49 protein-coding genes and 1 riboswitch (1 of these 50 running past the window's edge) are annotated in these 56,842 nt (G+C 70.1%); of the genes, 21 read left to right on the plus strand and 28 right to left on the minus strand.

The features are described from left to right. On the minus strand, positions 1-1,017 hold the 5' portion of the coding sequence (locus tag ACFZAT_RS25270) for an MATE family efflux transporter (RefSeq protein ID WP_391267419.1). Its footprint begins 321 nt before the window's first position; only the first 1,017 of its 1,338 coding nucleotides appear in the window; its start codon is at positions 1,015-1,017; its stop codon lies beyond the left edge, outside the window. Positions 1,018-1,494: 477 nt separating this feature from the next. Between ACFZAT_RS25270 and dnaB the strand changes: the two genes are divergently transcribed. Both dnaB and ACFZAT_RS25280 read left to right on the plus strand, forming a co-directional pair. Continuing rightward, positions 1,495-2,955, plus strand: a complete 1,461-nt coding sequence (dnaB, locus tag ACFZAT_RS25275; protein ID WP_391267737.1) for a replicative DNA helicase — start codon at positions 1,495-1,497, stop codon at positions 2,953-2,955. 59 nt (positions 2,956-3,014) lie between these two features. After that, positions 3,015-4,397, plus strand: a complete 1,383-nt coding sequence (locus tag ACFZAT_RS25280) for a serine hydrolase (protein ID WP_391267420.1) — start codon at positions 3,015-3,017, stop codon at positions 4,395-4,397. A gap of 62 nt (positions 4,398-4,459) precedes the next feature. On the opposite strand, the gene ACFZAT_RS25285 is transcribed toward ACFZAT_RS25280, so the two are convergent. From ACFZAT_RS25285 to ACFZAT_RS25295, 3 genes are all read right to left on the minus strand, one after another. Beyond that, the gene (locus tag ACFZAT_RS25285; protein ID WP_391267421.1) at positions 4,460-5,623 is read right to left on the minus strand and encodes a DNA glycosylase AlkZ-like family protein; all 1,164 of its coding nucleotides are present in this window, start codon (positions 5,621-5,623) and stop codon (positions 4,460-4,462) included. 29 nt (positions 5,624-5,652) lie between these two features. Beyond that, positions 5,653-6,105 carry a GNAT family N-acetyltransferase gene (locus tag ACFZAT_RS25290; protein ID WP_391267423.1) on the minus strand — a complete coding sequence of 151 codons (453 nt, stop codon included), beginning with the start codon at positions 6,103-6,105 and terminating at the stop codon, positions 5,653-5,655. 164 nt (positions 6,106-6,269) lie between these two features. Beyond that, a complete protein-coding gene (locus tag ACFZAT_RS25295) occupies positions 6,270-6,731 on the minus strand; it encodes a MarR family transcriptional regulator (protein WP_391267424.1) in 462 nt (153 codons plus the stop codon). Positions 6,732-6,868: 137 nt separating this feature from the next. Between ACFZAT_RS25295 and ACFZAT_RS25300 the strand changes: the two genes are divergently transcribed. Next, the gene (locus tag ACFZAT_RS25300) at positions 6,869-8,080 is read left to right on the plus strand and encodes an MFS transporter (protein WP_391267425.1); all 1,212 of its coding nucleotides are present in this window, start codon (positions 6,869-6,871) and stop codon (positions 8,078-8,080) included. A gap of 8 nt (positions 8,081-8,088) precedes the next feature. Here the strand turns inward: ACFZAT_RS25300 and ACFZAT_RS25305 are convergent, their stop codons facing one another. From ACFZAT_RS25305 to ACFZAT_RS25325, 5 genes are all read right to left on the minus strand, one after another. Then, complete coding sequence (locus tag ACFZAT_RS25305; protein WP_391267426.1) at positions 8,089-8,973, minus strand: GNAT family N-acetyltransferase; 885 nt, start codon at positions 8,971-8,973, stop codon at positions 8,089-8,091. A gap of 194 nt (positions 8,974-9,167) precedes the next feature. Further along, positions 9,168-9,647: an NUDIX domain-containing protein gene (locus tag ACFZAT_RS25310; RefSeq protein ID WP_073966680.1), complete on the minus strand. Its 480-nt coding sequence runs from the start codon at positions 9,645-9,647 to the stop codon at positions 9,168-9,170. A gap of 63 nt (positions 9,648-9,710) precedes the next feature. After that, positions 9,711-10,607 (minus strand): LysR family transcriptional regulator, encoded by an 897-nt coding sequence (locus ACFZAT_RS25315; RefSeq protein WP_391267428.1) that lies wholly within the window; start codon positions 10,605-10,607, stop codon positions 9,711-9,713. A 212-nt stretch (positions 10,608-10,819) separates the two neighbouring features. Continuing rightward, positions 10,820-11,950 carry a cystathionine gamma-lyase gene (locus tag ACFZAT_RS25320; RefSeq protein WP_391267431.1) on the minus strand — a complete coding sequence of 377 codons (1,131 nt, stop codon included), beginning with the start codon at positions 11,948-11,950 and terminating at the stop codon, positions 10,820-10,822. Between the two features lie 89 nt (positions 11,951-12,039). Then, positions 12,040-12,417 (minus strand): phage holin family protein, encoded by a 378-nt coding sequence (locus tag ACFZAT_RS25325; RefSeq protein WP_391267433.1) that lies wholly within the window; start codon positions 12,415-12,417, stop codon positions 12,040-12,042. A gap of 67 nt (positions 12,418-12,484) precedes the next feature. On the opposite strand from ACFZAT_RS25325, the gene ACFZAT_RS25330 reads away from it, so the two are divergent. From ACFZAT_RS25330 to ACFZAT_RS25345, 4 genes are all read left to right on the plus strand, one after another. Further along, positions 12,485-12,802: a cupin domain-containing protein gene (locus ACFZAT_RS25330; protein ID WP_073966684.1), complete on the plus strand. Its 318-nt coding sequence runs from the start codon at positions 12,485-12,487 to the stop codon at positions 12,800-12,802. A gap of 129 nt (positions 12,803-12,931) precedes the next feature. Further along, positions 12,932-13,147 carry a DUF5326 family protein gene (locus tag ACFZAT_RS25335; RefSeq protein WP_073966685.1) on the plus strand — a complete coding sequence of 72 codons (216 nt, stop codon included), beginning with the start codon at positions 12,932-12,934 and terminating at the stop codon, positions 13,145-13,147. A 240-nt stretch (positions 13,148-13,387) separates the two neighbouring features. Continuing rightward, positions 13,388-14,158 carry an IclR family transcriptional regulator gene (locus ACFZAT_RS25340; RefSeq protein ID WP_275940990.1) on the plus strand — a complete coding sequence of 257 codons (771 nt, stop codon included), beginning with the start codon at positions 13,388-13,390 and terminating at the stop codon, positions 14,156-14,158. Between the two features lie 101 nt (positions 14,159-14,259). Next, positions 14,260-14,697: an SsgA family sporulation/cell division regulator gene (locus ACFZAT_RS25345; protein WP_018101854.1), complete on the plus strand. Its 438-nt coding sequence runs from the start codon at positions 14,260-14,262 to the stop codon at positions 14,695-14,697. A 79-nt stretch (positions 14,698-14,776) separates the two neighbouring features. On the opposite strand, the gene ACFZAT_RS25350 is transcribed toward ACFZAT_RS25345, so the two are convergent. Next, positions 14,777-16,099 carry a YibE/F family protein gene (locus tag ACFZAT_RS25350; RefSeq protein ID WP_391267436.1) on the minus strand — a complete coding sequence of 441 codons (1,323 nt, stop codon included), beginning with the start codon at positions 16,097-16,099 and terminating at the stop codon, positions 14,777-14,779. Positions 16,100-16,169: 70 nt separating this feature from the next. Continuing rightward, positions 16,170-16,303: riboswitch (TPP riboswitch) on the plus strand. On the opposite strand from ACFZAT_RS25350, the gene thiC reads away from it, so the two are divergent. Further along, the gene (gene thiC, locus ACFZAT_RS25355; RefSeq protein WP_391267437.1) at positions 16,296-18,089 is read left to right on the plus strand and encodes a phosphomethylpyrimidine synthase ThiC; all 1,794 of its coding nucleotides are present in this window, start codon (positions 16,296-16,298) and stop codon (positions 18,087-18,089) included. (Overlaps the previous riboswitch by 8 nt.) Before the next feature lie 44 nt (positions 18,090-18,133). Here the strand turns inward: thiC and ACFZAT_RS25360 are convergent, their stop codons facing one another. From ACFZAT_RS25360 to ACFZAT_RS25370, 3 genes are all read right to left on the minus strand, one after another. Further along, positions 18,134-18,946, minus strand: a complete 813-nt coding sequence (locus ACFZAT_RS25360) for a hypothetical protein (protein ID WP_391267438.1) — start codon at positions 18,944-18,946, stop codon at positions 18,134-18,136. A 183-nt stretch (positions 18,947-19,129) separates the two neighbouring features. Continuing rightward, positions 19,130-20,188: a metallophosphoesterase gene (locus ACFZAT_RS25365; RefSeq protein WP_391267439.1), complete on the minus strand. Its 1,059-nt coding sequence runs from the start codon at positions 20,186-20,188 to the stop codon at positions 19,130-19,132. 175 nt (positions 20,189-20,363) lie between these two features. After that, a complete protein-coding gene (locus tag ACFZAT_RS25370; RefSeq protein WP_026171354.1) occupies positions 20,364-21,476 on the minus strand; it encodes a LacI family DNA-binding transcriptional regulator in 1,113 nt (370 codons plus the stop codon). A gap of 371 nt (positions 21,477-21,847) precedes the next feature. Here ACFZAT_RS25370 and hisC point away from each other — a divergent pair, with 371 nt between their 5' ends. The 5 genes from hisC (at position 21,848) to ACFZAT_RS25395 (ending at position 31,011) form a co-directional block, all read left to right on the plus strand. Next, complete coding sequence (gene hisC, locus ACFZAT_RS25375; RefSeq protein ID WP_391267442.1) at positions 21,848-22,927, plus strand: histidinol-phosphate transaminase; 1,080 nt, start codon at positions 21,848-21,850, stop codon at positions 22,925-22,927. A gap of 237 nt (positions 22,928-23,164) precedes the next feature. After that, the gene (locus ACFZAT_RS25380) at positions 23,165-24,673 is read left to right on the plus strand and encodes a cytochrome ubiquinol oxidase subunit I (RefSeq protein WP_391267444.1); all 1,509 of its coding nucleotides are present in this window, start codon (positions 23,165-23,167) and stop codon (positions 24,671-24,673) included. Positions 24,674-24,689: 16 nt separating this feature from the next. Further along, positions 24,690-25,691, plus strand: a complete 1,002-nt coding sequence (gene cydB / locus ACFZAT_RS25385; protein WP_391267446.1) for a cytochrome d ubiquinol oxidase subunit II — start codon at positions 24,690-24,692, stop codon at positions 25,689-25,691. Between the two features lie 45 nt (positions 25,692-25,736). Beyond that, complete coding sequence (gene cydD, locus ACFZAT_RS25390; RefSeq protein ID WP_391267448.1) at positions 25,737-29,279, plus strand: thiol reductant ABC exporter subunit CydD; 3,543 nt, start codon at positions 25,737-25,739, stop codon at positions 29,277-29,279. 55 nt (positions 29,280-29,334) lie between these two features. Then, complete coding sequence (locus tag ACFZAT_RS25395) at positions 29,335-31,011, plus strand: GAF domain-containing protein (RefSeq protein ID WP_391267451.1); 1,677 nt, start codon at positions 29,335-29,337, stop codon at positions 31,009-31,011. Positions 31,012-31,069: 58 nt separating this feature from the next. Here the strand turns inward: ACFZAT_RS25395 and ACFZAT_RS25400 are convergent, their stop codons facing one another. Next, complete coding sequence (locus tag ACFZAT_RS25400; RefSeq protein ID WP_391267454.1) at positions 31,070-31,954, minus strand: Cof-type HAD-IIB family hydrolase; 885 nt, start codon at positions 31,952-31,954, stop codon at positions 31,070-31,072. 138 nt (positions 31,955-32,092) lie between these two features. On the opposite strand from ACFZAT_RS25400, the gene ACFZAT_RS25405 reads away from it, so the two are divergent. Next, entirely contained in the window at positions 32,093-33,043 is a 951-nt protein-coding gene (locus ACFZAT_RS25405; RefSeq protein WP_391267456.1) for an LLM class flavin-dependent oxidoreductase, read from the plus strand. A 36-nt stretch (positions 33,044-33,079) separates the two neighbouring features. On the opposite strand, the gene ACFZAT_RS25410 is transcribed toward ACFZAT_RS25405, so the two are convergent. The 3 genes from ACFZAT_RS25410 to ACFZAT_RS25420 all read right to left on the minus strand — a co-directional run bounded on the left by ACFZAT_RS25410 (position 33,080) and on the right by ACFZAT_RS25420 (position 36,534). After that, entirely contained in the window at positions 33,080-33,622 is a 543-nt protein-coding gene (locus ACFZAT_RS25410) for an RNA 2'-phosphotransferase (RefSeq protein ID WP_391267457.1), read from the minus strand. A gap of 168 nt (positions 33,623-33,790) precedes the next feature. Beyond that, complete coding sequence (locus tag ACFZAT_RS25415; RefSeq protein WP_391267459.1) at positions 33,791-34,765, minus strand: MerR family transcriptional regulator; 975 nt, start codon at positions 34,763-34,765, stop codon at positions 33,791-33,793. Next, a complete protein-coding gene (locus tag ACFZAT_RS25420; protein ID WP_391267739.1) occupies positions 34,762-36,534 on the minus strand; it encodes an SDR family oxidoreductase in 1,773 nt (590 codons plus the stop codon). Before ACFZAT_RS25420 ends, ACFZAT_RS25415 begins: the two co-directional genes overlap by 4 nt. 369 nt (positions 36,535-36,903) lie before the next feature. Between ACFZAT_RS25420 and ACFZAT_RS25425 the strand changes: the two genes are divergently transcribed. The 5 genes from ACFZAT_RS25425 (at position 36,904) to ACFZAT_RS25445 (ending at position 41,404) form a co-directional block, all read left to right on the plus strand. Beyond that, the gene (locus ACFZAT_RS25425; protein ID WP_391267460.1) at positions 36,904-37,872 is read left to right on the plus strand and encodes an ATP-binding cassette domain-containing protein; all 969 of its coding nucleotides are present in this window, start codon (positions 36,904-36,906) and stop codon (positions 37,870-37,872) included. After that, complete coding sequence (locus ACFZAT_RS25430) at positions 37,862-38,770, plus strand: ABC transporter permease (RefSeq protein WP_391267461.1); 909 nt, start codon at positions 37,862-37,864, stop codon at positions 38,768-38,770. Before ACFZAT_RS25425 ends, ACFZAT_RS25430 begins: the two co-directional genes overlap by 11 nt. After that, positions 38,767-39,678 carry an ATP-binding cassette domain-containing protein gene (locus ACFZAT_RS25435; protein ID WP_391267463.1) on the plus strand — a complete coding sequence of 304 codons (912 nt, stop codon included), beginning with the start codon at positions 38,767-38,769 and terminating at the stop codon, positions 39,676-39,678. The genes ACFZAT_RS25430 and ACFZAT_RS25435 overlap by 4 nt, the downstream gene beginning before the upstream one ends. 23 nt (positions 39,679-39,701) lie before the next feature. After that, the gene (locus ACFZAT_RS25440) at positions 39,702-40,421 is read left to right on the plus strand and encodes an ABC transporter permease (RefSeq protein ID WP_018522029.1); all 720 of its coding nucleotides are present in this window, start codon (positions 39,702-39,704) and stop codon (positions 40,419-40,421) included. 290 nt (positions 40,422-40,711) lie between these two features. Next, positions 40,712-41,404, plus strand: coding sequence for a hypothetical protein (locus tag ACFZAT_RS25445; protein ID WP_391267465.1), 693 nt, complete (start codon positions 40,712-40,714; stop codon positions 41,402-41,404). A gap of 83 nt (positions 41,405-41,487) precedes the next feature. On the opposite strand, the gene ACFZAT_RS25450 is transcribed toward ACFZAT_RS25445, so the two are convergent. The 9 genes from ACFZAT_RS25450 to ACFZAT_RS25490 all read right to left on the minus strand — a co-directional run bounded on the left by ACFZAT_RS25450 (position 41,488) and on the right by ACFZAT_RS25490 (position 51,193). Then, on the minus strand, positions 41,488-42,294 hold the full coding sequence (locus ACFZAT_RS25450) for an HAD-IIB family hydrolase (protein WP_391267466.1): 807 nt from the start codon (positions 42,292-42,294) through the stop codon (positions 41,488-41,490). Further along, entirely contained in the window at positions 42,291-43,580 is a 1,290-nt protein-coding gene (serS, locus tag ACFZAT_RS25455; RefSeq protein ID WP_391267468.1) for a serine--tRNA ligase, read from the minus strand. The genes ACFZAT_RS25450 and serS overlap by 4 nt, the downstream gene beginning before the upstream one ends. A 517-nt stretch (positions 43,581-44,097) precedes the next feature. Beyond that, the gene (pheA, locus tag ACFZAT_RS25460) at positions 44,098-45,033 is read right to left on the minus strand and encodes a prephenate dehydratase (RefSeq protein WP_391267469.1); all 936 of its coding nucleotides are present in this window, start codon (positions 45,031-45,033) and stop codon (positions 44,098-44,100) included. Positions 45,034-45,093: 60 nt separating this feature from the next. After that, complete coding sequence (gene efeB, locus ACFZAT_RS25465; protein WP_391267471.1) at positions 45,094-46,380, minus strand: iron uptake transporter deferrochelatase/peroxidase subunit; 1,287 nt, start codon at positions 46,378-46,380, stop codon at positions 45,094-45,096. A gap of 8 nt (positions 46,381-46,388) precedes the next feature. Continuing rightward, complete coding sequence (locus ACFZAT_RS25470) at positions 46,389-48,311, minus strand: copper resistance protein CopC (protein WP_391267473.1); 1,923 nt, start codon at positions 48,309-48,311, stop codon at positions 46,389-46,391. Between the two features lie 14 nt (positions 48,312-48,325). Further along, positions 48,326-48,775 carry a copper chaperone PCu(A)C gene (locus ACFZAT_RS25475; RefSeq protein ID WP_391267474.1) on the minus strand — a complete coding sequence of 150 codons (450 nt, stop codon included), beginning with the start codon at positions 48,773-48,775 and terminating at the stop codon, positions 48,326-48,328. After that, the gene (locus ACFZAT_RS25480; RefSeq protein WP_391267475.1) at positions 48,772-49,425 is read right to left on the minus strand and encodes an SCO family protein; all 654 of its coding nucleotides are present in this window, start codon (positions 49,423-49,425) and stop codon (positions 48,772-48,774) included. Before ACFZAT_RS25480 ends, ACFZAT_RS25475 begins: the two co-directional genes overlap by 4 nt. A gap of 70 nt (positions 49,426-49,495) precedes the next feature. Beyond that, positions 49,496-50,236 (minus strand): DUF1775 domain-containing protein, encoded by a 741-nt coding sequence (locus ACFZAT_RS25485; RefSeq protein WP_391267476.1) that lies wholly within the window; start codon positions 50,234-50,236, stop codon positions 49,496-49,498. A 141-nt stretch (positions 50,237-50,377) separates the two neighbouring features. After that, positions 50,378-51,193, minus strand: coding sequence for a hypothetical protein (locus tag ACFZAT_RS25490; protein ID WP_391267477.1), 816 nt, complete (start codon positions 51,191-51,193; stop codon positions 50,378-50,380). Positions 51,194-51,462: 269 nt separating this feature from the next. On the opposite strand from ACFZAT_RS25490, the gene ACFZAT_RS25495 reads away from it, so the two are divergent. Continuing rightward, positions 51,463-52,008, plus strand: coding sequence for an ATP-binding protein (locus ACFZAT_RS25495; RefSeq protein WP_391267478.1), 546 nt, complete (start codon positions 51,463-51,465; stop codon positions 52,006-52,008). Between the two features lie 36 nt (positions 52,009-52,044). Here the strand turns inward: ACFZAT_RS25495 and ACFZAT_RS25500 are convergent, their stop codons facing one another. Together ACFZAT_RS25500 and ACFZAT_RS25505 are read right to left on the minus strand one after the other, a co-directional pair. Continuing rightward, positions 52,045-53,505, minus strand: a complete 1,461-nt coding sequence (locus ACFZAT_RS25500; protein WP_391267480.1) for an aminopeptidase P N-terminal domain-containing protein — start codon at positions 53,503-53,505, stop codon at positions 52,045-52,047. A gap of 98 nt (positions 53,506-53,603) precedes the next feature. After that, positions 53,604-54,974, minus strand: coding sequence for a SpoIIE family protein phosphatase (locus ACFZAT_RS25505; protein ID WP_391267482.1), 1,371 nt, complete (start codon positions 54,972-54,974; stop codon positions 53,604-53,606). A gap of 596 nt (positions 54,975-55,570) precedes the next feature. On the opposite strand from ACFZAT_RS25505, the gene ACFZAT_RS25510 reads away from it, so the two are divergent. Next, positions 55,571-56,275 carry a bifunctional DNA primase/polymerase gene (locus tag ACFZAT_RS25510; RefSeq protein ID WP_391267484.1) on the plus strand — a complete coding sequence of 235 codons (705 nt, stop codon included), beginning with the start codon at positions 55,571-55,573 and terminating at the stop codon, positions 56,273-56,275. Positions 56,276-56,842 lie beyond the last annotated feature (567 nt).

Below are 56,842 nucleotides of genomic sequence, written 5' to 3' on the forward strand. Positions count from 1 at the left end.
GAACAGTGGGCGGGCCAGGACGATCAGTACGCCCAGCACTACACCGGACGCGATCCCCCACTCCACCATCCGGCGGCATGCCTCGCGTGCGCCCTGAGCGTCGTCCGCGCCCAGGTACCGCCCGATGATGGCCTGCCCGGCGATGGCGATGGCGTCCAGGGCGAAGGCCATCAGGCTCCACAGGGAGAGGATGATCTGGTGGGCGGCGATATCGGTGTCGCCGAGCCGGGCGGCGACCGCCGTGGCGATGAGCAGGACGGCCCGCAGCGACAGCGTTCGGACCAAGAGGGGCGCACCTGCCTGGGCGCAGGCCCTGATGCCCGCCGCGTCCGGGCGCAGCGACGCGCCGTGGCGCCGGGCGCCCCGCACGACGACGACCAGGTACGCGGCGGCCATCGCGAGCTGGGCGATGACGGTGCCCCAGGCCGAGCCGGCGATGCCCAGGCCGGCGCCGTAGACGAGGCCGGCATTGAGGGCCGCGTTCGCGGCGAATCCGCCGATGGCGACGTAGAGCGGGGTGCGGGTGTCCTGGAGGCCACGGAGTACGCCGGTCGCGGCCATGACCACCAGCATCGCGGGGATGCCGAGGCTGGAGATCCGGAGATAGGTGATGGCGTGGGGCGCCGCGGTGGAGGAGGCGCCGAACACGTCGACGAGCCAGGGAGCCAGGGGGAGCGTCAGGGCGATGACGGCGAGGCCCAGCAGGAGGGCCAGCCAGATGCCGTCCATGCCCTGGCGGATCGCGGAGGCCAGGTCGCCGGCGCCCACCCGGCGGGCGACCGCTGCCGTGGTGGCGTACGCGAGGAAGACGAAGATGCTCACCGCGGTCGTCAGAAGGGCGGCGGCGACCGCCAGTCCGGCCAGCTGCGGGGTGCCGAGATGGCCGACGATCGCACTGTCGACCATCACGAACAGCGGCTCGGCCACGAGCGCGCCGAAGGCCGGTACGGCGAGCGCGATGATCTCGCGGTCGTGCCGTCGGCGGCGGGACGACGGGGTTCCCGGTGGCTGGATCATGGCAGTCAATCTAATCTTCCACAGGTAAGAGATGCAATCGGTCCGGGGTCCTTACATTTTCTTGTCTGTGGGTAACTCTTGCACCGGACACGCGATGATCTCGCCCCGACCGTCCAACTTTTTCTCCCCCACAGCCGGTGGACGGGAAAATTGCAGGTCAGAGCAGTGTTTGCAGGTGGTCTATGAGTTTGTCCACAGTGCTGTCCCCTGGTCCGTGCACAGGTTCCGGGGGGTTCTCCACAGCATCTGGTCGCTCGTCCACAGGGCCTGTGGATAACCAGATTGGCTGACGGTGCCGAGCCGCCTACCGTAGTCCGGCGCCCCCACCCTGTTTCGGCTCTGCGAGACCGCAGAACTCGACACACCGGAACCGGAGTCGGGGCTCTTGTTTGTCGGTGCCGTGCCGTAAGAAAGAGGGGCACGGCTAGGTCCGCGGAGCGGACGGGAGGAGGTGGCCGGGTGAGCATTCCCGAACCCCTGGACGACCCCTGGGCGGACACCGGCCCCAGTGACCGGCTGCCCGTATCCCGCCAGCGCCGGGGTGAGGACCGGGACCGCGGCGACCGCCACGACCGAGGCCGGGAGTCCCAGGACTGGGAAGGCGGTTCCCCGGGCTTCGAGCGGGTGCCGCCCCAGGACCTGGACGCGGAACAGTCCGTGCTCGGTGGCATGCTCCTGTCCAAGGATGCCATCGCCGACGTCGTGGAGATCATCAAGGGCCACGACTTCTACCGCCCCGCCCACGAGACCGTCTATCAGGCGATTCTCGACCTCTACGCCAAGGGCGAGCCGGCCGACCCGATCACCGTGGCCGCCGAGCTGGTCAAGCGCGGCGAGATCACCAAGGTGGGCGGTGCGCCCTATCTGCACACCCTGGTCCAGTCCGTGCCGACGGCGGCCAACGCTTCGTACTACGCGGAGATCGTCCACGAACGCGCGGTCCTGCGGCGGCTCGTGGAAGCCGGTACGAAGATCACGCAGATGGGATATGCGGCCGACGGCGATGTCGACGACATCGTGAACTCGGCCCAGGCGGAGATCTACGCCGTCACCGAGCAGCGGACCAGCGAGGACTATCTGCCGCTCGGCGACATCATGGAAGGCGCCCTCGACGAGATCGAGGCGATCGGGTCCCGCAGCGGCGAGATGACCGGCGTGCCCACTGGGTTCACCGACCTCGACGCCCTCACCAACGGTCTGCACCCCGGCCAGATGGTCGTGATCGCTGCTCGTCCTGCCATGGGTAAGTCGACCCTCGCGCTGGACTTCGCCCGCGCCTGCTCGATCAAGAGCAACATGCCCAGCGTGATCTTCTCCCTGGAAATGGGCCGGAACGAGATCGCGATGCGTCTGCTGTCCGCCGAGGCACGGGTGGCCCTGCACCACATGCGTTCCGGCACGATGACCGACGAGGACTGGACGCGGCTGGCCCGGCGGATGCCGGACGTCTCCGCGGCCCCGCTCTACATCGACGACTCCCCCAACCTCTCCATGATGGAGATCCGGGCGAAGTGCCGTCGCCTCAAGCAGCGCAACGACCTCAAGCTGGTGGTCATCGACTATCTCCAGCTGATGCAGTCGGGAGGTTCGAAGCGCGCCGAGAGCCGTCAGCAGGAGGTCTCCGACATGTCGCGAAACCTCAAGCTCCTGGCCAAGGAACTGCAGCTGCCGGTCATCGCGCTCTCCCAGCTGAACCGTGGGCCCGAGCAGCGCACGGACAAGAAGCCGATGGTCTCCGATCTCCGTGAGTCCGGCTCCATCGAGCAGGACGCCGACATGGTGATCCTGCTGCACCGCGAGGACGCGTACGAGAAGGAGTCGCCGCGCGCCGGCGAGGCGGACCTGATTGTGGCCAAGCACCGAAACGGCCCCACGGCGACGATCACCGTTGCCTTCCAGGGCCATTACTCCCGCTTCGTGGACATGGCACAGACCTGACCCGCACCAGGCCGGGAAATGGAGTCGCCATCCGCCGGTGCGGGCGGTAGTTGTTGACGATGACTTCTCCAGCCGAACAGTTGCTTCCCGGTACCCGGCGGGCCTTGCTGCACCGCGTCGCCACGGCTCAGGCCGAAGGGCGAGCCCCTTCTCTGGTCGCTGCCGTACAACGACAGGGGCAGGTGGTCTGGGAGGATGCGCGCAGCTGTGTCGACGGTCACGCCCCGGACTCCGACACACAGTTCAGGATCGGGTCCCTCACCAAGACCTTCACCGCCGTCCTCGTGATGCGGCTGCGTGACGAAGGGCTTCTCGACCTGGCGGATCCGCTGGAGAAGTACCTGCCCGGCACCGATGCGGGGCACGTGACCATCCATCAGCTGCTGGGCCACAGCGCGGGGCTGGGAGCCGAGACGACCGCGCCCTGGTGGGAGCGGACCCCCGGCAGCCTGCGGCCCACGCTCGCGGATGTGCTCGACGAGCAGGTCGGGATGCACCCGCCCGGCAACCGGCACCACTACTCCAACCCGGGCTATACGCTGCTCGGTTCGCTGGTCGAGGCCGTACGGGGGGCTTCCTGGGAAGAGGTGCTGCGCCGCGAGGTGCTGGAGCCCCTCGGCATGCACCGGACCAGCCCGCTTCCTCAAGCTCCGCACGCCGGCGGCTGGGCGGTGCACCCCTGGGCGGATGCCCTGCTTCCCGAACCGGCTGAGGACCTGGGCCTCATGGCGCCCGCCGGGCAGCTCTGGTCCACGACCGCGGATCTGCTCCGCTTCGCGGCTTTCCTCGCCGAGGGTGATGACCGAGTGCTCGGCGCGGCTTCCAGGGAGGAGATGAAGCAGCCGTCGTCCGCTCCCGCGCCCGGTGAGTGGGTCGACCACTACGGTCTGGGACTGCAACTGGTCCGGCGCAAGGACCGCACCTTCATCGGGCACACCGGCTCGCTTCCCGGATTCCTGGCCGCCCTCTGGGTCAGTGCCGAGGACGACGTGACAGCCGTGGTGCTCGTCAACGCGACATCCGGGGTCGCGATCGGCGAGGTGGCCGCCGATCTCGTGGACATCGTCGCCGAGGCCGAGCCGCGCATCCCTGAGCCGTGGCGCCCGCTGCCCGAGGTGGACCCGGAACTCCTTGCCCTGACCGGGCCGTGGTACTGGGCCACGCGGCCCAACATCCTGACGCTGCACGCCGATCGCGGGCTGGAGTTGCGACCGGTGAACGGCCAGGGCCGGGGTGCCCGCTTCAGCGCGCGCCCCGACGGCACCTGGGTCGGCCTGGACGGCTATTACGCGGGGGAGACGCTGCGGATCGTGCGGAACCCGGACGGCAGCGTGAACCACCTCGATCTGGGGTCTTTCGTGTTCACGCGTGAGCCGTACGACCCCGCAGCAGCGGTTCCCGGTGGGGTGGACGAGGCAGGGTGGCGCGGTCTGGGGGACTGAGCGCAGCCGGACGCGCCCGGAACCGTGCTGCCCGTTTCACGTGAAACGGGCAGCACCGCCGCTCAGGCCGTCAACTCCCTTTCCAACGGGGTCCGGAAGCGTGGAGTGATCCGGGCCTTCCCCACCCAGCCCGCCAGCCGTGCCGCCTCGGTTTCGATCGCTGCCGTGGCCTCCCGACCTGGATCGGTGAGCAGACGCCAGGTGAGCTCACCGTCGCCTCGTTGGGCCCAGCCGCCCACGATCCGGCCGTCCCACCACACCGTGGGGCCGATGTTGCCCGAGCGGTCGAAGAGGGCCGCCCGGTGCTCGGCCGGCAGATGGAAGCCGCGGTCCGCCCAGCCCATGCCGCTCGGGTCGAGCGCGGGCAGCAAGGCCACCCAGGGGGCCCGGGCGGGCTCGGGCTCCGTGTCTCCGGGGGCGACCCAGGCCGGTGCGCCGCTGTCGAGCCGCACCTCCACCGCGCCGATGGCCGCGAGAGCGGTACGGACCTCACGGGTCCCCCAGCCGGTCCACCACTTGAGGTCGGCCTCGGTGCCGGGGCCGTACGCCCGGAGCCAGCGCAGGGCCACTTCCGCCTGGGCGGGAGCAGCCTCCTCGACCGGCCGGGGGCGGGCCGGAGCCCAACGGAACTGGCTGGAGGTCCAGGAGCCCCGTGGCCGGTCCCTGCGGATCCTGCCCTCGGCGGCGAGCACCCGGATCACCCGGGTCGAGACGCCCTGGACCGTCTCCTGCTTCTTCCCGGGGAAGACGGTGATCTTGGTGCGAAGGGCGGCCACGCCGGCGGCGAGTTCGCTGCCCGAGACGGGGCCGCTGCCGTCCAGGAAGGCGAGGGCGCTCTTCTCGGTCTCATCGAGCCACCGCTCGTCCAGGCCGTTGCCGTCCTCGCGGAGATGCTTGACCAGGGTGCGGCGCTCCTTGGCGGCCACGGCGCGCGCGTTCGCCGCTTCGACGTGCGGGGCCATCTCGTCCGACACGACGAAGAGGGTGTTGCGCATGGAGAGCATCCGCACCAGGGACACCTCTTCGTAGAGGGACCGCTCCACCGCGGTGACGTCCGGCTCGGCGAGCCTGGCGCAGACCGAGAGAAAGACGGTGGCCGCGTCGGTCGCGTGGAGCGCGACGACTGCATCGGCCACCGCGACGGGCGACGAGGCCCGTTCGCCGGGGGCCAGTAGATGGCGGCGGACGAGCCGGATGCGGCGCTGTTCGTCACTGATGCGTTGCACGTCGGCTCCTCGGGAACGCGGCAGGCAGGTCAGAGGGCGAGTTTGAAGCCCACATGGCTGGCGATGAACCCCAGCCGTTCGTAGAAGTGGTGCGCGTCGGTGCGGGACACGTCGGAGGTGAGCTGGACCAGCTGGCAGCCCTGTCGGCGTGATTCGTCCACGGCCCACTGGATCAGCCGGGTGCCCAGACCGCTTCCCCGTTCGTCCGCGTGGATGCGGACGCCCTCGATCACCGACCGGGTCGAACCACGGCGGGACAGCCCCGGAATGACGGTCAGCTGCAGGGTCCCGACGACGCGCTCCGCGCGCACGGCGACCATCATGTGCTGATTCGGGTCGTCGGCCAGCCGCTGGAGTGCCGCTCGATAGGGCGCGAGGTCCTCCGGTGACTCGCGCTGGGAACCCAGCGGGTCGTCGGCGAGCAGGGCCACGATCTCGGCCAGGTCGTCAGCGGTCGCGCGGCGTATCTCCAGATCGTTCATGATCCGCAGCCTACGCAGTCGGGCGGTACTAGGGCCTTTCGTTTGGCTCAGGGTGGGCTCGCGGGGCGTGGCACGCGCGTCTGCCGCGTTGTCGCCCTCCTTCGCCTTGCAGCCACACGCACCACGCCCCGCCCCCTGATCCAGCCTGATCCAAACGAAAGGCCCTAAGCGGAAACGGCCTTCAGTTCCTCGACGGCCCGGACGAGCGGGGCCAGTTCGGGATTCTCGGCGGCGTCGTCGAGCGCGATACGCAGAGCGCGGTCGTTGGTGGGCCGGGCCTCGGAGAGCAGGGTGAGCCCGTCGGGGGTGACGTCGGTGTAGATGCCCCTGCGGTCGGTGTCGCAGAGATACCGGGTCAGCAGCCCGCGGTCTTCGAGGCGGGTGACCAGGCGCGTGGTGGCGCTCTGGCTCAGCCCGACGGCATCCGCCACCTGCTTCATCTGAAGGTGACCGCCCGGGCCGCTGTGCTGCCGGCTGAGGACGTCCAGCAGGGAGTACTCGCGCACACTCAGGTCGTGACCGCTCTGCAGAGCCCGCTCGATGCGGGTCTCGATCCTGCCGTGGAGCAGGGACAGCGCGATCCAGCCCTGGGAAAGGGCGGTCAGGGCCGGGTCCGTGGCTGTCATGGTCTCTCCTCCGTGCCGGAGCTGCTTACGACCAGAGTAGCCGACGTGCGCAATAGTCAGCGCTTGCAATTAAAGAGCGTCTGCAACTATTGTTCACGCATGTAAGGCGCAGTAGCAATCTTCTGGGAAGGGAACCCATGCCGCTCGCACTCCTCGCCCTGGCCATCGGGGCATTCGGTATCGGGACCACCGAGTTCGTGGTCATGGGGCTGCTTCCTGAGGTGGCCGCCGAGTTCCAGGTGTCCATCCCTGCCGCCGGCTTCCTGGCCACGGGCTACGCACTCGGCGTCGTGCTCGGGGCGCCGCTGATGACCGCGCTCGGCACGAAGGTCAGCCGCAAGCGGATGCTGATGATCCTCATGGGCCTGTTCATCGTGGGCAATGTGGTCACCGCGGCCGCACCCGTCTTCGAGGTGATGGTCATCGGCCGTGTGATCGCCTCGCTCGCCCACGGTGCCTTCTTCGGCATCGGAGCAGTCGTGGCGGCCGACCTGGTCGCCCCGCAGAAGAAGGCGGGCGCCATCGCCCTGATGTTCACCGGGCTCACCGTCGCCAACGTCGTCGGGGTGCCGGTGGGTACCTATGTCGGACAGCACGCCGGCTGGCGGGTCACGTTCTTTCTCGTCGCCGCGCTGGGCGTCCTCGGTCTGCTCGGTGTCGCCCGGCTCGTTCCCGAACAGCCCCGCGCCGAGGGGATCAGGCTGCGACAGGAGGTCGCCGCGTTCCGCAATGTGCAGGTCCTGCTGGCCATGGCGATGACGGTTCTCGGATTCGGGGGCGTCTTCGCGGCGATCACCTACATCACGCCGATGATGACGGACGCCGCCGGATACTCGACCTCCGCCGTCACCTGGCTGCTGGTCCTCTTCGGACTCGGCATGGTCGGCGGCAACCTGATCGGCGGCAGGTACGCCGACCGCCGCCCCACGCTCATGCTCGCCGTGTCGCTGGGCGGCCTCGCCCTGGTCCTGGCGCTCTTCACCCTGACCGCCCACAACAAGGTCGCGGCAGCGGTCACCCTCGTCCTGATCGGTGCCTTCGGCTTCGCGACCGTGCCTCCGCTGCAGAAGCGGGTGCTCGACCAGGCGGTGGACGCCCCGACACTGGCCTCCGCGATGAACATCGGTGCCTTCAACCTCGGCAACGCGCTCGCGGCCTGGCTCGGTGGGCTCGTCATCAGTGCCGGTCTCGGCTACACCGCCCCCAACTGGGTCGGCGCGGCGCTTGCCGCATCGGCGCTGCTTCTCGCCTTCGCCTCCAGCGCGCTGGAGCGCCGCACGACCGCGCCGAGCCGCCTCGTCGCCACCCACGCCCCGGAGCCCGCTGTGGTGCCCGAGCCCCGGAGCTGATGCCGGGGTCAGCCCGTGGCAAGGCTGAAGGGCGCGAAGTACCGGGGCCAGTCCGCGTACTGCCGCCCGCCGAGCGTCATCACCGTGGTCTCCGAGCCCGACCGCAGTCCACAGCGCCCGAGCCAGTCGAGCAGTTCCTCGTGGCGGGCGTCGACGTCCACCCGCAGCGGCCGGTCCGTCGCCTCGGCCAACGAGGTCAGGAGCAGCTGTGCCGTGGAGGTGTCCTTGGCGATCAACGGTCCGACCGCGTGGTTCGGCGCGCTCGGCGAGAGCGCGGCGAATCCGGTGAGCTCCCCGTCCTCCTCTGCGACCCGCAGGTGATCGGCGAACGTCGGGAGCCGGGTCAGCAGATGCGTGCGGTCGAGCCCGAAGACGGCCGAGTCGAGCCGCACCACCGCTCGTAGGTCGTGGGCGGAGGCCGACCGGATGACGGCCCCGGAGCCGCCGTGAGGCTTCGGCCCGGCTGCCTCAGTCGGCTGGAAGGCCCCGCTCATGCGGACGGTGCGCCCCACCGGCGCGAAACCGAGCTCTTCGTAGAGAGGACGGCCCGACGCTGTCGCATGGAGGCTGAGCGGGGTGTCCCCGGCGGCCTCGATCACTCGCTGCATCAGATACCGGCCGACTCCGCGCCGGGCATGGCGTCCGGCGACCAGCAGCATGCCGACGGCGGCCATCTCGGAGCCGTACGAGACCACCACGCAGGAGGCCATCAGGCCCTTGCCGTCGGGGTCATCGATGCCGTAGCCCGTGCCGGCGGCGAGCAGCAGCGTCCAGCGCTCCTCGTCGCGAGGCCAGCCCCGGTCCTCGCTGAGATCGGCGCAGACGACCAGGTCGTCCCGAGTGAGGCGCCGGATGGGGAGATCGGACAGCGGGCGGGGCAATGAGCTGGGCATACCGGCCAGGCTCTCCGACCGATGATCGCCCGTCCACCGCTTTACCGGAACTGGCCGGGTCCCGCAGCGAAATTGGGTCTGGACCTCAGTCATGAACGGTTTCACGTGAAACACGGGAAGGTGTGAGAGCCGGCATCGCGCGAGCCGGTCGGCACCGGTGCGAGAGCCGGCACCGTACTGGCCGGTGGGGCGCGTCAGCCCAGGTCGGCGGCGTGCAAGGCCCGGACCCCCTCGATATTGCCGTCCAGGTAGTGCCGCAACGACAGCGGCACGAGGTGCACCGCGGCGATGCCGACCCGGCTGAAGGGCACGCGTACGACGTCGTACTCGCCGCAGGGGGCGTCGATCTCGGGACCGTGGCGCAGGGACAGGTCCATGGAGTCGAGGCGGCAGACGAAGAAGTGCTGGACCTTGACGCCCTTCACCCCGCCTTCCTCGATGTGTTCCACGGTGTCGACGAAGCAGGGCACCACATCGGTGATCTTGGCGCCCAGTTCCTCGTCCACCTCGCGGTGCAGGGCGTCGACAACGGTGGCGTCCTCGGGCTCGACCCCGCCACCCGGCGTGAGCCAGTACGGGTCCACCCCGGGCTTGGTGCGTTTGATGAGGATGAGGTCGTCGCCGTCGAGCAGGATGGCGCGTGCGGTGCGCTTGACCACAGGACGTTCGGTCATGGCAGAAGCGTGGCCCACGGGGCCCGTTCTGAAACACCGGGACGCGGTTGGGTGCTCCTGCGGTCACCAGTCGGCCGCGGCCCGCAGCAGCCATTCGTGCGCCCGGGCGAGATGCGGAAGCGCGAGCGTGCCGGTCCGCGCGGCCAGGAAGTACGTGCGCAGGGGCGGGACAGCAGGATCGAGAAGCGCCACCACCGCGCCGCGTTCCAGCGCGTCCTCGCACAGATAGCGCGGTAGCACGGCGAGCCCGGCACCGGAGGCCGCGCATTCCAGGACCGCCCGCAGGTCCGGGGCGATGACGGCACCGGCGGCCGCAGGCGGACTGTCGAAGACGGCGGCCCAGTAGCGGGAGACGAGCGGCAGGCTCTCGTGCACCTCCACCACGGGAAGCTGCTCCAGGACCACGGGACCGTTGCGTCGCAGCGCGCCCGGTCCCAGCCGGCCGGCCCAGCGCGGGGCGGCGACCAGGACGTGCTCCTCGTCGCAGAGCGGGGTGGCGGTGAGCAGTTCTCCGCGCGGCCGTGCTGTCACGACGGCCAGGTCGTGGTGCCCGGCGGCCAGGCCCTCCAGGGTCTCGTCCGTGTCGGCGGAGAACGACCCGCGCAGTGCGAGGCCCTGGGCGATCAACGGTGTGAGCGCGGGCAGGACGCGCAGGGAGAGGAATTCCGGTGGGCCCGCCAGATGCAGGGTCCGCACGCCCGACTCCTCATCGAGGTCGGTCTCGGCGATCTCGACCAGTGCGTCCAGGTGCGGAGCGGCCCGGTGGGCGAGTTCGTCGCCGATGGTCGTCGGGGTCACTCCCCGGGCCCTGCGCAGGAACAGCGGGCGGCCCAGTTGTCGTTCCAGGGTGCGTATCTGGGAGGTCACGGCGGGCTGCGAGAGACCCAGCAGCGCGGCGGCGCGGGTGAACGAGCCGGCTCGGTGAACGGTGACGAAGGTGCGCAGCAGGGCCAGATCCACGTCTCGTCCCTCCCGCCCTCACGCAGTGACGTATCCGATGGGACCCCGGACAACTATAAATATGTCGATAGGCCGCTGTCGCTACTGTGATTGGACACTGACGCAGAGTCAACTAGCCTTGTCGAGACGGCCCTTCACGAGACGAACACGAAGGGCCGGGGCGGTCCGAGCCACGAGGGGGGAGGCTCGGACCGCCGTAGCCCGCGGCGGGATCAGCTTCCGGCGGTAGCCGTCGCCAGCGCCTGTTCGACATCGGCCACCAGGTCGGCGGCGTTCTCGGCGCCCACGGAGAAGCGGATGAAGCCCTCCGGCACGGCATCGCCGCCCCAGCGTCCCCGGCGCTCGGCGGTGGAGCGTACGCCTCCGAAGCTGGTGGCGTCCTCGACCAGCCGCAGGGCGGCAAGGAAGCGCTCCGCGGTCCCCCGGTCGGCGAGCACGAACGACACCACCGAACCGAAGCGGCGCATCTGGCGTGACGCGTTCGCGTACGAGGCGTCGGTGGGCAGGCCGGGGTAGCGCAGCCCGGACACGGCCTGGTGCTTGGCGAGCACCTCGGCGAGCGCGAGGGCGTTGGCGCACTGCCGGTCGATCCGCAGCTCCAGGGTCGCCAGGGAACGGTGCGCGAGCCATGCCTCCATCGGCCCGGGGATCGCACCGGCGATCTTGCGCCAGCGCCGCACCCCGGCCGTGAGCTCGGGGTCGCGGCAGGTCACGTGGCCGAGCAGCAGGTCGCCGTGGCCCGTCATGCCCTTGGTGTCGCTGGCCACGGAGAAGTCGGCGCCCAGCTCCAGCGGACGCTGGCCGAGCGGGGTGGCGAGGGTGTTGTCGACGGCGACCAGCGTGCCGCCGGCGTGCGCGGCCTCGACGAGGCGCCGCACGTCGCAGACGTCGAGGCCCGGATTGGAGGGCGTCTCCAGCCACAGCAGCTTGGCGCCCTCCAGGACGGCGAGCTGTGCGTCGCCGCCGGTCGGCGCGGTCCGCACCTCGACTCCGTACGCCTCCAGCTGCTCGCGCAGCAGGGGAAGTGCCTGGTAGCCGTCACCGGGGAGGACGACGGCGTCCCCGCTGCGCGCCTGGGAGAACAGGACGGCCGAGATCGCCGCCATTCCGGAGGCGAAGACGGTGGTCTCCACGTCCTCGCCCGGCGCTTCGAGTTCCCCGATGGCCTGTTCCAGCCGGGTCCAGGTCGGGTTGCCGTCCCGGCCGTAGGTGTAGGGGCCGGTCGGCTCGCCGGACAAGTGGAAGTGCGCGGCGAAGACCGGTCCGGGAAGAGTGGGCTCGTTCTGCTGCGGTTCCGGCAGTCCCGCGCGTACCGCGCGCGTTCCGTCGCCCTGGGTGCTCATGGTTTGTGGTCCTCGATTCTCTCCCCGGCCGGTCACCGGTCCTGGTCGCACTGTTTCAGGTGGATGCGGGCGGCTCCCCGCCGGGCGGATCAGTCCTCGTCCGGCAGGACGACGTTCAGCGCCCAGGACACGATCGAGACGATCAGGCCACCGAGGACGGCGGTCCAGAAGCCCTCGACGTGGAAGCTCAGGTCGAGCACTCCGGCGAGCCATGAGGTGAGCAGCAGCATCAGGGCGTTCACCACGAGGGTGATCAGGCCCAGGGTGAGGATGAAGAGGGGCAGGGTGAGCAGCTTCACGATCGGCTTGACCACGACGTTGACCAGGCCGAAGACCAGCGCGACAAGAACGAGGGTCAGGGCCTTGCGGCCGGTGCTGCCGCCGTTCAGCGTGATGTTCTGGACCAGCCAGATGGCCACGGCCAGCGCACCCGCGTTGGCGATCGTCTTGACTACGAAATTCTTCATGTGTCTGATCGTGGCAGACGTGATCGGTGGCGGACACCGGCTGGGCAGAGCAAGGGGCGGACGGTCCATGAAGGCATTCAGGCTGGACGAACTGGAGGCGGAACGGGCCGCCAATGACGGTGCTTACCTGCAGTTTCTTCGCGAGCGGAACATGTCGGTCGGCTTGTACGCCCTGGACGCAGGCGATCTCGACCCGCAGAAGCCGCACAGTCAGGACGAGGTCTACTTCGTGGTCAGTGGTCGCGCGTCGATCACCGTCGGCATGGAAACGACACAGGTGGGAAGAGGAAGTGTCGTGTATGTACCCGCGGGCACGGCCCACAAGTTCCACCACATCACCGAGGACCTGCGCGTGATGGTGGTGTTCTCGCCGCCCGAGGGATGAGTCCGCAGCCGGTGCGTCCCAGGGTTCCCTAAGGGATCGATCAGGGGAGGACAAGGGCTTCCCGGGCTCCGGCGGCCGTCTCTCGCCTCTAGCATCGAAGCAGGAACTCACAGAGACGAGGTAAGGACGATGGCCGTGCGGGAGATATTCGCTGGGATGCCCTGGTGGGTGAAGTGGATCGCGGTGCCCGTGATCGCGATCGTCGTGTTCGGTGGTCTGATCGCCAGCCTGGTCGCGTTCGTGGTCGGTCTGCTCTTCAAGATCCTGATCTTCGTGATCCTGGTCGGCGGGCTCGTCTTCCTCGTACGGAAGTTCATGTCGTCGTCCTCCGGAAACGGCTGGTGACCGCACGCCCGACGGGGGATTAGCCCAGCTGAGCTAAGGGAAAGACGAATCGGCACCCGGTCCCAGGGCGGCCGATACAGTGACAGTCCTCTGCCACCACCTGGGAAAACACCGTAAGTCACCACCCCGACCAGTGGTTTGTACGGGATCCGGACTCCGGACCCCCAGGTCCCCGGCAGACCTGTGGGGGCGGCCCCCACGGGCGGGCTGACCGCCCGTCACCACGCCTGGGGGTGACCGTTGACCACGGCATCGAGTACTGCTGTTCCGACACTCATCGGGTCGGTCCAGCGGGCGCTGAGGCTGCTGGAGGCTGTGGGCACCCATCGCGACGGGGCCCCGGCCAAACAGCTCGCGAGGGAGGCGGGGCTTCCCCTTCCCACGGCCTACCACCTGCTGCGGACCCTGACCCACGAGGGATATCTGCGCCGTGAGAACGGCGTCTTCCGCTTCGGTGCCGCCGCCGAACGGCTGATGGGTGACCGCGCCGCTCAGAGCCGCCGCAGCGTCATGGCCCGTTCGCTGGGCCGCTGGCGGGACATCGTCGGAGCCCCGGTGTACTGCGCCATCTATCGAGAGGGTGAGATCGAGCTTCTCGCCGTGGCGGACACCCCCGAGCGGCCGGCGGTCGACGAGTGGGCGGCGTTCCGTGAGACCGGCCACGCGCACGCGATCGGCCAGTGTCTGCTGAGCCGACTGGACGAGAAGGCCCGCGAGGACCACCTGGACCGGCACCCGGTGCGTCCGCTGACCCGGTACTCGGTGCGCGACCGAGCGGCGTTCCTCACCCGGCTGCGGTCGCTGGAGCGTACGGAACCGGTCATCGAGCGCCAGGAGTACGCGCTCGGGACCGTGTGCGCGGCCATCCCGATCACGGCTGGATTCACCGCCGCCGCGATGGCCATTTCGGTACCCCTCCACGAGGAGGATCGGTTGCTGCCCGCAGTCGAACGGCTACGCGGTGAAGTGTCGAGCCTCTTGCGTTCGTTCGTGTTCTCTATCAGTATCTGAAAAATCACTCCTTGTGATCTGCTATCGCGTGCACCACGATGGCGTCAATAGGGCCATGGGGGATCATTCCTGGCCAGATTCATCTACTGCGGGGTTGAACGATGCGCGAGTCGGTTCAAGCTGAGGTCATGATGAGCTTCCTCGTCTCCGAGGAGCTCTCATTCCGTATCCCGGTGGAGCTCCGGTACGAAGTGTGCGATCCGTACGCGATCCGGATGACCTTCCATCTGCCCGGCGACGCCCCCGTCACCTGGGCTTTCGGCCGCGAGCTGTTGCTCGACGGCCTCAACAGCCCCAGTGGTGACGGCGATGTCCACATCGCGCCGACCGAGCCCGAGGGGCTGTGTGATGTCCACATCCGGCTGCAGGTGGGTGCCGACCGTGCGCTCTTCCGGGCGGGCACGGCACCCCTTGTCGCCTTCCTCGACCGTACGGACAAGCTGGTTCCGCTCGGGCAGGAGTGCACGCTGGGTGACTTCGACGGCAATCTGGAGGAGGCGCTGGGGCGCATTCTGGCCGAAGAGCAGAACGCGGGCTGACGTGGTCCACGGCCCGGGAGCCGACTTGCCACTCGAACACGACACCTGCCGATCGGGTGAATCACGCTGTGTGTTCCGGTCACGGCTTCGCCCGCCGTCGCCGTCCCCTGCCGCTCCGCATGGGTGCCGATGCCCCGGCTTCCGCGCCGACCCCCGTGCGGTCCGCGGAGACGACCAGCGCGGCGAGCGCTGTCGTCACCGGTACGGAGGCGACCAGTCCGATCGAGCCGACGAGGGTACGCACGATCTCCTCCGCCACCAGCTCGCTGTTGGCGACCGTCCCCACACTGCTCTGCGCGACCGTGAACAGCAGCAGGAGGGGCAGCGCGGCGCCCGCATAGGCCAGCACCAGGGTGTTGACCACGGAGGCGATGTGATCGCGGCCGATTCTGATCCCTGCCCGGTAGAGCTGCTTCGCACTCATAGTGGGGTTCGCCCGGCGCAGTTCCCAGACCGCCGATGTCTGGGTGACCGTGACGTCGTCGAGCACGCCCAGGGAGCCGATGATGACGCCGGCCAGCAGCAGTCCGCTCATGTCGATGTGCGGATACAGGCCGTGGATGAGGCCGGTGCTGTCGTCGGTGTTCCCGCTCAGGCTTGCCCAGCCGATGAAGAGTGAGCCGAGCAGCCCGATCAGGAGCAGTGAGATCAGGGTGCCGATGACGGCGACGGAGGTGCGGGCGGTCGGTCCGTGGCAGATGTAGAGCGCGATCAGCATGATCGCTCCGGCCCCGACGACCGCCACCAGCAACGGATTCGAGCCCTGCAGTATGGCCGGAAGGATGAACAGGGTCAGTACGGCGAACGACAGGGCGAGCGCCACCAGGGCCATGACCCCGCGCATCCTGCCCACGAGCACCACGGCGAGGGCGAAGATTCCGGCCAGCAGATACAGGGGGAACTTCCGGTTCACGTCCGTCACGGAGTACTGGAGGTCATGGGGCGCGTCGGGGGCGTACGCCACCACCACCCCCTGGCCCTCCCGCAGTTGCCTCGGTGCGTCCGGCTGGACGACCTCGACGAACCGGCGCCCCGAGTCGGGGCCGGTGGTGACCTCGACGGTGGCCTTGTCGCAGAGGCTGCCGGACGTCGGCCGGTCCTCGGGGGGTCGGGTCTCGGCGCTTACGGGAAGCTGGGCGGCGTTCACGTCCTTGCAGTCGACCTCTACGACGCTCACCACCTTTCCCTGCTGGGTCTGCCGGTCGAAACCGACACCGGTCCGTTCGTGCGCCGGCGCACCGCCCGGCCAGAGCACCACGAGGCCGACGAGCACGGCGGCTGCGAAGGGGACCAGCACGGCGGCGATCACCTTGCGCAGATGGGCGGAGACGGGTGCGGCCGGGCCATGGCTGTGCGTGTGCTGATGGCCCTGCGGTTCCGGGTCGCGATGAGGGGACGTCACCGGCCGATCATCGCAAGAAGGAAGGGGCCCTCTGTTCAGCTCACCCGTCAGGGGGCTAGCGTGGTGGCACCTTTGCACACGCGGGAGCTCGGAGCACCGGGCTGAGAGGGCGCTGACCGCCGTACGACCGTACGGGAGACGCTGCGCCGACCGCCGAACCTGTTACCGGGTAATGCCGGCGTAGGGAGTAGGTCTCATGACCACATCGGACACACGCACGCCTGCCTCCAATCAGGGCGACGAGGCCGGGAAGTCCATCGGCTGGCACAAGGGATACGTCCAGGGGCCGCGCCCCGACATCCGGGTGCCGGTCCGCCAGGTGCACCTGACCAACGGCGAGGACGTGACGCTGTACGACACGTCCGGGCCGTACACCGACCCGGCCGTCGGGACCGACGTCCGGCGCGGCCTCGCACCGCTCCGGGAGAACTGGATCATCGCCCGCAGCGACACCGAGGAGTACGCGGGCCGCCCCGCCCGTCCCGAGGACGACGGGCTCAAGCACACCTCGCCTCGAGGTGGGCTGCGCAATCTGGACGCGGTGTTCCCCGGCCGTCCGCGCCGCCCGCGGCGGAGCCGGGACGGACGGCCCGTCACCCAGCTCGCGTACGCCCGCGGGGGCGAGATCACCCCGGAGATGGAGTACGTCGCGGTCCGCGAGAACGTGCCGGCGGAGGTGGTGCGCGAGGAGATCGCGGCCGGCCGCGCGGTGCTGCCCGCCAACGTCAACCACCCCGAGACCGAGCCGATGATCATCGGAAAGCGGTTCCTGGTGAAGGTCAATGCCAACATCGGCAACTCCGCGGTGACGTCCTCCATCGAGGAGGAGGTGGACAAGATGACGTGGGCGACCCGGTGGGGTGCGGACACGGTCATGGACCTTTCCACCGGCCGCAACATCCACACCACCCGTGAGTGGGTTCTTCGCAATTCACCCGTACCGATCGGAACCGTCCCCCTCTACCAGGCCCTTGAGAAGGTCGACGGGCGGGCGGAGGAACTGACCTGGGAGATCTACAAGGACACCGTCGTCGAGCAGGCCGAGCAGGGCGTGGACTACATGACGGTGCACGCCGGCGTGCGCCTGCCGTATGTGCCCCTCACCGCCCGGCGCAAGACCGGCATCGTCTCCCGGGGCGGCTCGATCATGGCGGCATGGTGCCTGGCACACCACAAGGAGTCTTTCCTGTACGAGCACTTCGAGGAGCTCTGCGAGATCCTCGCCGCGTACGACGTGACCTACTCCCTGGGCGACGGATTGCGGCCCGGGTCGATCGCGGACGCCAACGACGAGGCGCAGTTCGCCGAGCTGCGCACGCTCGGCGAACTGAACACGGTCGCCAAGCGGTTCGGCGTGCAGACCATGATCGAAGGGCCGGGACACGTCCCGATGCACAAGATCAAGGAGAACATCGACCTTCAGCAGGAGATCTGCGAGGAGGCGCCGTTCTACACGCTCGGCCCGCTGACCACCGACATCGCGCCGGCGTACGACCACATCACCTCGGGCATCGGCGCCGCGATGATCGCCTGGTGGGGGACGGCGATGCTCTGTTACGTGACGCCGAAGGAGCACCTGGGGCTGCCGAACCGGGACGATGTGAAGACCGGGGTCATCACGTACAAGATCGCTGCCCACGCCGCCGACCTGGCCAAGGGCCACCCGGGGGCGCAGGAGTGGGACGACGCGCTGTCGGACGCCCGGTTCGAGTTCCGCTGGGAGGACCAGTTCAACCTGGCGCTCGACCCGGACACGGCACGGGAGTTCCACGACGAGACCCTGCCCGCCGAACCCGCCAAGACGGCGCACTTCTGCTCGATGTGCGGTCCGAAATTCTGTTCGATGAAGATCAGCCACAGCATCACCGAGCAGTTCGGCGGTGCGGCCGGCACCGAGGCGACGGCCGAGGAGATCGCCGAGGGCATGCTCGGCAAGTCGCGTGAATTCGCGGCGGGCGGGAACCGGGTCTATCTGCCGTTGGCCGACTGACCGGCCGCACACGGCTCCGGCGCCTTCCGCCGGAGCCGTGGCGGTCAGTCCAGTTCGTGCTCGGGCCCGCCGAAGTCGGGGCTGGTGAAGTCCGGGCTGCTGTACGTGGGGCGGGGCGCCGCCGCCGGGCCCTCGTCCGGGCCGGCGAAGTCGGGCCTGCTGTAGCCGATCTTGGGGAGGCGGCCCGTCGGGCGGTGCGGGGCGGGGATCGCGGGACCGGCGGCGGGCTCGGCGAGGGCGTCGCGCAGGAAGGGCACGATGCCCCGCTCCAGCAGCGCCTGCCGCCAGGCGTCCTTGGCGCGGGCCACGTCGTCGGGCAGCTGCTCGCGGGCCTCGCGGGCCGACAGGGACGTCGAGCCGTTGCGCAGGGCGGCGATGAGCAGGCCGATGGCGGCGACGAAGATGGCGGCGGCCGTGACGGCGGCGAAGAACCAGCCGGCGTCCACCATGGGACCGGCGAACGCCGGTGGTGGCTCCAGCATCTTCAGGAGGTAGCCGACCAGCAGGAATATGGCCGCCGCCGTGCCCGCCAGCATCGGCGCCAGAACGGTGACGACCGCCCCTATGCCGGCGCCCGACTGGCCGAGGCCGTCCGGTGCTGTGCCGGATGCCGTGTCCCGGGCGGTGGCGCGTGCTTCGTCACGGGCCTTCACGTACTGCTCGTACTCGGCGGCGGCCGTGGCGGTGATCAGGGCGACGGCCGCCAGCGCCATGGTGCGCAGCTGGACGGCGTTGAGGCGTTCCCCTACGGCGGCCAGTTCCGGTCGTTCGTGTGCGTGACGCAGTGCGTCGTCGAGGAGCCGTTCGTACTCGGGCCGGTCCTCGGTCAGCAGGTGCGGAGCGCTGTTCATCTGCATCCCCCGATGCTCCGTCGGGCCTGTATGCCCGCTGGGTCCGGGCAGTTCGGGCGGAAACGGAGGAGAGCCTGCTACTGATAGGCCGATGGTAGAGCGCGCACGGCGCGGGGTGACAGAGGGTTTCCGGAAATAGCCCCTGTACTCGGCGTGGTCAGCTCGGGACGCTTCTTCCCCGCAGAGGGGTCAGTCATGCAGGGGGAGTTGGACGACCAGTAGCTTTCCGGCCATGGTCACCCCGCCGTCCATGGCGATGGCCAGCCCGTCGGCGTACACATGCGGCCCGTCGACCTGCGGCCCGGCACCGTCCTCGCCGTCCTCGGAGCCGACCTCGCCGGTCAGGTACGGGATGGGGCTGTGGCCATGGACGACCCGCCGGCCGCCGTAGGCCGCCATCAGCTCCTGGACGGCCTGGGGGCCCGAGTCGTCGCGGAAGGCGAACCGCTTGGTGAGCTTGCGGAACAGGTCCCAGCACTCGTCGGCGTCGTTGCGCGTGAGGATGGCGTGCACCGTGTCGTTGACGTCCTCGATGGTGGAGCCGTAGTCGAGGTACGCCGTCGTGTCCGAGTGCATCAGGAGGTGCCCGTCCTCCTCGACGACGGCGTCGAGCCGGGACATCCATTGGAGGTGGACGTCCTGAAGGCGCTCCATGTCCGTCTTCTGCCCGCCGTTGAGCAGCCAGGCCGCCTGGAAGGTGGCCGTTCCCGCGCCGGAGTTCACCGGGGTGTCGCCGAACCGCTTGGCCCCGATGAGCAGCAGCTCGTGGTTGCCCATCAAGGCCTTGCAGTATCCGCCGGCGGCCGCGGCCTCGGCGGAGAGCCGCATGACGAGGTCGATGACGCCGATGCCGTCGGGGCCCCGGTCGGTGAAGTCGCCGAGGAACCAGAGGCGCGCGTTGCCCGCCGCCCAGCGGCCTTCGGAGTCGATCAGACCCTGCTCCACGAGGGCCGCGATCAGCTCGTCCAGGTAGCCGTGGACGTCACCGACCACGTAGAGGGGGCCGAGGCCCGGGTCGGCGGCGGGGCGCGGTTCGGGCACGGGCTGCACCTGGGTGGGTTTGTCGACACTGATGACGGGAAGATCGCGCGCCGTCGGGGTGTACCCCTCCGGCGTCTCGCCCTCGGGGAAGGCGTTCCCCGGGTGTGGCGACGCGGGCGGCGCGGGGGACTGCGCATAGGGCGGTACGCGGAAGTCGCGCAACGTCGCCGTCCGCACCACGGGTTCCTGACCGGCCCCCTGTGTCATCGACCCCTCCACACCACCGTCGCGCCGCCGTACACCTGACGGGCCCTGCTGGTCGGGTTGGTCCGCGGTGTCGTGCGCCCATCATAGGAATGCAGATCGTGCTCTGGGACGCACCAGGGGTGGTGAATCCTTCCGCATGCCAGGTTCGTCGGTCGATTGGTCCTAATTGGGATGATCAGTCCCCTGCCGGGGAACGCGGCGCGCTGACCGTGGTGCGGGGCGGGCGGCGTTGTGAGGACGTCCGGACGATGAGCTCCGTCGGCACCACCCGTTCCACCGGACCGTCCTGATCGACGCCCTCGATGGCGTCGATGAGCAGCTGGACGACTGCCGTGCCGATCCTCCGCGGCTTCAGCGAGAGCGTCGTGATGGGCGGCTCGGTCGTCGCGTACACCGTGGATTCGCTGCAGCAGACGAGGAGCAGGTCCTCGGGGACGCGCAGGCCGTAGCGGCGGGCGGCCGCCAGCAGGTCCGTGCCGTTGGGGTCGAAGAGCCCGTAGACGGCGTCGGGGCGGTCCGGGCGGGCCAGCAGCCGGTCGGCGGCCACCGCCCCCGCGCACGGGTCGTGGGCGGGATAGGACTCGTAGACCGGATCCTGCCCCACGCGCTCGCACCAGTGCAGGTAGGCGGTGGTGGAGAGGCGGGTGTACGTGTCGGTGGTGGTGCCGGTGAGCAGTCCGATACGGCGGGCCCCGGCGGCGGCCAGATGGTCCAGGAGGTCGAGCACGGCCGCCCGGTGGTCGTTGTCCACCCAGGCGGTGACGGGCAGCGACCCGGCGGGACGGCCGTCGGAGACGACGGGCAGCCCTTGGCGCACCAGCTCGGAGACGACCGGGTCCTGATCGGACGGATCGATGACGACGGTGCCGTCGAGCGCCACGTTGGACCAGACGTCGTGGCGCGACGTGGCCGGCAGGATGACCAGGGCGTAGCCGCGGGCGAGGGCCGCCGAAGTGGCCGCCCTCGCCATTTCCGCGAAGTACGCGAACTCGGTGAAGGTGAAAGGTTCATCCCCGTACGTCGTCACGGTCAGGCCGATGAGGCCGGACTTGCCGGTACGGAGCGTGCGAGCCGCTGCGGAAGGGCGATAGCCCAGGCGCTCTGCGACCTCGCGGACATGGCGGCGGGTGGCGTCCGGGAGCCTGCCCTTGCCGTTGAGCGCGTCGGAGACGGTCGTGATGGAGACGCCGGCGGCGGCGGCCACATCCCGGATTCCGGCACGTCCCTGCCTGCCGCCGCGCCGGGGGGTCTCCGTCCGGCTCACCTGGTGCTTCCCTGCTGCTGTCATGGCGAGCCGATAGTAGGGGTCGGGCGGGGAATTGGTCCGGTCGCATATTCACGCGTTGACAGGCACGTTTCTGCAAGGCCAAAGAGCGGCAACCACCTTGCGAAACAAGGCTGTTGGCAGTGCCTACCGTCATGTGTCATGCATCCGACCGGATGGACCTGGCGAGGGGGCAAGGTCTCGAGGAGGTCTCAACTCACCTTTTCGAGGGACGCGCGCCACGGAGTGAGCCACCGGCGCGCGCCACCACCGGTCGCGCTCCCCCTCATTCCGGGGTTCACCGGACGAATCCGCTGTCCACCCGTTCGCAGCGGCGCCCAATCCTCATAAGGTGAGCAGTATTGATGTGTACGGATGGTCGAGGAGGACCTGCGGTGAGCCAGACGAGCCCCAAGCTGCGCGCCGAGCTGGACGGCGTTCCCGCCTATGTTCCGGGCAAACCGGCATCGGCGGACGGACCCGCCGCTTTCAAGCTGTCCTCCAACGAGAATCCGTATCCGCCGCTGCCGGGCGTGATGGAGAGCGCCCTCGCGGCCGCTGAGCACTTCAACCGCTACCCGGACATGGCCTGTACCGGTCTGATGAACGAGTTGTCCGACCGTTTCGGTGTGCCCGTCTCGCACCTGGCCACCGGAACCGGCTCGGTCGGCGTGGCCCAGCAACTGCTTCAGGCCACGTCCGGCCCGGGCGACGAGGTGATCTACGCCTGGCGTTCCTTCGAGGCGTACCCGATCATCACGCAGGTCAGCGGCGCGACCTCGGTCAAGGTGCCGCTGACCGACGGCGATGTGCACGACCTGGACGCGATGGCGGACGCGATCACCGACCGGACGCGGCTGATCTTCGTCTGCAACCCGAACAACCCGACCGGCACCGTCGTGCGCAGGGCCGAGCTGGAACGATTCCTCGACCGGGTGCCGAGCGATGTGCTCGTGGTGCTGGACGAGGCGTACAAGGAGTTCATCCGGGACACCGAGGTCCCCGACGGCCTTGAGATCTACCGGGACCGTCCCAACGTGGCGGTGCTGCGGACGTTCTCCAAGGCGTACGGGCTCGCGGGGCTGCGGGTCGGCTTCGCGGTGGCCCATGAGCCGGTGGCGGCCGCGCTGCGCAAGACCGCTGTGCCGTTCGGCGTCAGCCAGCTCGCCCAGGACGCGGCGGTGGCCTCGCTGCGCGCCGAGGACGAGCTGCTGGGCCGGGTCGGCTCGCTGGTGTGCGAGCGGGACCGGGTCTCCGAGGCCCTGGCGCGGCAGGGGTGGACGGTGCCCGTGTCCCAGGCGAACTTCGTCTGGCTGCGGCTGGGCGACCGCACCCTGGACTTCGCGGCGGCCTGCGAGAAGGCCGGTGTGGTGGTCCGGCCGTTCGCCGGCGAGGGTGTGCGTGTGACGATCGGCGAGGGCGAGGCGAACGACCTGTTCCTGAAGGTGACGGAGTCGTTCCGCCAGGAGCTGTAGCCGGCGTCGTCCGGCGGCCGGGCCCCGTATCTCGTGAGGGATGCGGGGCCCTTTCACATGCCCGGAGCGGGCTCGCCGCGTGACAGGGGACCCCGGGCGAAGGGACCGAAAGCGTGTGCGCCATAATTGCTTGTGAATGTGAACGCGTTCACAAGCGTGTCCTGCTTCCTCCCGTGATCCGTTGGATTTCACGGACAAATCGTCGCTGCGGCGGCGGTGACGTAAGGAGAAGACGACGTGGAGCTAGCTCTGGCGCCGGAGACCCTGGCGCGATGGCAGTTCGGTACGACGACCGTCTACCACTTCCTCTTCGTTCCTCTGACGATCTCTCTCGCGGCGCTCACCGCCGGCCTGCAGACCGCCTGGGTGCGGACGAACAAGGAGAAGTACCTCAGAGCGACCAAGTTCTGGGGAAAGCTCTTCCTGATCAACATCGCCATGGGTGTCGTCACCGGCATCGTCCAGGAGTTCCAGTTCGGGATGAACTGGTCCGACTACTCACGGTTCGTCGGTGACATTTTCGGGGCTCCGCTCGCGTTCGAAGCCCTGATCGCGTTCTTCTTCGAGTCCACCTTCATCGGCCTGTGGATCTTCGGCTGGGACAAGCTTCCGAAGAAGATCCACCTCGCCTGCATCTGGATGGTCTCCCTCGGTACCATCCTCTCCGCCTACTTCATCCTGGCGGCCAACTCCTGGATGCAGCACCCGGTCGGCTACCGCATCAACAAGGAACGCGGACGCGCCGAGCTGACCGACTTCTGGCAGGTGCTCACGCAGAACACCGCGCTGACCCAGTTCTTCCACACCATCACGGCCGCCTTCCTGGTCGGTGGCGCGTTCATGGTCGGCATCGCGGCCTTCCACCTGGCCCGCAAGAAGCACATTCCGGTGATGCGGACCTCGCTGCGACTGGGCCTGATCACCGTGGTGATCTCCGGCCTCCTGACCGCCGTCAGTGGTGACCAGCTCGGCAAGGTGATGTTCAAGCAGCAGCCGATGAAGATGGCGGCGGCCGAGGCGCTGTGGGACGGGCAGAACGCCGCGCCCTTCTCGATCTTCGCTTACGGGGACGTCAGCAAGGGCCACAACTCGGTCGAAATCTCGGTCCCCGGGGTGCTGTCCTTCCTCGCCGACGACGACTTCCACTCGTACGTGCCGGGCATCAACGACATCAACAAGGCGGAGCGGGAACGCTTTGGCCCCGGCGACTACCGGCCCAACATCCCCGTCGCCTTCTGGAGCTTCCGGTGGATGATCGGTTTCGGGATGGCCTCGTTCGGTCTCGGCATCCTCGGCCTGTGGCTCACCCGGAAGAAGTTCATGCTGCCCGAGGCGATGCGCACCGGTGAGGACGAGGTGCCGCATCTGGTCCTCTTCAAGACCAAGGCCCTCAGTCCACGCCTCGCCCGGTGCTACTGGATCGTCGCCCTGTGGACCCTGCTCTTCCCGCTGATCGCCAACTCCTGGGGCTGGATCTTCACCGAGATGGGCCGGCAGCCCTGGGTGGTCTACGGCGTGCTCCAGACCCGTGACGCGGTCTCCCCCGGTGTCTCCCAGGGCGAGGTGCTGACCTCGCTGATCGTCTTCACCGTGCTGTACGCGGTGCTCGCCGTCATCGAGGTCCGGCTCCTCCTGAAGTACATCAAGGCCGGACCGCCGGAGCTCACGGAGGACGACCTCAACCCGCCCACCCGGATCGGCGGCGACCACGAAGACGCCGACCGGCCCATGGCCTTCTCCTACTGAGAGCGGGAGCCGAGAAATGGAACTCCACGACGTCTGGTTCGTGCTCATCGCCGTCCTGTGGACCGGCTACTTCTTCCTGGAGGGCTTCGACTTCGGGATCGGCGTCCTCACCAAGCTGCTGGCCCGGGACCGCAAGGAACGCCGGGTGCTGATCAACACCATCGGCCCGGTCTGGGACGGCAACGAGGTCTGGCTGCTCAGCGCCGGCGGAGCGACCTTCGCCGCGTTCCCCGAGTGGTACGCCACGCTGTTCTCCGGCTTCTATCTGCCGCTGCTGCTCATCCTGCTCTGCCTGATCGTGCGCGGCGTCGCCTTCGAGTACCGGGCGAAGCGGCCCGAGGAGAAGTGGCAGACCAACTGGGAGCACGCGATCTTCTGGACCTCGCTGATCCCCGCCGTGCTCTGGGGTGTGGCCTTCGGCAACATCGTGCGCGGCGTGAAGATCGACGCACACATGGAGTACACGGGCAGCGTTCTGGACCTGCTGAACCCCTACGCGCTCCTGGGTGGCCTGGTCACCCTCACCCTCTTCACCTTCCACGGCGCGGTGTTCGCCGGGCTGAAGACGGCCGGTGACATCCGGATGCGGGCGCGCGGGCTGGCTCTGAAGCTGGGCGCTGTCACCGCCGTGCTCGCGCTCGCCTTCCTCATCTGGACCCAGGCCGAGAACGGGGACGGGCGGAGCCTGATCGCGGTGATCGTCGCCGCTGCGGGGCTGGTCGGTGCGATCGCGATGACCGCGGCCGGTCGTGAGGGGTGGTCCTTCGCGCTCTCCGGAGTGGCCATCGCGGCGACGGTCGCCATGTTGTTCCTGACGCTCTTCCCGAACGTCATGCCGTCCTCGCTGAACGACGCCTGGAGCCTCACGGTCACCAACGCCTCGTCCAGCCCGTACACGCTGAAGATCATGACCTGGTGCGCCGGCATCGCCACTCCGGTCGTGCTGCTCTACCAGGGCTGGACGTACTGGGTGTTCCGTAAGCGGATCGGCACCCAGCACATCGCCGAAGCGCACTGACCCAGTGAGTTCCCCGACCGAGCCGAGCCGCAAGGGATGTTTCACGTGAAACCGATCGACCCGCGCCTGCTCCGCCACGCCCGCGCCACCCGCCTGTTCATGGTGGCCGTGGTGGTTCTCGGCCTGGCCGGGGCGGCGCTGGTCATCGCCCAGGCCATGCTCATCGCCGAGATCGTGGTGGGCGGCTTCGAGGACGGCCTGGCGGCGGGCGGGCTGCGTACCCCGCTCCTGCTGCTCGCGGCGGTCGCGGTCGGGCGGGCCCTGGTCGCCTGGCTCACCGAACTGGCCGCCCACCGGGCCGGGGCGGCGGTCAAGTCCGCACTGCGCCGACAGCTGCTCGACCGGGCTGCGGAGCTGGGCCCGGATTGGCTGAGCGGACAGCGCACCGGCTCACTGGTGACGCTGGCCACCCGGGGGATCGACGCCCTGGACGACTACTTCGCCCGGTATCTGCCGCAGTTGGGGCTCGCGGTGGTGGTGCCGGCGGCCGTGCTGGCCAGGGTCGTCACCGAGGACTGGGTATCGGCGGCGATCATCGTGGTCACGCTGCCGCTCATCCCGCTCTTCATGATCCTGATCGGCTGGGCGACCCAGTCGCGCATGGACCGTCAGTGGCGGTTGCTCTCCCGGCTCTCCGGTCACTTCCTCGATGTGGTGGCCGGACTGCCGACGCTCAAGGTGTTCGGCCGGGCCAAGGCCCAGGCCGAGTCGATCCGCAAGATCACCTCGCAGTACCGGCAGGCCACCCTGCGCACCCTGCGGATCGCCTTCCTGTCGTCCTTCGCCCTCGAACTGCTCGCCACCCTCTCGGTGGCTCTTGTCGCGGTCACCATCGGAATGCGGCTGGTGCACGGGGAACTCGACCTCTACACCGGTCTGCTGGTCCTGATCCTCGCGCCCGAGGCCTATCTGCCCATCCGGCAGGTGGGGGCGCAGTTCCATGCGGCAGCCGAGGGCCTTTCAGCGGCGGAGGAGGTCTTCGCGGTCCTGGAGACGGAGCTCCGAACGAGCGGTACGGGGGAGGTGCCCGGCTCGCTGCGGCTGGAGCTGGAAGGGGTGACGGTGCGGCACGGGGGAAGGACCGAGCCTTCGCTCGCCGCCACCTGGCTGACCGTCGAGGAAGGGGAGACGGTCGCCCTGGTCGGCCCTAGCGGCGTCGGCAAGTCCACCCTGCTGAACGTGGTGCTGGGCTTCACCTCCGCCGACGAGGGCCGGGTACGGGTCGGCGGCGCCGATCTGGCGGACGTCTCTCTCGAACGCTGGCGGGAGCACATCGCCTGGGTGCCGCAGCGCCCCCATCTCTTCGCGGGCACCATCGCGGAGAACGTGAGGCTCGCCCGGCCCGCCGCCGACGACAGCGCGGTGACGGCGGCACTGCGCGACGCGGGCGCGTACGAGTTCGTACGAGGGCTTCCGGACGGCGACCGCACGGTGCTCGGTGAGGACGGAGCCGGTCTCTCCGCAGGACAGCGGCAGCGGATCGCGCTTGCCCGGGCCTTCCTCGCCGACCGGCCGGTGCTGCTGCTGGACGAGCCGACCGCGAGCCTGGACGGCGAGACGGAGGCGGGGATCGTCGAGGCCGTACGGAGGCTGGCGGCGGGCCGGACCGTGCTGCTGGTGGTGCACCGGCCGGCGCTGCTGTCGGTCGCGGACCGGGTGGTGACGCTGACGGCCCCGACTGCTTCCGCCCAGGAAGCCGCTGTCGCGCTGCCCGGGCCGGCGAGGGTGCCCGGTTCCGAGCGTGTGCCCGCCGCCGTTCCGCCGACCGATCCGGCGCGCTCAGCCGAGGTGCCCGAGGAGGCCACGCCAGCGGGCAGGCACGTGCTGGCCCGGGTCCGGGACGCCGCCGGCGCCCAACGTGCCCGGTTCGGGCTCGCCCTCCTCCTCGGGAGCCTCGCCCTCGGATCCGCCGTGGGACTCATGGCGGTCTCCGGCTGGCTGATCTCCCGGGCGTCCGAGCAGCCGCCCGTCCTCTATCTGATGGTCGCGGTGACGGCCACCCGTGCCTTCGGGATCGGCCGGGCGGTCTTCCGCTACGCCGAGCGCCTCGTCTCGCACGACGCGGTCCTGCGGATGCTCGCCGAACTGCGCGTCGCCGTGTACCGCAGCCTGGAGCGCATCGCACCCGGCGGCCTGCGCGGCGCCCGGCGCGGGGATCTGCTCTCGCGACTGGTCGCGGACGTGGACGCGCTCCAGGACTACTGGCTGCGGTGGCTGCTCCCCGTCGGTACCGCCGTCCTGGTGGGCGTCGCCTCCGTCGGCTTCACCGGCTGGCTGCTCCCCCAGGCGGGCCTGGTCCTGGCCGTGGGGCTGCTGCTGGCGGGCATCGGGGTCCCGCTCGTCAGCGGTGCCTGTGCCCGCCGTGCGGAACGCCGGCTGGCCCCCGCCCGCGCCGATCTGGCCACCCGGATCACCGATCTGCTGGGCGGGACCGCCGAGCTGACCGTGGCGGGCGCCCTGCCGGGACGTGTGGCCCGCACCCGTGCGGCCGATGCCGTCCTCACTCGTATCGCATCGCGTGCGGCGACCGCGACCGCGCTCGGGGGCGGCCTCACCGCTCTGATCGCGGGTCTCACCGTGGTGGCCGCCGCCCTGGTCGCCCTTCCGGCGGTGGCGGACGGCCGGCTCGCCGGCGTGGAACTCGCCGTCGTCGTCCTCACCCCGCTGGCCGCCTTCGAGGCCGTGACCGGTCTGCCGCTCGCCGCCCAGTACCGGCAGCGGGTCAGGCGGAGCGCGGAGCGCGTCTACGAGGTGCTGGACGCCCCCGTGCCCGTACGGGAGCCCGAAGCATCGGCCGCGACGCCGGTGAGCCCCTTCCCGCTGGAGCTGCGCGGGCTGTCGGCCCGGTACGCGGACACCGCCCGGGACGCGCTCGCCTCCGTGGACCTCACGCTGGAGGCGGGCCGCCGGATCGCCGTCGTGGGGCCGTCCGGGTCGGGCAAGACCACGCTGGCCCAGGTGCTGCTGCGCTTCCTGGACGCGCGGGCGGGCAGCTACCGGATCGGCGGGGTGGATGCCTCGGCGCTGGACGGGGACACCGTGCGGAGGTTCGTCGGGCTGTGCGCCCAGGACGCCCACATCTTCGACAGCTCGCTCCGGGAGAACCTGCGGCTCGCCCGCCCCACCGCGACCGAGCCCGAACTGCGCGACGCCCTGGCGCGGGCCCGCCTGCTCGACTGGGCGGACGCACTGCCGGACGGGCTGGACACTCTCGTCGGGGAGCACGGCGCCCGCCTCTCCGGAGGGCAGCGCCAGCGGCTCGCCCTGGCCCGGGCCCTGCTCGCCGACTTCCCGGTCCTCGTGCTGGACGAACCCGCCGAGCACCTGGACCTGCCGACGGCGGACGCCCTGACGGTGGACCTGCTGGCGGCGACCCTGGGGCGTACGACGGTTCTGATCACGCACCGGCTCGCCGGTCTCGACGCAGTGGACGAGGTGGTCGTCCTGGAGGCGGGCTCGATCGTGCAGCGGGGCCCGTACGACGTGCTGGCCTCGGTCGACGGGCCGCTGCGCCGGATGCTGGCGCGGGAACGGCGCTCCGGGCAGCCGGGAGCGGCTGTGGTGGCCCGTGCTCAGGCCTTTTCGTGATGCGGGCCCGGACCTCCGACTTTCCAGGGCAAATCTGACTAATTAGGCTCGCAGTATGTCTGAGGAGGATTCCGCCAGGAGCCTGCAGAGCTTGTCCACCGAGATCACCGCCCAGGTGCCGCGCCTGCTGGAAGCCATGCGCTCGGTGGGGACCGGCCTCGAACTGCATTCCACGCTCGACCGGATCTGCGAGACGGCGGCGGAGCTGGCCCACGCCCGCTACGCCGCCATCGGGGTGGTGAACGAGGAGGGCGAGGGGCTCTCCGACTTCGTCACCTATGGGGTTCCCGAGCCGGTGGCGCACGAGATCGGCCGACGGCCCGACGGGCACCGTGGCCTGCTCGGCGCCCTCATCCACGACCCCCGCCCGCTGCGTCTCGCGGATCTCACCACCGATCCGAGGTTCGCCGGTTTTCCACCCGGCCATCCGTTGATGCGCACGTTTCTCGGCGTTCCGATCAGGGTCCAGGGCGAGATCTTCGGCAATCTGTATCTCGCCGAGAAGGACGGCGGCGGCGAGTTCAGCGACTACGACCTGCACCTGGTGCGCGTACTGGCGACGGAGGCCGGGATCGCCATCGGTAACGCGCGGCTGTACGAGGCGGCCCGGCAGCGTGAGCGGTGGATCGACGGCTCGGTCGCCGTGACGACCGCCCTGCTCTCCGGCAGCGACGCCGATGACGCGCTCACGGTCGTCGCTGAGCAGGCCCGCCGTCTCGCGGGTGCCGCCGCCGGTATTGTGCTGCTGCCGGCCGAGGGGGGCGGCCTGGAGATCGTCGCCGTCTCGGCGGACGATCCGACGGACTCACTCGGGGTGATCATTCCGGCCCAGAGCCCCGTGGTGGGCATGCTGCTCAGCGGCGAGGCGGTCTTCGTGGACGACTCGGCCACCGATGCCCGCCTGATCACCAGGCTGGCCGACCCGTTCGGACCGAACATGCTGCTGCCCCTGCACAGCGGGGGCCGGGTGCTCGGCGCCCTGGCCATGCCCCGGGCCAGGGGCGACCGGCCCTTCACGGAGACGGAACGGACGCTGGCCACCCAGTTCGCCTCGCAGGCCGCGCTGGCCCTGATGATGGCCGATGCCCAGCGCGACCGGGAACGCCTCGCGGTCTACGAGGACCGCGACCGGATCGCCCGTGACCTGCACGATCTGGTCATCCAGCGGCTGTTCGCGACCGGGATGATGCTGGAGAGCGCGCAGCGCCGGTCGGATGTGCCCGAGGTGCAGACCGGGGTCGGCCGGGCGGTGGACGAGCTGGACGTGACGATCCAGGAGATCCGGACCGCGATCTTCGCGCTCCAGCAGGAGCCGGCGGAGGCGCCGTCCGGGCTGCGCACCCGGGTTCTGCGCGAGATCAACATGGCGGCCGTGCCCCTGGGTTTCAAGCCGTCCCACCGCTTCGTCGGAGCGGTCGACTCGCTGGTCGGCGAGCTGACGGCCAAGAACCTGATCGCGGCGCTGCGGGAGGCGCTGTCCAACGCCTTCCGGCACGCCGGAGCGGCCCGCATCGAGGTGGTCGTGGACGCGACCGTCACGCTGGAGGACGGGCGGGACGCGGTGCGGCTCTCGGTCGCCGACGACGGGGTGGGCATGCCGGAGGGCGGGCGCCGCAGCGGGCTGCGGAACCTGGCCCGCCGGGCGGAGTCGCTGGGCGGGGCCAGCTGGTACGGGCGGGGGATCGGAGAGGGCGGCGGCGGTACGACCGTGGTGTGGCAGGCACCGCTGTGAGCGGGTGCGCCGACAGAGGGCCCGGGGCCGGGCTTCTCGGCCCCGGGCCCCGGCCGGGTCAGCGTCCCGCGAGGCTTCCCGCCCGTTCGGCGAGGATGCGTTCGATGACCACGGCCACGCCGTCCTCGTTGTTGGTGACCGTACGGCCGGAGGCGGCGGCGAGGGCGGCCGGGTGGGCGTTGCCCATGGCGTACGAGGTGCCGGCCCAGCTCAGCATCTCCACGTCGTTGGGCATGTCGCCGAAGGCGACGACCTCGGCGGCCGCGATACCGCGCTCGGCGCAGCACAGTTCCAGGGTGCTGGCCTTGGAGACGCCCGGCCCGCTGATCTCGATGAGCGCGGTGGGGCTGGACCGGGTGAAGGTGGCCCGCTCCCCGGCGGCCGCCCGGGCCAGCGCCAGGAACTCGTCCGGGTCCAGCTCGCCGTGGCGGGCGAGCAGCTTCAGCACGGGCACGCCGTCGCCCGGGGTTTCCTCGTGCAGGAGCTTCTCCGCGACCGCCACGGTGGCGCCCGGGTCGAGGTAGAAGGGCGGGTAGGCGGGCTCGTAGTGGATGCCGGTGGCCAGCTCGACGGCGAAGGACGTGCCGGGAGCGGCGGCGCGCAGCGTGTGGACGACGCCGAGGGCCGTCGCGCGTTCCAGGCCCCGGACCTTCAGCAGCCGTCCACCGGCATGCAGATCGGCGACGGCCGCGCCGTTGGCGCAGATCGCCAGACCGTGTCCGTGGACGTGGTCGCTGACGACGTCCATCCAGCGGGCGGGGCGGCCGGTGACGAAGAAGACTTCGACGCCCGCCTCCTCGGCGGCGGCGAGCGCCCGGACCGTGCGGTCCGAGACGGTCTTGTCGTCGCGCAGAAGAGTGCCGTCCAGATCCGTGGCGATCAGCCGGGGAGCGACAGGAGCGGACTGCTCGATAACGGTAGTCACCCGTACATTCTCGCGCATGGAAGCGCACGGGCGTGCGAAGGGTTGCACATTTGAGAGAACTCGCTCCTGACCTCAGGGCATTCCTCCGGCATATGTCCGCGTCGCTCCCCGAGCCACGGGAAGCGGCACCTCCTTGTCCTCTCGTAGGGTCGCCCCATGCGACTGAGCACTGTGATTCTGCCGATCCACCGCTGGCACCAGGGCGGCCGCGAGCGCTGGCGGCGTGCCGAGGAGCTGGGGTTCCACGCTGCCTACACCTACGACCACCTGTCCTGGCGGGCCTTCCGGGACAGCCCGTGGTTCGGGGCGTTGCCGACGCTCACGGCAGCCGCGGCAGCCACCGACCGGCTCCGGCTCGGCACGCTCGTCACCTCGCCGAACTTCCGCCACCCGGTCACCCTGGCCAAGGAGCTGATCTCGCTCGACGACATCTCGGCGGGCCGGATCACGCTGGGCATCGGTGCGGGCGGCAACGGATTCGACGCGACGACCCTGCTGCGGAGCGACGAGGCGCCGTGGACGCCGCGGGAGCGCGCTGACCGCTTCGGCGAGTTCGTGACCCTGCTCGACGCCCTGCTGCGGGAGCCGGCCGGCAAGTCGTACGAGGGGGACTTCTACGCGGCCGCCGAGGCACGGAACCTGCCCGGCTGTGTGCAGCGGCCGCGCCTGCCCTTCGCCGTCGCCGCCACAGGGCCGCGCGGCCTGGCGCTGGCCGCGCGCCACGGTCAGGCGTGGGTGACCACGGGTGACCCGAAGCTGTACGAGGCGGGCAGCGGCGCGCAGTCGGTGGAGGCCCTCGGGCGGCAGGTGGAGGGGCTGGGGCGCGCGTGCGCGGAGGCCGGGCGGGACGTGGCCGGGCTGGAGAAGGTCCTGCTCACCGGGTTCACGCCGGAGTTCAACCCGGGCCCCGCCGCGGGCGGGGGCCGGCCGCTCGACTCCGTCGACGCGTTCGTGGACTTCGCGGGCAGGCACGGGGAGCTGGGGTTCACGGAGATCGTCATCCACGCTCCGGTGCCGGCGGACGGGCCGGGTTTCGACGCGGCGGTGCCGGACGAGAAGCTGTTCGAGGAGATCGCGACGCGGGGGGCGGCCCAGCTGGCCGGCTGACGGCGGGCCGGGGCCCGTACGCTCTCGGGCCCCGGCTCAGCCCGGCAGGCGCAGGAACTCGGCGGGCACGGCATCCGTGAGCCACACCCCGTTGGCGCTGACCCAGAACGTGTGGCCCGCTCGGTGCATGGCGCCCGCGTCCACGGACAGCACGACGGGGCGCCCGCGCCGGGCCCCCACGCTGGTAGCGGTCTCGCGGTCGGGAGAGAGATGGACATGGGTGCGGTTCATGGGGCGCAGCCCCTCGGCACGGATCGCGTCCAGGGAACGGCCGACCGTACCGTGGTAGAGGCACGCGGGCGGTTCTGCGGGCGGCAGCCCCAGGTCCACGGCCACGGTGTGGCCCTGGCTGGCCCGTATGCGGCCGGCGTCGACGGCGAAGCGCTTCTTGTCGTTGGAGGCGACCACATGGTCGAGTTCCGCCCTGCTGATCGGGAAGTGGTGGCGAGCCGCCGCGCTCAGCAGCTCCTCGATCGGCACCCAGCCGTGGGCGTCGAGCGTGAGCCCGATCCGCTCGGGCTGGTGCCGGAGGTGCTTGGAGAGGTACTTGGACACCTTGACGGTGCGTCTTTCGTCCATCCCTTCAGCGTGCTCCCGAGGCTCCCTCGGCGCATCCCCATTTCACTCGCGCTTCACCGAAACGATTTTGGGCTGCAGGTTTGATCCACAGTCAGTTCGACTTATCCACAGGCTAATTGGCGCTACTGTGAACAACCTCTGTCCTATATAGGGGTTTTGGGTAACTTGTCATTCTCCGTGGGGTGGTGGCACGAGCGAGTCCAACGTCCGTTTATTCACCTCACGTTCGGAAGCGGCGGCGATGAAGGCGCCCACGCCGCCAGGTCCAACCAAGCGCTCGACCGCTTCGATTGTCGAGGCCGGAAGGCTTACGGGCACCTCGCCCCGCGCAGCGGCGACGGCCCCGGAGGGCGCATCGGACGCGAGATGCTCCTCCAGGTGCCTCTTCGCGAACGTCCGCATTGCACGCGCGAGTTCGACATCCACGGTCTGCTGGGCGAGCGGCCTCAGTCGCCGCACCATCGAGGCCGCGTCATCCGCGTCAGCGTCGGTAGGAGGGCGATGGCCCAGGTATCGGGCGAAGACATGCTCGGTCGTGAACTCCAGGAAGCGGGCGGCTATCTGCTCGACCTGACCGCGAAGTTCGCGCAGTTGCCCGGCTATCACGGAGAGCGGCACACCCGCGGCGTGCAACTCGACTGCGACCGCCAGTTCCTGGGGGCTCGGAACACTGAATTCGTCGTCGCTTCCAGGCAGGCGTTCGAGGACGCCGAGCTCGATTGCCTCGTCAATGGCCCGCTCATCGGCCTCTCCCCCGAATTTCGCGACCAGTTGGGCACGGGTGATGCGGCCGGCCCGCTCGTCGGTCCACGGGCCGTGCACCTCGGCGACGAGTCCCAGCACTCCGCCCAGCCCGCGCCCCGTGTCCCAGGCCTCCAGCAACTCCTTGATGCTGAGCAGGGTGTAGCCCCGGTCCAGCAGCTCGGCGATCTGCCGAAGGCGGTTGAGGTGGGCCGGCCCGTACACATTGGCCCGGCCCCGTCGCTCCGGTGCGGGCAGCAGTCCGCGGTCCTGATAGCCGCGGATCGTACGGACCGTGGCACCACTCGCGTGCGCGAGGTCCTCGATCCGGTACTCGGGCGCCGACGGACGTGAGACCGCTCCCGCTCCGCCCTCGGGGCCCCCGGCCCTCGCCGGGCTCACAGCGGCGGCTTGAGCCGCGCGATGCCCCGCAGCACACCCGGGCCGACGCGGGACAGGAAGCGTACGGCGTGGGACTCCGGCGTCACCGGAACGACGGCCTGATTGCGCACGACCGCACGGAGAACCGCCTCCGCGACCTTCTCCGGCGGGTAGTTGCGCGCCCCGTAGAGCTTTCCGGCACGCTTCCGCAGCCGCTGCTCCTCCGCCGCGTCCGTGCCGACGAACCGCGCCGTGGCCGTGATACCGGTGTTGACGATCCCCGGGCAGATCGCGCTGACCCCGATCGACTTCTCGGCGAGCTCGGCACGCAGGCACTCGCTGAGCATCAGCACGGCGGCCTTCGACGTGCTGTACGCGGGGAGAGCCCTGGACGGCTGGAAGGCGGCCGCGGAAGCGGTGTTGACGATGTGGCCGCCCTGGCCGCGCTCCACCATCTGGCGCCCGAAGAGCCGGCAGCCGTGGATGACCCCCCACAGGTTCACATCGAGGACGTTCCGCCAGTCCTCGGACGTCGTCTCCAGGAACGGGCCCGACAGTCCGATGCCCGCGTTGTTGACCAGCACATCGACGACGCCGTACTCATCGGCCACCCGGGCGGCCAGCTTCTCCATGGCCTGCTCGTCGCTCACGTCCACCGCCTCGGCCCAGGCCTCAGGAGCTCCGGCCAACCGGGCCGACTCCGCCGTGCGCTCGGCTCCTTCGGTATCCCGGTCGACGGCCACCACCCGGGCCCCCGCCTCGGCGAAGGCGAGCGCCGTGGCGCGCCCTATCCCGCCCGCCGCGCCCGTCACCAGCACAAGCCGGCCGCCGAACCACTCCGCGTAGGGCCCGCTCGCACGGGTCTCCACCGGAGCGCCGGTCGCCCGGGCGGACTCGATGGCCGTCACGAACTCACCGATCCACGAAGCCAGCTGGTCCGGCCGGGTGCGCGGCACCCAGTGCTTGGCGGGAAGTGAGCGACGGGTCAATCGCGGGACCCAGGAGTCGAGGTCGTCGTAGAGCTGCTCCGACAGGAACACGTCCCCTGTCGGCGTGATCAGCTGCACGGGCACACGCGCGTACGCGTCGTTCCGCGGCCTGCGCAGCCGGGAACGGACGTTGTCCCGGTAGAGCCAGGCCCCGTGCGCCGCGTCACTGGGCAGCGAGGATGTCGGGTAGTCGCCCGGGGGCACCTTCTCCAGCCGCTCCAGGATGCCCGGCCACCGCTTGCCGAGCGGCCCGCGCCAGGCCAGCTCCGGCAGGACCGGGGTGTGCAGCATGTACACGTACCAGGACTTGGCACCCTGCCCGAGGAGCTGACCGACGCGGCGCGGGGTGGGCCGGTTCACCCGGCGCTTGATCCAGTGCCCGAAGTGGTCCAGGGAGGGGCCGGACATCGAGGTGAAGGAGGCGATCCGGCCCTCGGTGCGGCTCACCGTGGCGAACTCCCAGGACTGGACCGAACCCCAGTCGTGCCCCACCACATGCACAGGACGGTCCGGACTCACCGCGTCGACCACGGCCAGGAAGTCATCGGTCAGCTTCTCCAGCGTGAAGCCGCCGCGCAGTGGCTTCGGTGCCGTTGAACCGCCGTGTCCGCGCACGTCGTACAGGACGACGTGCCACTCGTCGGCCAGCCGGGCGGCGACCTGCGTCCAGACCTCCTTGCTGTCCGGATAGCCGTGCACCAGCACGATCGTCGGCCGCTGCGGGGCCCCCAGCTCGACCACGCACAGCTCGATGCCGCCCGTGGCCACCCGGCGCTCGCGCGCACCCGGCAGATCACGCAGACGGGGGCCGCCGCCTGCTCCGGACTGCCCTGTGCCCAGGGGCCGTTCGCTCTTCCCTCGTGACGCCATGCCACCGTCCGTTCGCTGCTGGGTGCGGTACGTGCTCGTAACGTGACACTGATGAATGTGACAATGACCGGCGGCTACGTCAAGAGGGGTGCGCGGCCTGTGGACAACTCTCTGTGCAGGCCATGACGGCTTTCGGCCGGGGCTGCCGTGGTCCTCAATGAGGTCCCCTTACGGGTCCCCTACAACTCGAGGCTGACGCCGATCCAACCGTCAGGTCTGACGACCGCTGTGGTCCGCGCCACTACCGTCGTATCCGTGAATGTCATCGCTGCCGAAGGTCTGAGTAAACGGTTCCCCCGGGTGACCGCGCTTGACCGGCTCACCCTGGACATCGGCCCGGGTGTGACCGGGCTGGTGGGCGCCAACGGGGCCGGCAAGTCCACGCTGATCAAGATCCTGCTGGGGCTGTCCCCCGCGACCGAGGGCAGGGCCGCCGTGCTCGGGCTCGACGTCTCGAACAGCGGCCCCGCCATCCGCGAGCGGGTCGGCTACATGCCGGAGCACGACTGTCTGCCGCCCGACGTCTCGGCCACCGAGTTCGTCGTCCACATGGCGCGCATGTCCGGTCTGCCACCGACGGCCGCCCGTGAACGCACGGCGGACACCCTGCGCCATGTCGGCCTGTACGAGGAGCGCTACCGCCCCATCGGCGGCTACTCGACGGGCATGAAGCAGCGGGTCAAGCTGGCCCAGGCGCTGGTGCACGACCCCCAGCTGGTCCTGCTCGACGAGCCGACGAACGGGCTCGACCCGGTCGGCCGCGACGAGATGCTCGGCCTGATCCGCCGGATCTACAGCGACTTCGGCATCTCGGTGCTGGTCACCTCGCACCTGCTCGGCGAGCTGGAACGCACCTGCGACCACGTCGTCGTCATCGACGGCGGAAAGCTGCTGCGCTCCAGCTCCACCAGCGACTTCACCCAGACCACGACGACCCTCGCGGTCGAGGTCACCGACAGCGACACCCACCCGGACGGTACGAGCGCCCTGCGCCGTTCCCTCACCGAGGCGGGCGTCAAACTCGTCGGCCTCGACGGACTGGACACCCAGGGGCTGCCCGGTGCCGGTCACATCCTGCTGGTCGAGGCGACCGGCGAGGAGACGTACGACCTCGTGCGCGACAGCGTCGCGGGGCTCGGACTCGGCCTCGTACGGATGGAACAGCGCCGTCACCACATCGCCGAGGTGTTCCGCAGCGACGAGGCGCAGTCCGCGGCCGTGCCGGCCGGAGCCGTAATGCAGAAGGGGAGCGGACGCGATGAGCACTGAGACCGGCGCCGCCACCGGGAACGAGACCTCCCGGATCCACAACATCGGCTACCGCTCCTACGACGGCCCGCGGCTCGGGCGCGCGTACGCACGCCGCTCGCTGTACTCGCAGACCCTGCGGGGATCCTTCGGGCTCGGCCGCTCGGCCAAGTCCAAGGTGCTTCCCATGCTGCTGTTCGGCGTGATGTGCCTCGTGGCGGCGATCATCGTCGCCGTCGCCATCGCGGCACCGGGGACGACGAAGCTTCCGATCAAGTACACGTCGTTCGCGATCTATCTGCAGGCCGTCATCGGCCTGTTCATCGCCGCGCAGGCACCGCAGGCGGTCTCCAGGGACCTGCGGTTCAAGACCGTACCGCTGTACTTCTCGCGGCCGATCGAGCACGGCGACTACGTCCTCGCCAAGTTCGCCGCCATGGCCTCCGCCGTCTTCGTGCTCACCGGTGCGCCGGTCGTGATCCTCTACATCGGCGCGCTGCTCGGGAAGTTCGACTTCGGCGACCAGACCAAGTGGTTCGCCCAGGGGATGGTGTCCGTGCTGCTGCTCTCCGTGCTCTTCGCCGGTCTCGGTCTCGTGATGGCCGCGCTGACGCCGCGCCGCGGCTTCGGTGTCGCGGCCGTCATCGCGCTGCTGACCATCACCTATGGCGCGGTCTCCACCATCCAGGGCATCGCCTGGTCGACCGGTTCCGAGGGCGCCGTGCCGTATCTCGGGCTGTTCTCCCCGATCACGCTGATCGACGGGGTGCAGACCGCGTTCCTCGGGGCGACCTCGGCCTTCCCCGGCGGCAACGGCCCGGGCGCCGGAATCGGTGTCATCTATCTGCTCGTTGTTCTCGCGCTGATCGCCGGTTCGTACGCCGTGCTCATGCGCCGCTACCGGAGGGTCGGGCTGTGACCACCATCGAGATCGACCACACCTCCCGCTGGTTCGGCAACGTGGTCGCCGTCAACGACGTCAGCATGACCGTGGGGCCCGGGGTGACCGGTCTGCTCGGCCCCAACGGCGCCGGCAAGTCGACACTGATCAACATGATGGCCGGATTTCTCGCTCCGTCGACGGGCACGGTCACTCTCGACGGGAAGCCGATCTGGCGCAACGAGGCGGTGTACCGCGAGATCGGCATCGTGCCCGAGCGGGAGGGGATGTACGACTTCCTGACCGGCCGCGAATTCGTGGTGGCCAACGCCGAGCTGCACGGCCTGGGCGACGCCGAGGCGGCCGCCGCGCTGGCCACGGTCGAGATGGAGTATGCGCAGGACCGCAAGATCGCGACGTACAGCAAGGGCATGCGCCAGCGCGTGAAGATGGCGTCCGCGCTGGTCCACAACCCGTCCGTGCTGCTGCTGGACGAGCCCTTCAACGGGATGGACCCGCGCCAGCGGATGCAGCTGATGGAGTTGCTGCGCCGGATGGGCGCGGAGGGCCGTACGGTTCTCTTCTCCTCGCACATCCTCGAAGAGGTCGAACAGCTCGCCTCGCACATCGAGGTGATCGTGGCGGGACGGCACGCGGCTTCCGGCGACTTCCGCCGCATCCGCCGGCTGATGACGGACCGCCCGCACCGCTATCTCGTACGGTCCAGCGACGACCGGGCCCTGGCCGCGGCACTGATCGCCGATCCGTCGACGGCCGGGATCGAAGTCGACCTGAACGAGAACGCTTTGCTTATCCAGGCGATCGATTTCGGCCGCTTCACCACTCTGTTGCCCAAGGTCGCACGCGAGCAGGGCATTCGTCTTCTGACCGTTTCACCGTCCGACGAGTCCCTCGAATCGGTCTTTTCCTATCTCGTAGCGGCCTGAGGCCGACAAGGAGCTGTGACGTCATGTACGACCCCACAGTCGCCCGGCTCACCTACCGGGCGCTGCTCGGCCGGCGCCGGGCCGCCATCCTCTTCGTCCTGCCCGCACTGCTGATCGTCATCGCGGTGGCGGTACGGATGTTCGCGGGGGCCGACGACCAGGTGGCCTCGGACGTGCTGGGCGGATTCGCCATCGCCACCATGGTGCCGCTGATCGGTGTGATCGCCGGCACGGGCGCGATCGGCCCGGAGATCGACGACGGCTCGATCGTCTACCTGCTGGCCAAGCCGGTGAGCCGACCGACGATCATCTTCACCAAGCTGATCGTCGCGATCGCGGTGACCATGGTCTTCTCGGCGGTCCCGACGCTGCTCGCCGGTCTGATCCTCAACGGCAACGGCCAGCAGATCGCGGTGGCGTACACGATCGCCGCTCTGGTCGCCTCGATCGCCTACAGCGCGCTGTTCCTGCTGCTGGGCACCGTCAGCCGGCACGCGGTGGTGCTGGGTCTCGTCTACGCGCTGGTGTGGGAGGCCCTGTTCGGCAGCCTGGTGCCGGGTGCGCGCACGCTCAGCGTGCAGCAGTGGTCGCTCGCGCTGGCGGAGAAGACCGGCGGCAACGGTGCGATCACCTCGGACGTCGGTCTGCCGCTCGCCACGGTGCTGCTGGCCGTGGTGACCGTCGCGGCGACCTGGTACGCGGGGCAGAAGCTGCGCACGCTGAAGCTGGCCGGCGAGGAGTGAGCGGACCGTCGTCCGACATGTGACAACCCCCGGTCATCGGCCGGGGGTTGTCACATGTCGGACAGTCTTACGCGTAACTGTACGGTTATCGGTGCGTTGTTCACGGTGCGTGGAGGCAACTGGAATCCGTGGCGTCGTAGCGTTCGTGAAATGTGCAGATGGCCGATACGGCGGGGAACCCCCGTCGGTCGGTTCCTCGAGTGAGTGGCAACCGTGAGCGTCCTCCGCCCCTGAAGCCCGGGGAGAGGGCTGTCCATTTCCGCGAAGCTTTCACGAACGGAAGGCAGCTCATGCCGACGGAAGTCGCTCTACTCGAATCACGCGCACTGCGCGTCGAACAGATGGGGCGCGTCGATGCCCTGGACAAGGTGAAGTGCCTTGTCATGCTCCCGGACGGGATTCATGTTCGCACAGAGGATGTGGCTCGTTACTTCGAAGTATCCACAGAGGTGGTCAAAAAGGTGACCCACCGCCATCGAGCCGAGCTGGAGGAGAACGGTCTCAGGACGCTTCGAGGGCCTGACCTGGGGGCCTTCCATAGGGACATGTTGTCCCTATGGAAGAGTGAAGGTGCCGGAAGTTATCCACAGGCAGCCACTCAGCTCCGCCTCTACACCCGCCGGACCGTCCTCAACGTCGCCATGCTTCTTCGCGACAGCGACGTCGCCCGGTGCGTGCGTATGTATCTGCTCGACGCCGAGCAGGACCTCCGCGCGGGATACGCGTCGCTCGAACACCGCGTGACCCGGGTCGAAGGCCACCTGGCCGGTGTGGGCACCGCGCTCCAGGAACTGGGCCCGGTCCTCAGCCGGATGTCGCACCGGCTGGACAGCCTCGACCGCAGGCTGGAGGCGACCCACCAGGTCGTCGGCGCCATGAGCGTGAGGCTCAGCGGGGTTTCCGAGGACGTCGTCCGGCTCGACGACCGCATGGACGCCCTGGCCCGCAATCTCAAGGAGCTGGGCCGCCGCAACAGGCGCTGATCCGGCCCCGGGCAGCGTGGAAAAGGCTCAGGGACCGAGGCGGCGCCCGGTCCCTGAGCCGTACGTACCGAAAGAGCGGCGGCCTACGACTCCCGCAGCAGCCGCTCCAGCACCACCGCGATCCCGTCGTCGTCGTTCGACGTAGTCGTCTCCTGAGCGACGGCCTTCAGATCGGCGTGGGCGTTGGCCATGGCCACGCCGTGCCGGGCCCAGGCGAACATCGGGATGTCGTTGGGCATGTCGCCGAAGGCGATCGTGTCCGCGGCCTTCACACCCAGCCGACGCGCGGCCAGCGAGAGGCCGGTGGCCTTGCTCAGCCCCAGCGGCAGGATCTCCACGACCCCCGGGCCCGCCATGACCACGTCCACCAGATTGCCGACCGCCGCCCGCGCGGCCTTCGCCAGTGCGTCGTCGTCCAGATCCGGGTGCTGTATGTACACCTTGTTCAGCGGGGCGGCCCACATCTCGGCCGGGTCCTGCACGAAGACGGCCGGGCGCGGCCCCTCCTGCACGCGGTAGCCCGGCCCGACCAGCACCTCGCCGTCGAGCCCGTCGCGGCTCGCGGCCAGCGCCAGCGGACCGACCTCGGCCTCGACCTTGGAGAGGGCGAGCCCGGCGAGCTGCCGGTCCAGGGTGAGCGAGGTGAGCAGCCTGCGCTCACCCGCGTGGTAGACCTGAGCGCCCTGCGCGCAGACGGCCAGGCCCTCGTAGCCGAGGTCGTCCAGGATGTGCCGGGTCCAGGGGACGGCGCGGCCGGTGACGACGATGTGCGCCGCACCGGCACCGGCGACGGCCGCCAGCGCCTCGCGGGTCCGAGCGGAGACGGTTTCGTCGTCGCGCAGGAGGGTGCCGTCGAGGTCGGTCGCGACAAGCTTGTAAGGGAAGGTCACTTGGCGACCGGCTCCAGAATCTCGCGCCCGCCCAGGTAGGGGCGGAGCACCTCGGGCACCCGCACCGAACCGTCGGCCAGCTGGTGGTTCTCCAGGATCGCCACGATGGTGCGCGGGACGGCGCAGAGCGTGCCGTTCAGCGTGGCCAGGGGCCGCATGGTCTTTTTGCCGTCGCGGTTGTCCCGCATCCGGACCGAGAGCCTCCGCGCCTGGAACTCGCCGCAGTTGGACGCCGAGGTGAGCTCGCGGTACTTGCCCTGGGTCGGGATCCAGGCCTCGCAGTCGTACTTCCTGGTGGCCGAGGCCCCCAGATCGCCGCTGGCGACGTCGATGACCTGGAAGGGCAGTTCGAGGCCGGTGAGCCACTGCTTCTCCCAGTCCAGGAGGCGCAGGTGCTCGGCCTCGGCGTCCGCCGGGTCGACGTACGAGAACATCTCGACCTTGGTGAACTGGTGCACCCGGAAGATGCCCCGGGTGTCCTTGCCGTACGTGCCCGCCTCGCGGCGGTAGCAGGAGGAGTAGCCGGCGTAGCGCAGCGGCAGCTTCTCCGCGTCGATGATCTCGTCCATGTGGTACGCGGCGAGCGGTACCTCGGAGGTGCCGACCAGGTACTGGTCGTCCTTGTCCAGGTGGTAGACGTCCTCCGCGGCCTGGCCGAGGAAGCCGGTGCCCTCCATGGCGCGGGGGCGGACCAGGGTCGGGGTCAGCATCGGGGTGAAGCCGGCCTCGGTGGCCTGGGCGATCGCCGCGTTGACGAGGGCGAGCTCCAGCAGCGCGCCGACGCCCGTCAGGTAGTAGAAGCGGGAGCCGGACACCTTGGCGCCGCGCTCCATGTCGATCGCGCCGAGCGCCTCGCCGAGCTCCAGGTGGTCCTTGGGCTCGAATCCCTCCGCGCCGAAGTCGCGGATCGTCCCGTGCGTCTCCAGGACGACGAAGTCCTCCTCGCCGCCGACCGGCACGTCCGGGTGGACGATGTTGCCGAGCCGCAGCAGCAGATTCCTGGTCTCCGCGTCGGCCTCGTCCTGGGCCGCGTCGGCGGCCTTGACGTCTGCCTTGAGCTGCTCGGCGCGGGTCAGGAGCTCGGCGCGCTCCTCGGGAGAGGCCTTGGGGATGAGTTTGCCGAGCGATTTCTGCTCGGAACGGAGTTCATCGAAAGCGGCCCCGGACGACCTGCGCCGTTCGTCGGCGGAGAGCAGGGCATCGACGAGTGCGACGTCCTCTCCCCGGTTGCGCTGGGAGGCGCGAACACGGTCGGGGTCCTCACGAATCAGGCGAAGGTCAATCACTCCTCCAGGCTACCGGTGTCGGCTTCGCCCACTTGAACCGATAGGACCAAGCGTGGCGCTTTGCCCGAATTGCCGGTATTCGGCATTGTGGGGCGAGTGGGTCACGAGGCTTGCGTGGTGGGGTAGTTGAGCGTCGCTTTTCCACAGGAGCGACCACCCCGTCAAAGTTATCCACAGGCTGTGGGGGAAGTCTGTGGACTCGGAAGAGATCATTCCGAGGGCCTGCTGAAAACGCCTGGATTCAAGGTTCAAACCCGTTTCACGCGCTCGTTCGGGTGGGAATTGATAGCCCTAAAGAGTTGATCAACGGAATTGAGCTGACACGGGGTGAACAGATGCCCTGTGGACGGGTGCGAGTGGGCTGTGTCGGTTTGTCGATCATGTCGGATTGCGGTGTCGACTTGTCCCCAGGTGTAATCCCTCGCCTGTGGATAACTCTTCCCGGTGTGATCAATCGTCTGATCGCACCAGCCCTGTGGACACAAAGCAGCCCTGGGCCGGGAGACCCAGGGCTCGGTCAGGCCCGCCCGTCCTGGTTGCGTGCCAGCCAGTCCGACGCCTCGGTGAACTCAGCGTCGGACGTGCCCGCCCGCAGCGGGCGCACATCCGCCGGAGCCGCACCGGCCCGCGGATAGGAGCCGAGGAAGCGCACATTCGGGCAGATGCGCTTGAGTCCCATCAAAGCCTCTCCGACCCGGCGGTCGGAGATGTGGCCCTCCGCGTCCACCGCGAAGCAGTAGTTGCCGATGCCGGCCCCGGTCGGCCGGGACTGGATCAACATCAGGTTCACGCCGCGCACCGCGAACTCCTGGAGCAGTTCGAGGAGGGCGCCCGGATGGTCGTCGCCCAGCCAGATCACCACGGAGGTCTTGTCCGCACCGGTCGGCGCGGAGGGCCGTGCCGGACGGCCCACGAGCACAAAGCGGGTCTGCGCGTTCTCCGCGTCGTGGATCTCGGTCACCAGCGGTTCGAGTCCGTACCTCGCCGCCGCGAACTCGCCCGCGAAGGCGGCGTCGTAGCGGCCCTCCTGCACGAGCCGCGCGCCGTCCGCGTTGGATGCCGCCGACTCCCATACCGCCTGCGGGAGATGGGCGGCCATCCAGTTGCGCACCTGCGGCTGCGCCGCCGGGTGGGCGGTGACCGTCTTGATGTCGGACAGCTTGGTGCCGGGCCGTACGAGCAGCGCGAAGGTGATGGAGAGCAGCACCTCGCGGTAGATCATCAGCGGCTCGCCGCTGGTGAGCTGGTCGAGGGTGGTGGTGATGCCGCCCTCGACGGAGTTCTCGATCGGTACGAGTGCCGCGGCGGCCGTTCCGTTGCGCACCGCGTCCAGAGCCGCCGGTACGGAGACCATCGGGACGAGTTCGCGGGTCGCGGCTTCCGGGAGCGTACGGAGGGCTACCTCGGTGAAGGTGCCTTCGGGGCCGAGATAGGCGTAGCGCGTGGCGGACATACCGTCACCCTAATGCGCGGTGGCGGCGCGGAAGGTCCGTACGGACGGGCCCTCCGCGGCTCAGGACTCCAGAAGCCGCTGCCCCACGTACTCACCGGCCGCCGCCCCGCCCGGCACCGCGAACAGCCCGCTCGCCTCGTGGCGGATGAAGGGGGAGAGCGCGTCCCCCCGGTCCAGCTTGCGCTGCACCGGGACGAAGCCGCGCAGCGGATCGGCCTGCCAGCAGATGAAGAGCAGCCCGGCGTCCGGGGTGCCGTCCTGGGCGATCCCGTCGTGGTATGAGAACGGCCGGCGCAGCATCGCCGCACCGCTGTTGCGCTCGGGCGACGAGATCCGGGCGTGCGCGTTGTCCGGGATCAGCAGCTTGCCGTCCGGGCCCGCCTTGTCGAGGTCCATCGCGGTGGTCTCGGTGCCGCCGCTGAGCGGGGCGCCGTCCGCCTTGCGGCGGCCGATGACCCGTTCCTGGCGCTCCACCGGAAGCTTCTCCCAGTCGTCCAGGAGCATCCGGATCCGCCGGACCACCGCGTAGGAGCCGCCCGTGAGCCAGTCGTACGCCGGGTCCTGGCCGCCGGGGACGAACACGCGCGCGGCGAAGTCGTCGTCCGTTGCCTTCGGGTTGCCGGTGCCGTCGATCTGGCCCATCAGATTGCGGGCCGTCATCGGCTTCGCGGTCGCACCGGGCGTGCGGTTGAAGCCGTTCATCTGCCAGCGCACGGTGGCCGTCGAGGCGGCCTCCTTCTGCACGGCCCGCAGTGCGTGGAAGGCGACGAGCGCGTCATCGGCGCCGATCTGGACCCACAGATCCCCGTTGGACCGGCCGGTGTCGAGGTGGTCGGAGGAGAACGGCGGCAGCGGGTCGAGCCCCGGCGGGCGGTGCGCGGTGAGGCCCGTGTGTTCGAAGAAGGTGGCGCCGAAGCCGAAGGTGACGGTGAGCGAGGACGGGCCCGCGTCCAGCGCGACCCCGGTGTCGTGTCCGGGGCCGTCCGCCGCACCCCCGGCGGGTTCACCGGCCATCAGCCGCTGTGCCAGCGCGGACCACCGGCGCATCAGGGCGACGGCCTGCTTGCGCCCGGCCCCGGGGGCGAGGTCGAAGGCGATGAGATGACCGGATGCCTGAAGCGGAGTGGTGATCCCCGGTTGATGTTTCCCGTGAAACATCACCTCGGTGGAGCCGACCGTGGTCAGCGCGGCCGGTGCCTCGTCACGGGTCGCGGCATAGCCGGTGGCACCGCCGGCCGCGCCGAGGACCAGCCCGGTCGCCCCGGCGGCGCCCGCAGTGCCGAGCAGCCGTCGCCTGGAGAGGGCAGGGGTGTTACCGGTGTCGCTGTTCTTGCTTTTTCCGCTCACGGTCCTGCTCAGCCGATCTTCACGTTCTTGTCGACCGTCGTCTGGTCGATGTCGGAGGTCCGTACCGTCACCGCGACCTTCCAGTCGCCCGCGATCGGGATCTGGAGGCCGGTGGCGGTCCAGTGGCCCTCAGTCAGCCGGACCGGGACGACCGGCAAGGGGCCGATGTCCTTGGACTCCAGGGTGAAGGCGATCTTCACCTCGGGCACGTCCATGGGCTTCTTGGCGGGGTCCTCGAGCCACAGGTGGATCACGTTGGCTCCGGTGCGTCCCGGGTCGATGTCCATCCGTACCGTGCCCTTGCCGTTCGCGCCGCCCGTGTCGAAGGGCAGTGCGAGGTTGACGGGACCGCTGTCCACGGACCCGGCCGCCGCCGACGAGGAGCCTGCCGCCTCTTCCTGCGTACGGCCCGGCTCCGTCGAGGTGAGGACGGTGGTCACCGCGAGCAGGGCCACGGCGACGCCGACCTCGGCCAGCACGGAGCGGCGAAGCCCCGACCGGCCGGGGTCGGCGTCGCGTATCCGCTTCTTCTCGGCGGTGGCCACGGCGGCCCGCTGCCGGGCGAGCTGAGCGGCCCGGGCGGGGTCCTCGGCGGTCTCCGGTGCGGCCTCGGGCTCCTCGTCGGCGTCGGGCGTCACCACGGCCGGGGCGTCGCTGCCCTCCGCGAGCTTCCCCGTCCACCGACGCGACATCGACGCGATCCCCACCAGGACGGCGACGAGCCCCACCTTGACCAGCAGCAGCTGCCCGTACCCCGTACCGGTCAGCGCCGACCACGTGCCGACCTGCCGCCACGACTGGTAGACCCCCGTCGCGACGAGGACGACCACGCTGACGAAGGCGATCGTGGAGAAGCGGCGTACGGCCGCCGAGGTCAGGTCGGGTGTGCGGTACAGCGCGGTCAGCAGCGCCACGAGCCCGCCCAGCCAGGCGGCGACGGCCAGCAGGTGGAGCACGTCCACGGGCATGGCGATGCCGGGCTGGATACCGGTCGACGCGTGCTCGGCGAGCGCCCAGGTGCCGGCGATTCCGGCGGCGATGACCGCGCCGCCGATGGCGAGGCCGAAGGTGAGGTCCCTCTTCTCACGCGGGTCCTCGCGCTTGGCGTACGCGCCGAAGAGCACCGCGACGAACAGGGCACTGGCGCCGAGCAGCAGGAGCCGAGACACCAGGGCGGCACCGGGCTTGGTGTCGAGGACCGCCTTGAGGCCGTCGAGGTCGAGCACGTCGCCGAGCTTCCCGGAGCCGGTGTACGAGCTGCGCAGGAGCAGCATCGCGATCGTCGCCGCGGTCAGCGTCATCCAGCCGCGTACCACCAGACGTTGCAGCGGTCGCGCACCCGCACCGCGCTGCCAGCAGGCCAGGACGAAGGCGGCACCGCCCGCGAGCACGATGAAGCCGGCGTACGCGGCGTAGCGCGCGATGTCGTAGAGCGTGCCGACGAGCCCGCCGCCCGCCTCGCTGTCGGGGAGGGCGACGGTGGTCTCGGAGGGCGCCCCGATGGAGAAGGTGAAGGCGCCGGAGACCGGGTGGCTGTCGGCGGAGACCGCCTGCCACGCCACGGTGTACGTGCCGTCGCCGAGGCCGCCGCGCAGGGCGACGCCGTACTTCACGGTGGACCCGCTGTGCAGGTCGCGCGGGGCGGCCTTGGTGTCGGCGCGCTTGCCCGAGGGGTCCAGGACGCGGATGGAGTCCGCACCGAGGGCGACCTGTTCGGAGAAGGTGAGCGTGACCTGCGTGGGTGCCGTGGCGACCACCGCCCCGTCCTGCGGATCGCTCCCGGTGAGCGCGGCATGGGCCGACGCGGGGGCCGCGACGGCCAGCAGCAGGCCGAGCACCGCGCCGAGCAGCGCGACGAGCAGTCCGGCCGCGGCGAGCGGCCGGCGTGGGGCGGACGGGGGCGGCCCGAAGGGCGGGGCGGTGGCTGTCATGGCGTGTCAGTCCCTCACTGCTTCTTCGGGTTGTGGGTGGTCTCCTTCACGGGAAGGACGACCTCGATCGCGCCGGCCTTCTCGAAGTGCAGTTCCACGGACACCTTCTGGCCCTGCTTGGGCTGCTTCTTGAGCTTCATGAACATGATGTGGCTGCCACCACGTTCGAGGTCCAGCTCACCGCCCGCGGGCACGTCGAAGGACGCCACCTTCCGCATGACCTGGTCCTTCGTCTCGTGGATCGTGACGTCGTCCGAGAGCGGGCTGGTGACCGAGGTGAGGCGGTCGTCGCCGGTGCCGTTGTTCTGCACGACGAGGAAGCCGGCCGCCATGTCGTTGACGGGCTGCGGCATGAACCCGCCGACTACCTTGAGCTCGGGCTTGTCCGAGGAGGTCGAGCACCCCGCCAGCGTCAGGCCCGCGGTCACGGCCAGGACGGCGGCGAGGGTGGTGCGGTGGTTCACGGGTTCTCCCCCTTGACGATCTTGGGGAGGTCCTTGGTGTAGTCGTCGGGCGTGGTGTCCTCGCTGTACAGCACGTAGCCCTTGTCGGTCTTCGGGGAGAAGGCGATGACCTGCGAGCCGTGCATCGAGACGACCGTGCCGTCCTTCTCCTTCTTCGGCGCGGAGATGCCGATGCCGATCTGCCGGGCACCCGCCTGGATGGCCGGGAAGTCGCCGGTGAGACCGATGAAGGAGGGGTCCTGCGCCTTGAGCCAGCTGCCGAGGGAGGCCGGGGTGTCGCGCTCCGGGTCGGTGGTGACGAAGACGACCCGGAGGTTGTCCTGGTCGGCCTTGGGCAGGGACTTCTTGGCGATGGCGATGTTGCTCATGATGAGCGGGCAGACGTCGGGGCAGTTGGTGTAGCCGAAGTAGATGAGCGTCGGCTTGCCCTTGGTCTCCTTGCGCAGGTCGAACTTCTTGCCGTGCGTGTCGGTCAGGACGAGGTCCGGCTTGGTGAACGGCTGGTCGAGCACCGTCGCGGCCTGTGTCTTCGTCTGCATCGACACGTCGGCCACGGGCTTCTTGCTGTCGTTGTCACTGCTGCCGCAGGCGGACAGGGTGAGCGCGGCCGCGACGACGAGCGCCGCAGCCGGAACGATCTTCTTAACCATGGAGCACTGTTCCTGAGGGGTCGGTGGAGCGGGGTGGGGGCCAGGAAGCGCCTGGCCCCCGTGGGGCCTGTCAGGTCGTACGACGGCGCCCGGCCAGGACACCGAAGGCCACGCCGGCGACGCCGATGACGATGCCGACGATGCCGAGCACCCGGGCGGTGTTGTCCGTGGAGTCGGAGGAGGACGCCGAAGCGGTGGTGGTCGCGCCGCTCTTCTCGGCGGAGCCCGCAGTGGAGTCGGAGGACTTCGCGTCCGCGCCGGACGCCCCGTGCGCGTCATCGGCCGCAGCCGTCAGCTTGAGGACGGGCGCGGGGGACTCGGGCTCCTCGGCCCCTTCCTTGGGCTCCTCGATCCAGCGCACGACCTCCTTGTTGGAGTACGTCTGGATCGCCTTGAACACCAGCTGGTCGGCGTCCTCCGGGAGCTGGCCGACGGAGAGCGGGAACTGCTGGAAGCGGCCGGGCTCGATCTTGCCGCCGGTCCAGGTGACCTTGGAGACGGCCTCGTTGATCGTCTTGCCGTGCATCTCAAGCGGCTTGGCCAGCTTGCTCTTCGTCACCTCGATGTCCCACCCGGGCACCGGCTGCGGCATGACGGACGCCAGCGGGTGGTCGGTCGGGAAGTTCACTTCGAGCTTGGTCGTCGAGGCGTCGTCACGCTCGTTGGGGACCTTGAAGTTGATGACGGCGTAGCCGCCCTTGGCGGCCTCGCCCTGCGGCTGGACGCTGACGTGGGCGGAGGCCGTACCGGCGAGCAGCAGCACGGCGGAGGCGGCGACGCCGCCGGCGAGGGCGATGCGGGAAACGTTCATGACAGGGATCACTCCACAGGGCACGAAGGAAAGGTGCTCCGGCGCACGGGTGCGCACCGGCATCGCGACGCCACTTCCGTACGGACCGATGGCGCGCCGAGGCCCGGAGGGGCCGGTGCGCATCGCGTGGAGGGCGTCGCGTCAGGCTGCGAGAGCGAGCACGGAGGGCGGTCCGCGCCTGATCACCAAGTGCTGCAACGGATCCCCGGTGGCCGGGCGCGGCGCGTCCACGGCGGTACGAGGGGTGCGCGGCCCGGTCGCGGGCTCCCCGGCCAGGCCACTGCGCAGGGCGGCGACGAGCCGGAACGCGTCCCGCAGCGCCCGGAGCCGGGCCCCGGCCGCGACCTGCTGGGCCCCGTGCGCCGAGAGCCGGGCGAGCCGGAACAGGGCGATCTCGCCCCGTCGCAGCAGCCAGCCGGTGGCCAGGGCGGCCAGCAGGTGCCCGAGGAGCATGGGCAGGCTGGGAAGCGTGTGGAGGAGGCCGGCCGGGGTGGCCCATGCGGGGCCGGAAGGGGTGGCGGCCAGATGCTGGTGCGCCTGAGCGGTCACCGCCGCCGGGTCGATGCCCGCGGTGCCGACGATGTGCCGTGCGTCGGCGGCGTTCAGCTGCTGGGGTCCGGCGCCGCAGACGAGGCCTGCCGCGAACCGGATCAGAGCGTCGTCACCGCCGGTCGCCCCGGGGGTCGCGGTGTGCGTGCCCAGCCCGAACAGGGTGTGCAGGGCGAGCTGTCCGCCGGCCAGGGCCGCGGCGATGGAGGGCAGCGAGCGTTCGCGTCCGGCGAGGGGGACGGCCACCGCGAGGACGCCGAGGAATCCGGCGAGCAGGGTCCACCAGGGGACGGTCGCGCAGGCGGCCAGCGCGTGCCCGGCAGCGGACAACGCGACGCAGACCGCGGCGAACACCGCGGCCCTCAGTAGCCGTAGACCGGCTCCGGCGCGTCCCACAGACACAGACATGGCGGGCCCATCATCGCACCCGGCACCCCGCCCCCGTACGGCAGGTCCGGAAGGTCGTCTTCCGGCCGTAATGGGTGTGAGCAGGGCCGTTCGCGCGGGTTCCGGCGGCTCCGGGGCCCGGCGTGACCGGCGTGTGGGACCGGAATACACCGGTGTGGCCGCATCCGGCTATCCGCCGATTGGGCGGGATCACAGCACGCGCGTGCTTACGACCGCCCCGGTGCGGCAATACGTAGCGGTATGTCTAGCCGCAACCAGGAGGCCGGAGCATGAGCATCTGGTGGTCACTCCATTTGCGGCGCGACGCTGCGAGCGTGCCGCTCGCCCGCCGGTTCCTGGTCGGCACGATGGAATCCGCGGGCGTGGATCCGGACGTCTGCTTCGACCTGTCCCTCGCGCTGAGCGAGGCCTGTGCGAACGCGGTCGAGCACGGCGGGGAGTACGACGCCACCTCCGGCGGCACCGTGAAGGACCGGGACGCCTGGGAGGATCCGTCGGCCACGGCCAGTGGCCAGTACCGGGTCACCGCGTATCTGGACGGCGAGAAGTGCCGCATCGAAGTCGCCGATTCGGGGCCCGGTTTTCCCACCGGGGGCGGTCCTCACACCTTGGAGCGGCAGTCCGGGAGCGGACTGCCGGACCCGCAGTACGCGTCGTATCCGCCCGTCACCGCCGAGGAGGGACGGGGCCTGTGCCTGATCGAACAGCTCGCCGACCACGTCCACTTCGGCAACCGCCCGGGGTGCGCCGGCGCGGTCGTGAGCTTCGACAAGGTCCTGAAATGGCGGAAGGACGCCCTGCTCATGGTGTCCTGAGCGGGGCGCCCCTCCGTACGTACGACAGGCGGCGGATCAGCCCTTGAGCCGGGCCATCCACGCCTCGACCTCGTCGGCCTGCCGGGGCAGCTTGTCCGAGAGGTTCCGGTTGCCGTCCTCGGTGACGAGGATGTCGTCCTCGATCCGGACGCCGATGCCGCGGTACTCCTCGGGCACGGTCAGGTCGTCGGCCTGGAAGTAGAGACCCGGCTCGACGGTGAGGCAGACGCCCGGCTCCAGCGTCCCGTTCACGTACGCCTCGGTGCGCGCGGCGGCGCAGTCGTGGACGTCCATGCCGAGCATGTGGCCGGTGCCGTGCAGGGTCCAGCGGCGCTGGAGGCCCAGCTCCAGGACCTTCTCCACCGACAGGTCGCCGAGCAGGCCCCACTCGACGAGCTTCTCGGTGAGGACCCGCTGCGCGGCGTCGTGGAAGTCGCGGAAGTCGGCACCGGGCTTGACCGCGGCGATACCCGCCTCCTGCGCCTCGTACACCGCGTCGTAGATCTTGCGCTGGAGCGGTGTGAACGTGCCGCTGATGGGAAGGGTGCGGGTCACGTCGGCCGTGTAGAGGTCGTTGGTCTCCACCCCGGCGTCGAGCAGCAGCAGCTCGCCCGAGCGGACGGCGCCGTCGTTGCGCACCCAGTGCAGGGTGGTGGCGTGCGGTCCCGCGGCGCAGATCGAGCCGTACCCGATGTCGTTGCCCTCGATGCGGGCGCGCAGGAAGAACGTTCCCTCGATGTAGCGCTCGCTGGTGGCCTCGGCCTTGTCGAGGACCTTCACGACGTCCTCGAAGCCGCGTGCGGTGATGTCGCACGCCTTCGTCAGCTCGGCGATCTCGAAGGCGTCCTTCACCAGGCGCGCCTCGGAGAGGTAGACCCGCAGCTCCTCGTCACGCTCGGCGGTCACCTTGTCGGTGAGGGCGGCCTCGATGCCGGCGTCGTGGCCGCGGACGTTGCGGACGGGGCCGGTGGCCTCGGCCAGCGCGGCGGGCAGCTCGCGCACGTCCTTGGCGGGGATGCCCAGCAGCTGTTCGGCCTCGGCGAGGGAGTGGCGGCGGCCGACCCACAGCTCGCCCTGGCCGTCGAGCCAGAACTCGCCGTTCTCGCGGTTCGAGCGGGGCAGCAGGTAGACGGTCGCCTCGTGGCCGTCGTCCGTCGGCTCCAGGACGAGGACGCCGTCCTGCGTCTGGTCACCGGTGAGGTACGCGTACTCGGTGGAGGCACGGAAGGCGTACTCGGTGTCATTGGAACGGGTCTTCAGCCGGCCTGCGGGGATGACCAGCCGCTCGCCGGGGAAGCGCGCGGACAGCGCGGCGCGGCGGTCGGCGGTGTGACCGGCCTGGGCGATCGGCTCCAGACCGTGCAGCTCGGTGTCGGCCCAGCCGGACTGCATGCTCGCGGCGAGCTCGTCGGACACGCCCGGGTACAGGCCGTTCTTCCGCTGCTTGACCGGCTCTGTCTCTTCGGTCTCCGGGGTCTCCGGGAACTCCTCAGACACGACTGTTCTCCTTGATACGACGCTGGACCTCCTCCATCGTACGGGCGTACGGAAGGGGGCCCAGGGCCGGAAGACCTCTTACACGGGAAGGTCCCGGCTCAGTCGAACCGGGCCGCGAGTACGACCACGTCCTCCGTGCTGTCCGCCCGCCCGGCCCCGTCCGGCAGCACGGTGCGCACCACGTGGTCGGCCACCGCGGCGGCGTCCGCGCGCAGTGCCCTGGGGACGCTCGCCGCCGCCGAATGGAGACGCGCGTACGCCCGGTCCATCGAGTCGCCGGCCCGGCGCAGCAGCCCGTCGGTGTACAGCAGAACCGTCTCGCCGGGGGCGGGCGTGATGTCCACACTGGGCGCCTCCCAGCAGGACAGCATGCCCAGCGGGGCGGAGAGCGTGGTCTCCACGTACGCGGTGCGGCGCTCGCCGACGATCAGGGGCGGGGTGTGTCCGGCCCCGGCGAGCAGGATCCTGCGGCGGGCCGGCTCGCAGTACGCGAAGAGGGCGGTCGCGGAGCGGGCCGGCTCGGTCAGCCGCAGCAGCAGTTCGAGGTCGGAGAGCACGGCGACCGGGTCCGCGCCCTCCATCACCGCGTACGCGCGCAGTCCGGCGCGCAGCCGTCCCGTGGCGGCCAGCGCGCCGGGGCCCGAGCCGCCGACCGATCCGACGGCGAGGCCGAGGGCGCCCTCCGGCAGGGCGAGCGCGTCGTACCAGTCGCCCCCGCCCTGCGGGGCCACCTCGTGGCGCACGGCGAGCTGGACGCCGGGGATCCGGGGGAGCCGGGTGGGCAGCAGTTCCTCGGTCACGGTGGCGACGTCCGCCCTGGCCCGTTCCAGTTCCAGCAGGCGGGACAGGTGCTCGGAGGCGTATCCGGCGTACAGGCCGACGAGGTGGCGCTGGCGTTCCAGGGGTTCCGCGGGTTCGTCGTAGAGCCAGACGGCGGCGCCGAGCCGTCCGGTCGTCGCGGTGGCGAGGGGCAGGGCGTAGCTGGCGGCGTAGCCGAGGCGGGCGGCGACCTCGCGTCTTCGGGGGTCCAGACCGGTGTCGCCGAGCAGGTCGGGGGTGGTCAGCGGGCCGTCCGGGTTGGGCAGGCCCTCCAGGATGCGTCCGTACGAGGTGGCGCTGCGCGGCACGGTCTCGATCTGGCCCAGTTCGGCGTGGGCCAGCCCGAGCCCGATGGTGCTGACGGGGCCGCGCCGGTCGGACGGTTCGAAGGCGACCAGGCCCCGGCGGGCGCCGACGAGGGCGGCCCCGGCGTCGAGGAACTCGTGCAGTGCGTCGTCCAGGCTGCTGGTTCCGGCCAGGCGCTCGGTGAGCTCGTGGAGCGTGGTGAGGTCGGAGACCCAGCCGGCGAGCCGGTCCTGGATGAAGGCGCCGGGTGCGGCGGGCAGTACCTCGATCGGCCCGGCAGTCTCATCCGAAACCGGAACTGTGGGATCGATTCCAGCCACTTTTGGCAGGTGCGGAGCGCTCATGGTCGCCGGCTTTCCGAGCGGTCTGTTCCGTCGAATAGCATCGCAAACCCCCATGTCATTCTGCGCCGCTACCAGTGCATCCACATGTACACGCACAAGTGAGGCGATGTCCAGCATTGTCCCCCCGGAAAACCCGGTGTCCGCGCCCTAATCAACTTGGCCGAAAAACGAACCTTGCCGTGTGTATTAGCGATCGACTGGGTCTGCCCCAACGGGGGTGCACCTCCGGGTGAAGTCCCTGGGGCGCGTCATTCCGGGCATGCTGGGTACGTAATTCTTTGGATGTCCAGGGGTGGCCCCGCCCGCCCCCGGAACCTGGCAGCAGGCCCGGGCGTCCTCTCTTGTGACGGCCGCGCCCCACCCCCGAGTGGCGAGGCCGCGCGCACGGACCGCAGCAGCGCCGTGCGTCCCGCACCTCGCCACGATGCCGACCGCAAGCAGCTCGATCCGGCTCAGCACGGCTCACGCTCGGTACCGACGAACGACCCGTACCGCAGGCTCGACGAGCACGTACACCCAGAAGATCCGCAGGCATGGTGTGACCACGCACGATGCGAGGCGGACCCTCGGCGTTCAACGGAAAGGAACGAGCGCTCATGCGCGAGATCCTCGGAAGGCGACGCAGGCCCGGTCGCAGGGGCGGTTCCGCCCGGCTCGACGCGGCCCTGACCTGCGCCACGGAGTGGCAGTGGCCCGTACTCCCCGGAGCGGGGCTGCGCGGGAGCGGTGACCTCGGCCGTCGCTGCGCGTGCCCCGATCCCGAGTGCGCGGTGCCCGGCGCGCACCCCTTCGACCCCGGACTGCTCGCCGCGACCACCGATGCCCGGATGGTGCGCTGGTGGTGGACGAACCGGCCGACCGCGCCGGTGCTGCTCGCCACGGGCGGCCGGGCGCCCTGCGCCCTGAGCCTGCCGGCGGTGGCCGGTGCCCGCGCCCTGGCCGCGCTCGACCGGGCGGGGCTGCGCCTGGGCCCCGTGGTGGCGACGCCCACCCGGTGGGCGCTGCTGGTCGCCCCGTACACCCTGGAACGGCTCGGCGAGCTGCTGTACGCACAGGACCGGGTGCCCAGCTCGCTGCGGTTCCACGGGGAGGGCGGCTATGTCGTCCTGCCGCCCTCGGAGATCGGCACGGGGCAGGTCCGCTGGGAGCGTGCGCCGGAGCGCACTCCGGGTTCACGCCCCAAGGGCGCCGACGCCGCGCCTGGCGTGGCGCCCTGGCTGCCGGATGTCGAGGCCGTGCTGGACGCCCTGGTCGAGGCGAGCACGAGTGCCCCGGACGGCGGCAGCAGACTTACGCACTGAGCGGTTGGGGGCAGGGTTGGCCAGATTCTGATGCGTGCGTGTTCTTTCAGACGGCATTCATTACGGAGTTCTGTCGCTTCTCTGTCCGATCTCCGGTGAATCCCTTCCGTTCTTCCTCGCTCCGCCCACTTCCGTCCGTCCTGCTTCACGATTTCCGGGTAAACGGCGGGGTTGCTTGTGGCGCATCCGTTTGTCCGGAGGTGTCGGTGATGCCGAGGAATTCGGGCGCCGCAAAACCCGTCGGGGCGAGGCTTTCTGATGGCGGTTCGGGGCTCTTCTCGTCCCGGCGCAGGTCCAACCGGCTTCCTGGGCCGGAGGGCTGACGCGGGACCATTGCCCGGAGGAGCTGGGGCGAGTGAGAGGCGGGGCGGTCCGGGAGCGACCCGTACACGGGCCTGTGTGCTCCGGGAGCGCGAAGCGCGCCGTACCCGGAAATGAGGATGCCCGATCGCTGGCGACGGGGGATGCACCAGCGACCGGGCTTCTTGAACCGTAACAAGAGATCTGCCGTTCGCAAATTCGATCTCGCGTATTCGGACAGCGATTTACCTGCCAGTACGGCGAGTT

Origin of the sequence: Streptomyces sp. NPDC008163 (genome assembly GCF_042956885.1) — a bacterium.
Classification (GTDB): domain Bacteria; phylum Actinomycetota; class Actinomycetes; order Streptomycetales; family Streptomycetaceae; genus Streptomyces; species Streptomyces drozdowiczii_A.

What these genes read in the sequence shown, in the direction of transcription:
- ACFZAT_RS25310 (WP_073966680.1), bottom strand. Translation starts at nt 9,647, where the DNA reads ATGACCGAACGTCCTGTGGTCAAGCGCACCGCACGCGCCATCCTGCTC.
- ACFZAT_RS25365 (WP_391267439.1), bottom strand. Translation starts at nt 20,188, where the DNA reads ATGACACAGGGGGCCGGTCAGGAACCCGTGGTGCGGACGGCGACGTTG.
- ACFZAT_RS25325 (WP_391267433.1), bottom strand. Translation starts at nt 12,417, where the DNA reads ATGAAGAATTTCGTAGTCAAGACGATCGCCAACGCGGGTGCGCTGGCC.
- ACFZAT_RS25290 (WP_391267423.1), bottom strand. Translation starts at nt 6,105, where the DNA reads ATGAACGATCTGGAGATACGCCGCGCGACCGCTGACGACCTGGCCGAG.
- thiC (WP_391267437.1), top strand. Translation starts at nt 16,296, where the DNA reads ATGACCACATCGGACACACGCACGCCTGCCTCCAATCAGGGCGACGAG.
- ACFZAT_RS25330 (WP_073966684.1), top strand. Translation starts at nt 12,485, where the DNA reads ATGAAGGCATTCAGGCTGGACGAACTGGAGGCGGAACGGGCCGCCAAT.
- ACFZAT_RS25480 (WP_391267475.1), bottom strand. Translation starts at nt 49,425, where the DNA reads ATGGTTAAGAAGATCGTTCCGGCTGCGGCGCTCGTCGTCGCGGCCGCG.
- ACFZAT_RS25360 (WP_391267438.1), bottom strand. Translation starts at nt 18,946, where the DNA reads ATGCAGATGAACAGCGCTCCGCACCTGCTGACCGAGGACCGGCCCGAG.
- ACFZAT_RS25470 (WP_391267473.1), bottom strand. Translation starts at nt 48,311, where the DNA reads ATGACAGCCACCGCCCCGCCCTTCGGGCCGCCCCCGTCCGCCCCACGC.
- ACFZAT_RS25370 (WP_026171354.1), bottom strand. Translation starts at nt 21,476, where the DNA reads ATGACAGCAGCAGGGAAGCACCAGGTGAGCCGGACGGAGACCCCCCGG.
- ACFZAT_RS25345 (WP_018101854.1), top strand. Translation starts at nt 14,260, where the DNA reads ATGCGCGAGTCGGTTCAAGCTGAGGTCATGATGAGCTTCCTCGTCTCC.
- cydB (WP_391267446.1), top strand. Translation starts at nt 24,690, where the DNA reads ATGGAACTCCACGACGTCTGGTTCGTGCTCATCGCCGTCCTGTGGACC.
- ACFZAT_RS25505 (WP_391267482.1), bottom strand. Translation starts at nt 54,974, where the DNA reads ATGAGCGCTCCGCACCTGCCAAAAGTGGCTGGAATCGATCCCACAGTT.
- ACFZAT_RS25410 (WP_391267457.1), bottom strand. Translation starts at nt 33,622, where the DNA reads ATGGACGAAAGACGCACCGTCAAGGTGTCCAAGTACCTCTCCAAGCAC.
- ACFZAT_RS25440 (WP_018522029.1), top strand. Translation starts at nt 39,702, where the DNA reads ATGTACGACCCCACAGTCGCCCGGCTCACCTACCGGGCGCTGCTCGGC.
- ACFZAT_RS25395 (WP_391267451.1), top strand. Translation starts at nt 29,335, where the DNA reads ATGTCTGAGGAGGATTCCGCCAGGAGCCTGCAGAGCTTGTCCACCGAG.
- ACFZAT_RS25300 (WP_391267425.1), top strand. Translation starts at nt 6,869, where the DNA reads ATGCCGCTCGCACTCCTCGCCCTGGCCATCGGGGCATTCGGTATCGGG.
- ACFZAT_RS25430 (WP_391267461.1), top strand. Translation starts at nt 37,862, where the DNA reads ATGAGCACTGAGACCGGCGCCGCCACCGGGAACGAGACCTCCCGGATC.
- ACFZAT_RS25295 (WP_391267424.1), bottom strand. Translation starts at nt 6,731, where the DNA reads ATGACAGCCACGGACCCGGCCCTGACCGCCCTTTCCCAGGGCTGGATC.
- ACFZAT_RS25490 (WP_391267477.1), bottom strand. Translation starts at nt 51,193, where the DNA reads ATGTCTGTGTCTGTGGGACGCGCCGGAGCCGGTCTACGGCTACTGAGG.
- ACFZAT_RS25485 (WP_391267476.1), bottom strand. Translation starts at nt 50,236, where the DNA reads ATGAACGTTTCCCGCATCGCCCTCGCCGGCGGCGTCGCCGCCTCCGCC.
- ACFZAT_RS25495 (WP_391267478.1), top strand. Translation starts at nt 51,463, where the DNA reads ATGAGCATCTGGTGGTCACTCCATTTGCGGCGCGACGCTGCGAGCGTG.
- ACFZAT_RS25280 (WP_391267420.1), top strand. Translation starts at nt 3,015, where the DNA reads ATGACTTCTCCAGCCGAACAGTTGCTTCCCGGTACCCGGCGGGCCTTG.
- ACFZAT_RS25320 (WP_391267431.1), bottom strand. Translation starts at nt 11,950, where the DNA reads ATGAGCACCCAGGGCGACGGAACGCGCGCGGTACGCGCGGGACTGCCG.
- ACFZAT_RS25335 (WP_073966685.1), top strand. Translation starts at nt 12,932, where the DNA reads ATGGCCGTGCGGGAGATATTCGCTGGGATGCCCTGGTGGGTGAAGTGG.
- ACFZAT_RS25405 (WP_391267456.1), top strand. Translation starts at nt 32,093, where the DNA reads ATGCGACTGAGCACTGTGATTCTGCCGATCCACCGCTGGCACCAGGGC.
- pheA (WP_391267469.1), bottom strand. Translation starts at nt 45,033, where the DNA reads ATGTCCGCCACGCGCTACGCCTATCTCGGCCCCGAAGGCACCTTCACC.
- ACFZAT_RS25510 (WP_391267484.1), top strand. Translation starts at nt 55,571, where the DNA reads ATGCGCGAGATCCTCGGAAGGCGACGCAGGCCCGGTCGCAGGGGCGGT.
- ACFZAT_RS25400 (WP_391267454.1), bottom strand. Translation starts at nt 31,954, where the DNA reads ATGCGCGAGAATGTACGGGTGACTACCGTTATCGAGCAGTCCGCTCCT.
- ACFZAT_RS25445 (WP_391267465.1), top strand. Translation starts at nt 40,712, where the DNA reads ATGCCGACGGAAGTCGCTCTACTCGAATCACGCGCACTGCGCGTCGAA.
- ACFZAT_RS25305 (WP_391267426.1), bottom strand. Translation starts at nt 8,973, where the DNA reads ATGCCCAGCTCATTGCCCCGCCCGCTGTCCGATCTCCCCATCCGGCGC.